Raw genomic sequence first — 55995 nt, 5'->3', positions numbered from 1 at the left:
ATAAATCGCACTGCTCCCTACCGATTGAAACAGCCGCATGGCCAATAATGTCATAAACGTTGGCGCAAACGGTGCCCCGATGGCAGAAACCGCAACAAGAATGAGCCCGAATAAAAACAAGCGTTTTCGCCCGATCAAATCGCCAAGCTTGCCCGTTACAGGCTGAGCCACGGCACTCGCCAGGTAAAACGAGGAAATCAGCCAGGACACCGTTGCAAACGACAGATGAAACTCATGCTGGATGCTATGGAGCGCAAGGGAAATCATAGACGAGTTCAGCGGATTCAGCATCGCCCCTGAAGCCACCGCTGTTAAAAAAACAGCACGGCTTTTTTTCGATATCATCATTTTACTTGGGCCAGAAATTCTTCCGTTGTCCGCGATTTACCGATTCTCGGGAAAATAAAGCGCAGTGTGGCTTCATGCTCTTCCTCGCTGAACGTGGTCATGGCATCTGTAATAAAAATCTGCTGATAGCCAAGCTGAAATGCCTCGCGTGCTGTGCTTTCCACCCCGATGTTCGTCGCAATGCCGCATAACACAATCGTATCAATACCGCGGCGTCTCAGCTGCAAATCTAAATCCGAGCCAAAAAAAGCACCCCACTGCCGTTTTGTCACAGTGTAATCTCCATCCCGCACACCGATTTCCGGGACAAATTCGGCCCAGTCCGCAGGCATTTCTCCTGAACCTCCCTGCGCAGGCTCATCCGTTTGCGGCTTCAGTGCATCCGCTCCGTCATGAAAGGCTACATTCACAAAGCTGATAAACCCATTATGTTTCCGAAATTCATCTACGAGTTTTTTCGCATTTGGGACAACCTGTCCGCTTTGATCAATCGGCACAATTCCCTTCTGTAAATCAATGATAACCAATGCTGTTTTTTGAAAATCAATGTTGAGTGTATTCATCATACGTCTCCTCCTGATGCTGTTAGTGTTTCTCACATTGCATATTTTACTCTTCACTCTGCCTACATTCTTATATGATGCTTGTGAAATTCTCAGAAGGAGCGCTTTTCTCATGATTTTTCTTTTATGTAATAGTAACAGGTGGTACAGATGAACAGACCGGCAAGCACTGCAATCATAAGAGGCGTCATCGCTTCATCACCTGCCTGCCGTTTAGCTGCTCATGTTTGAAAATGCCCGTGAATTTGCGGCGGTCCACCCAGAGCAGGATGAGACACATGACCATTAATATCGTGCTGAGATCCTGTACGCCAATATGAAAACAATAGTTAATCAAAACGATGTTCACAATAATCGGCATAAAAACAACGGCCCCTAATGCAGATGTTCGCGGAATCAGCAATAAAACAGCTGCAAGAATCTCACCAAAACCTATAAACAGTTCGTAGACACGGGAATAACCGAAAAAAGTCCACACAACGGCAAATCCCTCCCCGGCAGCCGCCTCAATTTCAGGTGTCACCTCGCCAAACTGGCCAATCACCACTTTCGCCAGCCCATACACAAAAAAATTAAAGGCTAAAAACAATCGGAACGTCGCTGGAATCGATTTACTGACCGCTCTCCTCAGCCTATTGCCTTTCTTCATCACGCATCCCCCTCAGTGTATTATTTGAGTTAGTACACTTAATACAGCATGAAACATTCTACTCGCTGTCAATTCCCATTTTTGCTCATATAAACAGCCTCTTTTATAGATATAAAGTCTTGTATCGTAAAAAATGCCGTTTTCGTTCTGTACATCCCTCGATAACATTCCCTAAAAAACCATGTTAGGAAATCTTACATGAAAATGTTTTATCATTCTTTTTTCTCTATAATGAAGAAATATAATAATTGCTTTTTATTCTGAAAGATACGGAGGAATGAGACATGCAAATGGGCGATACAGTTTTTATGTTCTTTTGCGCTTTACTCGTGTGGCTGATGACCCCGGGATTAGCGTTATTTTATGGAGGAATGGTAAAAAGCAAAAATGTGCTGAGCACTGCGATGCACAGTTTCTCTTCCATTGCCATCGTTTCCATCGTTTGGGTGCTGTTCGGATATACACTTGCCTTCGCACCAGGCAATTCAATTATTGGCGGACTGGAGTGGGCCGGTCTGAAAGGGGTCGGATTTGATCCGGGAGATTACAGTGATACGATTCCCCACTCATTATTTATGATGTTCCAAATGACATTCGCCGTTCTGACAACAGCGATTATTTCCGGGGCTTTCGCAGAGCGGATGCGATTCGGCGCTTTTCTTTTATTCTCGGTTTTATGGGCTTCCTTGGTTTACACACCGGTTGCGCACTGGGTATGGGGCGGCGGCTGGATCGGCCAGCTTGGCGCGCTTGATTTCGCTGGCGGCAATGTTGTTCATATTTCCTCCGGTGTGGCAGGTCTTGTTCTCGCTATTGTGCTTGGCAAAAGGAAAGACGGTACAGCGTCTTCTCCGCACAACCTCATTTACACATTCTTAGGCGGGGCTTTGATTTGGTTCGGCTGGTTCGGTTTTAACGTCGGCAGCGCCCTGACCTTAAATGATGTGGCCATGTACGCCTTCATCAACACAAACACTGCGGCGGCTGCCGGGATCGCCGGCTGGATCTTAGTTGAATGGATCATTAACAAAAAACCGACGATGCTCGGAGCGGTATCTGGCGCGATCGCCGGGCTTGTGGCAATTACGCCGGCTGCCGGATTTGTCACACCATTTGCTTCTATTATTATCGGCATCATTGGCGGGGCGGTTTGTTTCTGGGGTGTTTTCTCACTTAAAAAGAAATTCGGATATGACGATGCGCTTGATGCCTTTGGCCTGCACGGCATAGGCGGCACATGGGGCGGGATCGCAACAGGCTTATTCGCGACAACCTCTGTTAATTCAGCGGGCGCGGATGGATTATTCTACGGTGATGCAAGCTTAATCTGGAAACAAATCGTAGCCATCGCCGCCACTTATGTTTTTGTCTTTATTGTCACTTTCGTTATTATTAAAATTGTAGGCCTCTTCCTTCCCCTTCGCGCCACCGAAGAAGAAGAATCACTTGGGCTTGACTTAACGATGCACGGGGAAAAAGCATATCAAGATTCTATGTGAGGAGTGACGCTATGAGCGGTCAAATGTTCAAGGTAGAAATTGTAACGCGTCCGGCAAATTTCGAAAAGCTGAAGCAGGAACTCGGAAAAATCGGAGTCACCTCTCTGACCTTCTCCAATGTTCACGGCTGCGGCCTTCAAAAAGCACATACGGAGCTCTATCGAGGGGTAAAAATAGAAAGCAATGTATACGAGCGTTTAAAAATCGAAATCGTGGTCAGCAAGGTTCCTGTTGATCAAGTGACCGAGACCGCCAAAAGGGTTCTGAAAACGGGATCGCCGGGTGACGGTAAAATATTTGTCTATGAAATCAGCAACACGATCAACATCCGCACTGGCGAGGAAGGACCTGAAGCACTGTAATCATTTTGAAGAGATCCGAAATTCCGGATCTCTTTTTTTGCCCCCATAAACACTTCCTCCTATTCGAATTCTCTTCAAGCACCACGCTTTCTGGCAAACTCTTTTTTGATTTGAAACTTTTTATGAGTATAATGAGTCTATTATTAAAAATGTAAAAGGTGATTATTTGAATTACGAAATCTTTAAAGCAATCAATGGACTATCTCATCACAATTCAGTTCTCGATTCGATTATGGTCTTCATAACGGAATATGCCATTGTCGCGTATGCCCTTATCCTCTTGGCAATCTGGCTGTTCGGGAACACGCAAAGCAGAAAAAATGTGCTTTACGCGGGACTTACAGGAATTGCGGGTCTTGTCATCAATTATTTGATTACGCACATTTATTTTGAACCGCGCCCGTTCGTTGCGCACACCGTGCATACGCTGATACCGCATGATGCGGATGCTTCATTTCCGAGTGACCATACAACAGGTGCGTTAGCAATTTCTATTGCGATGCTTTTCAGAAACCGCAAAATCGGCTGGCCCCTTGTCATTTTCGGGCTTTTGACAGGCTTTTCGAGAATTTGGGTGGGACATCACTATCCGGTAGATGTATTGGGCAGCCTCGTTGTCGCGATCATTATCGGGTTCCTTTTCTTTAGATTTTCAGATCTGCTTCGCCCATTCGTCGATTTGATTGTAAGAATCTATGAAGCCATCATCAATAAACTGACGAAAAAACCAACCGATCAAAATTTCTAAGAATACAAAAGCCGGCGTCTTATTCCAAGAGCCGGCTTTTATATTTTTCATACATCTCATGTTTTCTCCGCTTCGCCGACACCAATAAACCGTAAAACAATAGAATTCCAACAGTATCGATGAGCACATCCCGAATACAGCCGTTCCTGCTGAAGAAGAGCTGCAGAACTTCTGTGAAAAAAGCAAATGCGAACGAGGCGGCTGCCGCTGCTCTTATGCTGCCCAGCTGTTTCCACAGCAAATATGTCAGCACGAAGAAGGAGAACGCATGCCCGATTTTTTGAATAAACGCTTCTGGTACAGCCAGCTCTGCCAAATCCATAACGGCAAATTGAGACAGATCAGGGTTCGGCTCAAAATGAAAAGCCACTGTTTGCGATACGACCATGCCGCTGAAGCTTTCCGTACAGACAGAAAGCAGAATAAAAAAGATCCAGCCTGCGAGCAGTAGGCGGTTCATGCCATAACCTCCTTTATAACGTACGTGTTATTGTGTAATTACATAGACGGCCAAACAAAGCAAAACGTAACAGAAAAAAAACGCCTATCACACGGATAGACGTTTTTCTTCATTAAGACTGTTCAGTGTCTTCTGTTGTGCTGCTTTCTTTAGAACCAGATTTGTCAGTTGAGTCATCCGATTTCTCACCGGATTTTTCTTCAGTTCCTTTTTCAGTTGATCCATCCTTTTTCTCGGAAGATTGCTGAATGGATTCTTCTGTTTCTTCAGTGGCAGCTTTTTCTTCAGCAGCTGCTGCTTTTTCAATAGAAGAAACCGGTTTGTCCATAAAGTTCAGCGGGTTCATCGCGACTCCGTCTTTACGGATTTCAAAATGCACGTGGTTTCCGCTGTCTTCACTGTAAAGGTTCTTGCCAGACTTTCCGATCACTTGGTTTTGTTTTACCTTGTCACCTTGCTCGACACTTACCTCAGAAAGAGATTGATACACAGTTGATAAACCATCGGCATGTTCAACTTCCACAACATATCCCAGCACTGGATCTTTTTCAGCTTTGACAACCGTACCGCTCAGAGAAGCAGAAACATCGAAATCTTTTCCGTCTTTCTCAGCTAAGTCAATTCCTTTGCTTAGGCTGTACGTGTTATTATAGGTAACGAGTGCTGCTTCTTTCTCTTCTTTAGCGGCATCGGTTTCATAGAACTTTTTCACAACAGAAACGTTTTCAGAATCAACAACCGGCATTGCGACATTTTCCATTGACTTTCCTACTTCAACTGCATCGTCGTTGTTGTCATATGCGGAGTTTCCGCCGTTATCAGCCAACTGATCCTTTACCTCATCATTTGATACAGATTGATACCAAAGGACAGCTGTTAAAATGACGGCCGCACTGACTAAGTAAATTGCAGGGAACACCCAGCGTTTACGAAAAAACTGCTGAAGTTTTTTGACTTGAGAAGTTTTCTTTTCTTCCTCTCTCATTGTTTCATCACCTCAGCAACATTCTGAACACTTTTCTGAAAATATATACACCTATACAAAAAAACTTTTTTTAGATGTAGTTTGCGCAGACTAATACGAAAATATGTCATTTTTTTTGAGAGGAGTGCCAAATAGATATGAACATGACATTGCGTCTTGCTGAACATAAAGATCTGGAGGCTGTTGTTGCGATTTATAATTCAACGATTGCTTCTCGAATGGTAACAGCCGATACTGAACCGGTAACACCTGAAGACCGGATGGAGTGGTTTTTGGGGCATACCGAGGCGCGTCCGCTTTATGTGGCCGAGGACGAAAGCGGGAACGTCGCTGCCTGGATCAGCTTTGAAACCTTTTACGGAAGGCCCGCCTATAATAAAACAGCGGAGGTCAGCATATACATTGACGAAGCATGCCGCGGCAAAGGCGTCGGATCGTATTTGCTTCAGGAAGCGCTCCGCATTGCGCCGGGTCTTGGCATCCGCTCACTTATGGCCTTCATTTTTGGGCATAATAAACCAAGCCTGAAGCTGTTTGAAAAGCACGGGTTTGCAGAATGGGGACTCTTCCCCGGCATCGCCGAAATGGACGGCAAAAGATACGATTTAAAAATTTTAGGGAGAGAGCTGTCATGATTAGTTTGGATAAAGACGAAAACGAAATTGAACATCATAATGAAGAAAGCAGTCCCGCGGAACAGGAAATTGTGCCTGCGGAAAACGAGAGCCGCCAGCTGAGCGCTTCCGCTGTCAAGTCGCTATCAGACATCGCCAAGTGGGGCAAAGTGTCGGGCATTTTGCTGATCATTATGGGATCGCTGGTCACTTTGTCCACTCTGGTGACAGTGATCGGCGCCATCCCGGGCGTACTGCTTATTATTTCAGGCGTCTTTTTGACGCGTTCAGCAAAAGCAGCCGCGGAAGCTGACGGAAATCTTACCGGCACCGCTGGCGAAAGCATGCTTGAGAATTATGGAACGTTTATTAAAATGCAGCTGTTTTACGCAGCATCCAGTATCGCCATGGGCGTGATCGGCATCATTTTGGCCATTTTCTTGCTGGTGATTGTCGGCATAGCCGCCTATGAAAACACCAATACGTATGAAGATCCGGATTCCTATTATTATGAGGATGACCCGGTGTTTGAATAAATCAAAAAGATAGACAGAGATAGCAGAGGCATGAGTTAGGTATTGACCGGACTCATGCCTTTTTATTATGTTTTTCTGCATTATTCACTCTCCCCCGCCCCACAGGATCTACAGTTACAGCCGGGCTATTCCATTTCTATTTCTATGAATGGACAAAATTATAGGTGAATCAGATAGGCTAGAGCAAACACAGAGTTTTCTTACAAGCATATACTCCAATAACCGACATTGTTTTATCAATTCAAGAAAAAAGGAAGTGGGTATACTTGTGTTTTTCAAAGATAAAAAAATACTCATAATTGGCGGAACAGGCACGATTGGAAAAAGCCTTCTAAAACAAATTCTTAAAGACCAGCCAAAGGTTGTTCGAATATTCAGCAGGGATGAATATAAACAATTTATGCTAGAAAACGAAATCGGACCCAGAAAGGATATTCGATTTTTAATAGGCGATGTGCGAGATTATGACCGGGTGTTAAATGCAATGGACAGCATTGACTACGTCTTCCACACAGCTGCCATGAAGCATGTTCCCGCTTGCGAATACAATCCGTATGAAGCGGTCCTAACAAATATTATAGGAACCAATAATGTCATTAAAGCAGCAGTTGCTCAAAACGTGAAAAAGGTCGTTTTCACAAGTTCAGATAAGGCAATATCTCCAACGAATGCATATGGAGCAACAAAACTCACAGCTGAAAGATTAATTTCCGCAGCAGAATACAGCAAAGGAAAAGCCGAGACGGTTTTTTCTTGTGTTCGGTTTGGAAATGTAATTGGGTCAAGAGGTTCCGTGGTTCCATTGTTTACAGAACAAATCTTAACCCAAAAAAAAGTGACTGTTACGGATTTAAACATGAATCGCTTTATGATGACCCTGGATCAGGCAACATCATTATTAATTAGTGCGCTTAAAGAATCTCAAGGCGGAGAAATTTTTATATTAAAGATGCCGGTTATCTCACTGCGCGACTTAGTGACAGTTGTTGTTGAAGAAACATGCAAAAAACACAATTTGAATGTTGATGACATTGAAATACAAGAGATCGGGCTGCGCCCCGGAGAAAAAATGTATGAAGAACTTATGACGTATGATGAATCGACAATGGCTTTTGATCTGGCTGAAATGTTTGTGATCCCTTCAACATATGGGAATAGAAATCACTATGCTCAAGCAAAAAAAGCAGCTGAAGGAACCTATAGTTCAAATGATCAAGAGCAAATTTCAAAAGGAGAAGTCCTTACATTATTAAAATCGCAAAAACTAATTTAATCTGGGAAGGAAGATGGTCATGAATATTCTCGTTACCGGTGGAGCAGGTTTTATCGGGAGATGGGTTGTGAAAAAGTTATTAGAAGACGGTCATCAAGTATGGGTGCTGGATGATTTATCGAACGGCCGTTTAGAAAACCTAGAAGAATTGAAAAACGCCCCAGGTTTTATTGAGTTTATTAAAGGAGATATAAAGGATCAAAAAACATTAGAAGATCTTTTCCTGAAGCAATTTGACATTTGCTATCATTTGGGCGCAAGCATAAACGTACAAGACAGCATTGACGATCCGAAAACCACATTTGAAAACGACACACTCGGCACTTTTAACATTTTAGAATTATGCAAAAAGCATAATGTGAAAGTTGTTTTCATGAGTACCTGCATGGTGTACGACAGAGCTGCATTTGCTGAAGGCATTAAAGAAACAGATCCTATTAAACCCGCTTCCCCTTATGCAGGCGCAAAGATCGCAGCTGAAAACATGGTGCTCTCCTATTATCATGCGTATGGTCTACCAGCGGTGGTTATCCGTCCGTTCAATACGTATGGGCCTTTCCAGAAAACAGGCGGTGAAGGCGGAGTGGTCGCTATTTTTATAAAAAATAAATTGGACGGTAAAAAGCTGCATATATATGGTGATGGCACTCAAACCCGTGATCTTTTATATGTAGAGGATTGCGCTAATTTCGTCGTGCAGGCGGGTTATTCCAAAAAAGCAAATGGTGAAATTATAAACGCAGGCCTTGGAAGAGATATCTCTATTAATGATTTGGCAGAATTAATCGCAGGCGATAAACAAAACATTCACCATGTAGAGCATATACATCCTCAAAGTGAAATTCCAAAATTGCTGTGCAACTACGAAAAAGCAAAGAAAATCCTCAATTGGAGCCCGCAGGTCAGTTTGGAGGAAGGAATAAGAAAAACAGAAGAATGGATTAAGGGCACGAATCTTATTTAATAGGAGAATTGAACATGACAAGTGAGAATAAATTGGCCATTTCAGGCGGTAAACCCGTCAGAGATTCTTATCTTCCTTACGGCAGACAATCGCTGGATGAAGAAGATATACAATCCGTAGTCGATATTTTAAGAGGAGACTATTTGACGACAGGACCAACAATTGCGTTATTCGAAGAAAAAGTCGCTGAATATGCTGGCAGCAGCTATGCAGTTGCATTTTCCAGCGGAACAGCTGCGTTGCATGCGGCTTGCTTTGCTGCTGGTATCTCACAGGGAGACGAAGTCATTACTACACCCGTCACATTTGCGGCAAGTGCCAATTGTATTTTGTACATGGGCGCCAAACCGGTTTTCGCAGATATTGACCCGCTCACATACAATATTAATCCTGATTCTATCGAAAAGCTGATCACTCCAAAAACAAAGGCCATTATACCAGTAGACTTCACGGGACAGCCAGTGAATCACGATCAGATTCAAAAAATCGCAAAAGACAATAACTTAATCGTCATCGAAGATGCTGCACATGCATTAGGCGCTTCATATAAAGGGAAAAAAGTCGGTTCAATCAGTGATATGACAATGTTTAGTTTCCATCCTGTAAAACATATTACAACAGGCGAAGGCGGAATGATAACGACGAATAATAGAACATATTATGAGAAGCTGCTTCAATTCCGCAGTCACGGAATAACCCGTGATCCTAAAAAGTTAACTCAAAACCATGGCTCGTGGTACTATGAAATGCACTTCCTTGGTTTCAATTACCGGATGACAGATATCCAAGCTTCATTAGGGATCAGCCAATTGCAAAAGTTAGATGATTTTATTAAAAAACGGCATCACCTTGCCGAGATTTATAACGAAAAGTTAAAAACCCTCTCCCACATTCAGCTACCAATACAAGATGCAGCCTCAACTTCAAGCTGGCACCTTTATATTATTCAATTAAAGCTGGATCAGCTAAAAGGAAACCGCGATGATATTTTCAACGCTATGCAAAAAGAAAATATAGGAGTTAACGTTCACTATATACCCGTTTATTTACACCCTTACTATCAACGTTTAGGATATCCAGCGGGCCTATGTCCAAGTGCAGAAAATCTATATAAAGGAATCATCACCTTACCTCTGTTTCAATCAATGAACGAAAAAGATGCAGACGACGTGATCAAAGCATTAAAAAAAGTAGTGGATTATTATTCGTAGGAGGTCATGAGTTGAAAGTAACGGCTATAATCCAAGCACGGATGGGGTCCAGCAGATTGCCAGGGAAAGTATTAAAAAAAGTTTTGAATAAACCTCTGCTGGAATATCAAATTGAAAGAATAAAAAGAGCGGCGCTTATTGATGATATTGTGATCGCCACAACGACAAATGAGAATGATAAACCAATTGTCCAGTTAAGTAAGAGATTGTCTCTTACTTATTATTGTGGTTCAGAAAATGATGTTTTATCAAGATATTACGAGGCTGCAAAAATCAACAAAGCGGAAACGATTGTCCGCTTAACCTCTGACTGCCCTATTATCGATCATCGTGTCATCGACAAAGTAGTCAAATTTTATCTAGATTCAAACGGCCAATATGATTATGTGTCTAACACTCTAAATAGAACGTATCCCCGCGGAATGGATATAGAGGTTTTTTCAGTTTCAGCATTAGAAAAGGCTTATGCCGAGTCCAGTCTTGAACATGAACGGGAACACGTAACACCCTTCATTTTCCTAAATCCCGGTCGGTTCAAGTTGGCTAATATCACCTATAACGAAAATCAGAATCAGCATAGGTGGACTGTGGACACACCTGAGGACTTTTTGTTAATCAAAAAAATCATAGAAAAACTATATCCAACGAATCCTGACTTTAGCTTGGAGGATACATTAGCGTTATTGAACGCGTTTCCGGATTGGTCTTTACTCAACGCCCGAATAGAACAAAAAGAAATAGTAAATGACAACAATGACTAGTACAAATGATGATGAGGTGCTGTTATGAACATACTTTTCAGAACAGATGCTTCAATTGAAATAGGCACAGGTCATGTCATGAGGTGCCTTACGCTTGCTAATGCATTGCGCAAAAAGGGAGCTAACATTACATTTGTTTGCCGAAGCTTACAAGGCCATCTAGCTGAGGTGATTCGCGAGCAGCAGTTTGATCTCATTATGCTCCCAGCACCTCAAAAGAATGTTTTGATCCCTAAATCAACTCTCCATTCTGATTGGCTCGGTGTCCCTTGGCATGTTGACTCAGCTGAAACCAGCCGTGCAATTCAAGACATGAACAAGGAAATCTCCCTCCTTATCATTGATCACTACGCAATTGATATCAATTGGGAGCTGGAGGTAAAAAAATATGTGAAAAAAATAATGGTGATTGATGACCTTGCTGATCGTTTACATCATTGCGATATTTTATTAGACCAGAATCTTTATCCTCATTATAAAGAGCGTTATGCCAACCTGGTTCCCAAAAGCTGCAAACAATTTTTAGGGCCTGAATACGTCTTATTGCGGGATGAATTTTATTCATTTCAGCCCAATAACAAAAACCGTGACGGCAGTATAAAAAAGATTTTTGTCTTTTTTGGAGGCACTGATCCCACTAATGAAACGAAAAAGGTTATTCACGCCTTTAAGCAGCTTAACCTCCATGATATTGAGCTGGATATCGTAATTGGAAATACCAATACCCATAAGAATGACATTGAATCCATTTGCAAAAAACATGACTTTTGCAGCTTTCATTGCCAAGTAAATCATATTGCAGAATTGATGTACAATGCCGATCTCGCAATAGGTGCAGGCGGAACTTCCGCTTGGGAACGCTGTTATCTCGGCCTTCCAGCCATCGTAATCACCGTTGCTGAAAATCAAGAACTGATTGCTGAAACGCTTGATCAATTAGGCGCCATTCAATATCTGGGGCCTAAAGAATCCGTCAAGGAATCAGATATCGTCTCTTCTATTAACGAAATGATAAATAATCCCTTGTTATTAATACAAATGTCACAAAAAGCCCGCATGCTGCTAGAAGGAAATATTGATAATCGCCAAAATCTCTTATTTGAAATTTTAACGTAAGGAAGGGATAAGTCTATGTTCAAATATTCCCTTAGGACATTAAAAGAAAAAGACTTAGACACAGTCCTCCGTTGGCGGAACGATGATAGAATCAGACAATCAATGTATAACGATCAAATCATTACTGAAAAACAGCATCATCATTGGTTCAAGAAAGTGAATTCCTCGAAAACAGAACATTATTTTATCTTTACAATTGATCATACTGACATCGGCTTTGTAAGTTTTAAAGATGTTGACCATAAGAATCACCATTGCTATTGGGGTTTTTATATCGGAGAGGCCCAGAGTCCAAAAGGGTCCGGTTCTGTCATGGGGTTTTTAGCATTAGAATGGGCGTTTCAACAGCTGGAGATTGAGAAAGTATACGGAGAAGTCCTGTCGAATAACGAAAAAAGTCTGTCCTATCACCAATCATTCGGTTTTAGGAAAGAAGGTCACTTTCGAAACCATATCGCAAGGAATAGCAACTATCTTGATGTGATCCGATACGGTCTTTTAAAGGAAGAATGGGAAGCGGAAAAGCCGAAAGTGATGAAGAAATTAGCTGCTAGAGGAATAGACGGTAAAGACATTGATACACATTTTAATAACATGATTTGAATTGTGTTTTATGCCCTTTGGCTTTTATGGCCGGTATTCCTGTAAATAAAAAGAGGTGCAAAAATGAACGAAATCAATATAGAAGGAAGAAAAATTGGGCCGCATCATCCTCCGTTTATTATTGCTGAAATGTCTGGAAACCATAATCAATCATTAGAGCGTGCTTTTCATATTATAGAAGAAGCGGCTAAAGCAGGTGCACACGCTTTGAAAATACAAACATATACCGCTGACACAATGACATTAAATATGAATACGAAAGATTTTAAAATTGAGGATAAGAATAGTCTCTGGTCCGGCAGAACGCTCTATACATTATACCAACAAGCGTACACTCCATGGGAATGGCATAAGCCAATCTTCAATAAATGCCGGGAACTTGGAATGATCCCTTTGAGTACGCCATTTGATGAATCATCTGTCGACTTTCTGGAGGACTTGGGTGTTCCTATATATAAAATCGCTTCATTTGAAAATACTGATATCCCTCTTATCAAAAAGGTCGCTGCTACTGGTAAGCCTATTATCATTTCCACTGGGATGGCTACAGTAGCAGAAATTGATGAATCAATAAGGGCCGCCAAAGACGCCGGCTGCAAAGAGGTAATACTTCTAAAATGCACCAGTACCTACCCGGCATCACCGGAAAACACCAATATTGCCACGATTCCTCATATGAAAAACTTATTTAACTGCCAAGTCGGCTTATCGGATCACACCATGGGAACAGGGGTGGCTGTCGCTAGTGTCGCCCTAGGTGCAACTGTGATTGAAAAACATTTTACTTTATCAAGAGCTGACGGCGGCGTAGATTCCGCCTTTTCACTGGAACCATCCGAACTAAGGCATCTTGTCGTTGAAACTGAAAAGGCGTGGCAAGCATTAGGACAGATTACGTATGGACCCACTGACGAGGAAAAAGCTTCGCTCAAATTCCGTCGTTCGATTTATGTAAATAAAGATATAAAAGCCGGCGAGCCTTTCACAAAAGAAAATATTAAGGTCGTACGGCCCGGTTACGGTTTGGAACCAAAATTTTATGATGTCATTATTGGCAGAACAGCCAAGAAACATATTTCAGCAGGAACACCGCTGAGATGGGATTCTATATAGTTTATATAGATACCTCTTTGTGAATGCGCTCTGCACTTTGCAGAACTACAGAAGAAATGGCCATAAAAAACTGCACCCTGATCTGTCCAGCAGTCAGGGTGCAGTTCTAGTGTTCAGCTCTTTTAAAACTGCATTTTCTTGCGCCTGTCTTCCTCAGTCAAAAATTCCACAAAACTACGCATCGCAAACGGTTCTTCTTTGATCTGGCGCGTATAGGAGTCTTTCCGCTCTTCTGAAAGGATTTCGCTCTTTTTGATCCTGTTCAGCATATAGATGTGAACCGTTTTTTGGATTTGTTTATGCTGATAGCCTGCTTCTTTGAAAAATGCCAGCCCGAGCGCCGCAAGAAGTGCAAATATGCCTGCGCTGATCAGGGACTCCCTGTCAGCAGAAGCGTGAAATAAAAAAGCAGCCAAATTAAAGAGAGAGAATGCAGCTAGCGGAAAAGCAAGAAAACGGTACATGACGGTTTTCTTCATGAAAGGCTGTACGGCCTTTTGAATTTTTTGCATTTCTGTTTTAATGAACCCCGGCATTTGTTCAACTCTGTAAAAGTTCAAGGTATCCTCCCCCTTTATTTGATGTTGCAGTCTTCACGAACGTTATCATATGTGTTTATTTTAACGCAGGTGAACGCTGGTTTTAAAGAAATCTGCCCGTATTTTTCACGAAGAATCTGGATCGCTGCACTTTATTCTTTTAAAATGTGAGTGTTATAATTTGTAATGGGAATCAGATCGCTGTTATTCATGGAATACTAATGGCAATCTTCTTGATAAATATGAATGAGCGGGGTTACAAAGTGAGTATTTCTTCCATCCTTTTATCACTTTTTTTCATTTTGAATATTCTTTTGGCCATCATTGTCATTTTCAAAGAACGGCGCGATGCCAGCGCATCTTGGGCGTGGCTGCTTGTTCTTTTCTTTATTCCCGTTTTAGGCTTTATTTTATACTTATTATTCGGCCATAATCTCAGGCGCAAGCATTTGTTTCAATGGGAGGATCGAAAAAAGATTGGAATTGAAAGACTGCTGAAGCATCAGCTTGAAGATTTAGAAACCAAGCAGTTTCAGTTCAACAACCGGGCAACCTTTGATAACAAAGATTTAATTTATATGCTTATTATGAATAATCATGCTGTGTTCACTGAGGATAATTCAGTTGACGTCATTACAGATGGACGGGATAAGTTTCAGCGGCTGCTGAACGACATTTCAAAGGCTAAGGATCATATCCACTTACAATATTATATTTATAAAGGTGATGAATTAGGCAAAAAATTACGGGACGCTCTGATCGAAAAAGCGAAAGAAGGTGTTCAGGTCAGGGTGCTTTATGATGAACTCGGGTCCAGAACGCTGCGAAAAAAGTTTTTTAAAGAGCTCCGCGAGGCCGGCGGGCATGTGGAAGTCTTCTTCCCTTCAAAGCTCAGGCCGATAAACTTGCGGCTGAATTACCGGAACCATCGAAAGCTTGTCATCATAGACGGAATGACCGGCTATGTCGGAGGTTTTAACGTCGGAGATGAGTATCTCGGGCTTAATCCGAAATTCGGTTATTGGCGTGATACGCATATCCGGCTGCAGGGAACGGCCGTGCATGCCATCCAGACACGTTTCATCCTTGACTGGAACCAAGCTTCCCATCACCATACGCTGACATATATCCCCAATCACTTTCCTGATTACGGCCCGAAAGGCAACGTCGGGATGCAAATTGTCACAAGCGGCCCGGATTCCGAATGGGAACAAATTAAAAATGGCTACATTAAAATGATTTCGAATGCCAAACGTTCCATATTGATTCAAACGCCTTATTTTATCCCCGACGCAAGCCTGCTGGATGCTTTAAGGATCGCGTGCCTGTCAGGCATTGACGTCAATATTATGATCCCGAACAAGCCTGATCATGCCTTTGTATACTGGGCGACACTTTCGTACATCGGCGAGCTGTTAAAAGCCGGAGCCACTGTCTATATCTATGATAACGGCTTTATTCACGCGAAAACTATCGTAGTGGATGACGAAATTGCATCAGTCGGCACAGCGAATATTGATGTTCGAAGCTTCAGGCTGAATTTTGAGGTTAATGCATTTATTTACGATATCAACATTGCTAAAAAACTGGTTTCTACATTTAAAGAAGATTTGCTCGTATCCAGAAAATACACCTATGAAGAATATCTGCAGCGCTCCTTGTGGATTCGAATTAAAGAATCCGTCTCGCGGCTGTTGTCGCCGATTTTATAAGATGTGCCAAAACCCCGGCCTTTACAGCCGGGGTTTTTCCTGTTGGTCACAGTAAATGATAATCGCCTCCCGCAAAAAAGCGGCAAGGCCTTCTCCATATTGATTGATTGAATTTGTAAATCGTTCGTCAGTGATATACACTTCTCCAAGCCCTCTGAAAATGTCGAGTGTGCAATCGTAATGATATTGGCAAATATGATCACGGTACGCCCCCACAACGGACTGAACCTCTGCATCACCAGGGCCGTGTATCATTCGTGCCGCAATTCGTCTGTATATCGAATCAAATTCAGCCATGATCACGCGCCAATCGTCCGACGTATATGCAGATGTCCTTTTCTCTGTTTCTTCTGCAATTTCCCTTCCATACAGCTTTCTGACTTCATCAGCATATGTCTGCTGGTGCTCCTCAATGTCTTTCATGCTGAATCCCGCAAATAAATCCCGCTTATTCATACGTTCTCCTCCCTCGATGGACTGAAGCGTCCTGTCAATCGTTTGAATCATCTCTTCCATTCTTTGTTTTTTCTTCATCAATATATCCTTTTGCGACCGAAGTGCCGCTTTCCGGTCAAAGTCCGGATGATCAAGCATCTCTTTAATATCCTCCAAACGAAAGCCAATTTCCTTGAAAAATAAAATCTGCTGCAGCCTTTCTAGGTCTGCATCACTGTATAAACGATACCCTGCATCAGTAAGCGCTGATGGAATCAGGAGCTGAATATGGTCATAGTGATGAAGCGTCCGAATACTGACACCAGCTATGTCCGCCACTTGTTTGACTTGGTATTTCATCAATGCCGCCTCCTCTTTTTCATCGTAAACAATCACGCAGCGTCAAGGTCAATCCCTAAAATATAATATTCTATATACAAAACTTCTCACAAATAGTGTATAAAAGAAAAGTGAGTATTTTTTTGTAAAGGGGAGCCAGTGTATATGAATCCTGAAACAATGAACAAAACCCTCATCAGCATTTCAAAATGGGGAAAAGCAACAGGCATTTTATTTATTATTATGGGCGCAATTACCGCGCTATCAGGCGCGTTCTTTTTTCTGATCGGTGCCGTGCCGGGCGTACTTCAAATTATTTCCGGAATCTTTTTGATGCGGTCAGCCAAAGAAGCGGGCCAAATGGCTGAACAACATAGCGGACAGTCTGAGGACTTAATGCTGGAGAATTACGCGAAGTTTGTGAAGATGCAAGGAATTTATTTAATCGTAAGCATTGCTGTATCCATTCTAGCGATTATCGCCTTCTTCATCTTTTTAATGCTTGGGATTGCTGACGGTATCTTCAGCGATTATGATACCTACAGCACTTATTAATCAGAAAAACCCGGAGCGGACTCCGGGTTTTTTATTATTCCGCTTCGCTTACAACTGTGAAGCGTTCATTTTGGTGTGCAGGATGTTCTAGCTCATCCAATACGGCAATGGCATAATCTGCATAGCTGATATAGCTGTCACCTTTAGCGTTTACGATGACATTGTCTTTTCCTTTTTGGTAAGAACCCGTCCGTTTACCTGCCGGGTCAAAAAATGCCGCAGGGCTTAGGAACGTCCAGGAAATGGAGTCTGTCTGCTGCAAATCTTTCAGGTTCTCTCCTTGATTTGATGCAGTTGGCAGATACTCTTTCGGGAATTCCGGCGTATCCATTAAACGGGTTGTTTTGGCTTCATCTACAAACAGGCTTCCCGCTCCGCCGACGACAAGCAATCTGGTGTTTTTTGCGTCCTTTAAGATGCTAATGAGCGCTCTGCCTGCCTCAACATGAAGATGTTCCTGGCCAGGTGCTGCTCCAAATGCGTTGACCACCGCATCGAAAGGCTTGATGTCTTCCGCAGTCAGTTCAAACACATCTTTCTCCAAAATCGCTACGTCCTGTTCCTGCACTTTTGAAGCGTTTCGGACGATGGCTGTCACTTCATGGCCTCTTGTTTTTGCTTCTTTTAAAATCTGGTTTCCTGCTTTTCCGCTTGCACCGATGATTCCAATTTTCATTTTTCATTTCCTCCTTATTTGTAACAATTTTAGTTACATGTTGGCGGTGAGAAGTCATCCCTTTTGATTAAAAGAGATGATTCATAACATCTTTTAATGACTTGCTTGCCAGTTCATTCTCCATCGCTTTTTGCACACTTTCAAACGTTTCATCCAGTGCGTTCTGAATTTTTTTCCCTACCGGACATTTCGGGTTCGGGTTTTCATGAACTGCAAAGAGCTCTTCTTGCTTTTGGACAGCCCGATATACCTCTAAAAGAGTAATATCAGCCGGGTCTTTTTTGAGGCTTGCACCTGGGACCCCAGCACGTGATGTCAGAATATCCGCTTTTTTCAGCAGGCTGATCATTCTTCGCACGACTACCGGATTGGTGTTGACGCTGTCTGCGATTATTTCTGAAGATGTTTTTTCATCCATCGAAATGAGGGATAAAATATGAATGGCAACAGCAAGACGGCTGTTAATCATGTTTTTCACCACCGTTGTAACTATAATAGTTACATTCAATTCGTTTGTCAACATCTAATATACACTAAATGCAGGGTTTTTGTGCACCGTTTTGAGTCAATAGAACGGCCGGATGCACTCCGGCCGCGTCTTGTCAGAATAAGAAATATCTTTGTCCAAGCGGAACATAATCGACAGGCTGGCAAGACAATTCCTCTCCGTCAGCAAAGACCTGATAGGTTTTGGGATCAACTTCAATCTTCGGCAAAGCTGCGTTCAACTTCATATCCAGCTTGCTCAGCTTTCTGATATTTTTGACGGGAGAAATTCTTTTTTCCAGCCCTAAGCTTTCCGCTACTCCCCGCTCTATGCTCGCCTGAGACATAAATGTAATGGAGGTTGAGCGATTGGCTTTTCCGTATGACGCATACATTTGGCGCATAAACACCGGTTCAGGAGTCGGGATAGACGCGTTCGGATCTCCCATTTGCGCACGTGCAATCATGCCGCCTTTTAAGACCAGTTCCGGTTTTACGCCGAAAAATACCGGGTCCCACAGAACGAGATCAGCGAGCTTCCCTTTTTCCACCGAACCGACTTCATGGCTGAGCCCATGCGTAATCGCCGGATTAATCGTGTATTTGGCAATGTAGCGTTTTGCGCGCACATTGTCATTTCCGTTTTCGCCGGCAAGAGCGCCGCGCTGCTTCTTCATTTTATCAGCTACCTGCCACGTTCGGATGATTACTTCACCGACCCGTCCCATCGCCTGGGAATCCGATGATGTCATGCTGATCGCGCCAATATCATGGAGAATGTCCTCTGCCGCAATCGTCGCAGCCCTGATTCTGGAATGGCTGAACGCTACATCTTCAGGCACTTTCGCATCTAAATGGTGACAGACCATCATCATGTCAAGATGCTCATCCATCGTATTAACGGTATAAGGAATGGTCGGCGTTGTAGATGACGGCAGGATGTTCGCGTAAGAGGCGAGCTTCATAATATCCGGGGCATGGCCGCCTCCTGCTCCTTCAATGTGATAGGTATGAATGACCCGGTCCCCGATCGCGTCGAGCGTGTTTTCCAGGAAGCCCGCTTCGTTAATCGTATCGGTATGGATAGCAACTTGAATATCAGCCTCATCCACGACGTCCATACACGTTTTGATCGCGCTTGGCGTCGTACCCCAGTCTTCATGAAGCTTCAGGCCGATGGCGCCGGCTTCCACCTGCTCGATCAGCGGCGCTTTATCGGATGCATTCCCTTTTCCTAGGAAGCCGACATTGACCGGAAACTCCTCGGCCGCTTCCAGCATTCTTGCCATATACCACGCGCCAGACGTACAGGTTGTCGCTTTGCTTCCTGTAGCTGGTCCTGTTCCGCCTCCCAATAGTGTCGTCACACCTGAAGAAAGCGCAACTTCCATCTGCTGAGGGCAAATAAAATGAATGTGTGTGTCTACTCCTCCGGCTGTTAAAATCTTGCCTTCACCAGAAATCACCTCTGTACCTGCGCCGATGACCATATGCGGATCGACCCCGTCCATAATATCAGGGTTGCCGCTTTTTCCGACGCCGACAATGCGGCCGTCTTTCACACCGACATCCGCTTTGACAATGCCTGTGTAATCCAATAGCACGACGTTGGTGATGACCAAGTCCAAAGCGCCGTCTTTCCCTGTGATTCTGCCGTTTTGGCCCATGCCGTCACGGATCGTTTTTCCGCCGCCAAAGATCATTTCTTCTCCATATACAGTGAAATCCTTTTCGACTTCGATCCATAAATCCGTATCGCCCAATCTGATTTTATCGCCCGTTGTCGGCCCAAACAGCTCCGCATATTGCTCCCGTGACATTTTCATCGGATGACACCCTCCATCCAGCCGGCTTGATGTAAGTTGGCTAACGTTTTTTCTTTGCCGCGTTGATCGATAAATGTGTCAGCCATTCCGTTCAGGCCTCTGATTGTTTTTCGTCCCCCAATTTCCACAAGCGTCACCGTTTTCTGCTCACCCGGCTCAAAACGGACGGACGTGCCTGATGGAACATCAAGGCGCATGCCGATCGCCTGCTCGCGGTCAAATGATAATGCCCCGTTGGCTTCTGCAAAATGAAAATGCGATCCGACTTGAATGGAGCGTGATCCGGTGTTTTTTACACCTATCTCCCGTGTCTCGCGTCCTTCATTAATCGTAATCGTTCCCTCAGCAATCTGAAATGCTCCCGGCTTCATGACTTCACCTCCGCAGAAATTGGCTGATGTACCGTGACAAGCTTCACTCCGTCAGGAAATGTGGCCTCCACCTGAATGCTGTCCAGCATCTCAGGCACACCCTCCATCACATCTTTTTCCGTTAAGACATGGCGGCCGGCTTCCATCAGCTCCGCTACTCCCTTCCCGTCACGTGCGCCTTCCATGATAAAACAGGTGATATAAGCGGCAGCTTCAGGATAGTTCAGCAGAACACCCCGCGCCTTTCGCTGTTTGGCTAATTCCCCCGCTGCAAAAATGAGCAACTTCTCTTGTTCAACCGGTGTCAATTTCATCTGTCGTCCTCCTTCTTTTGTCTTATAAAGCGGATGCGTTTACTGCGAATTTGCGGAACATGCAGGCGGGACATCACCTCCCTTTCTTCAGCATGAAGATCATACAGTAAGATGCCTTTCAAAGCGGCGAGCCGTTTCTTCATCGGCCTTTCCATGATCAACAACCGTTCCCCTATCGATCACATAAAGGTAGTCAGCACAGGTTAATGCGTTTTCCAGACTGTGCTCGACTAATATAACGGACATGTCTTTTTTTCTGGAAATATTCACGATAACTTGTCTGATTAGTTCGACAATTGAAGGTTGAATCCCTTCCATTGGTTCATCAAGTAAAATAATTTTTGGATTTCCCATCAATGCTCTGGCAATTGCAAGCTGCTGCTGCTGTCCTCCGCTTAAATCGCCGCCTTTGCGGTCAAGCATCTCCTTTAAAACGGGAAACCACTGAAGAATCTCTTCCTTGATCTGCCCCGTCCGTTCCTTCTTCGCAAGCGGCTCTTCTCCGAGCAGCAAGTTATCACGAACGGTTAAGGTGGAAAAAATGTCTCTTCCCTGCGGAACATACGCAATCCCCGCCCTTGCCCGTGTTTCCGCCTTTTCATTTTGAACAAACGTTTGATTAAAACAAATATCCCCCTGTTTAGCAGGAAGCAGGCCTATGATTGTTTTCAGCAAAGTGGATTTTCCAACCCCGTTTCGGCCTAATACAGCGACAACCTGCCCCAGGCGAACTTCCATGCTGAGACTATGCAAAACCATTGATTGAGCGTAACCGGACGTAACATTAGTGACGGCAATCATGACACACCGCTCCTTCCTAAATACACTGCGGCCACCTCTTCATTGCTTGTAATGTCATCCATCGAGCCTTCACAAAGGACTTTGCCTTCATGCATCACCGTGACTTTTCTGGAAAACGAGCGCACAAAATCCATATCGTGCTCCACAATGAGAACAGAGCACGTTTTCGCAATTTCTTCAAGCAGGGCGCCGGTTTTTTCCCTTTCCTTCCCCGTCATGCCGGCAATCGGTTCATCCAGCAGCAAAAGCTTCGGCTCCATGGCGAGCTGCATCCCGATTTCAAGCCATTGCTTCTGTCCATGTGACAGGCTGCCAGCTATTAGATCCCGTTTGTGCTCTAACCCAACCAGCTGCAGAATGTCAATGATCCTGTCACTTTGCTGTTTTGTCATGCGCGCTGCCAGCAGTGAGAGGATCGTTTTTTTCTGTTTCATGGCAAGCTCGAGGTTTTCAAACACCGTCAGCTGCGTAAAGACACTCGGAGCCTGAAACTTTCTGGCGACGCCTAGTTTGGCAATCTGATATTCCCGAGCCTTTGTCAATTCATTCGTCTCCTGAAACAGGACTTCGCCTGAATGCGGCTTCGTTTTTCCGCAAATGATATCCAGCAAAGTCGTTTTTCCGGCGCCGTTTGGCCCAATCAGAAAATGGATATCGCGTTCCTGCACGCTGATATCAGCGCCCTGCAAAGCCCAAAACCCATCAAACTCAACCTTCACATCACGGCAGGTAAGTATCGGTTTCATAAACAGCCGCTCCTTTCTTTTTTGAGGAAGATAGCTGGGTTCTAAGCTTCTCGAACAGCCCTACAATCCCTTTTGGCAGATAGAGGACGACGATGATAAACAGCGCGCCGAGAAAGTAAAGCCAAATGTCAGGATAATATTCGCTTAAATAGCTTTTCATGCCGTTCGTTAACAGCGCGCCAAGCACCGCCCCGAAAATGGAGTGCCTGCCGCCGATCGCCACCCACAGCACCATCTCCACTGAAGGGATAATGCCCATCATTTCCGGCGAGATCATTCCGTCCTGAAGCACAAACAACATCCCGGCAATCCCCGCCATCGCAGCCGATACGCAGTAAATAAATACTTTAAAAACGGTCGAATGATAGCCGAAAAAACGGACCCTGTTTTCTCCGTCCCGGACCGCCTGCAATAGCCGTCCAAAACGGCTTTTCGTCAGAAACAAGGCGAACACGACAGAAACACCGAGGAAAAAGACTGTCGTAAAATACAAAATCTGCTTCATTGCAGGATCAGCCAGAGCATATTGAAAAATGGTATAGAAATTCGTGAGGCCATTTGTTCCGCCGGTAATGTCCTGGCTGCCGATGAACAATGTGACAACCACCACAACAATAGCCTGAGATATCAACGAAAAATAAACACCCTTTATGTTGTTGCGGAAGGTAAAGTAGCCGAGTAAAAAGGCCAGAAAGACAGGCACAATGACAGCCGCGGCAATCGCAGCAAAAGGATACCTGAACATTGTCCAGATCCACGGCAGTTCACTGACGCCGGTCCACTCCATAAAATCAGGTATGCCTGACGGAGAGGCCTCTATCTTTAAATACATGGCCATGCAGTAAGCACCCAATCCGAAAAAGACACCATGCCCTAAACTCAAAATGCCTGTATATCCCCAAATCAGGCAAATGCCGACCGCTACAATCGCGAAGCATAAAAACTTCGCCAACAGCCCTAATCGAAACTCCTGAAGAAAAAACGGAGCGGCAATAAATAGGGCAAACATCACCAGATACGGACTGAGTTGTGAAAACCGCTTCATTCGGTCCCCTCCTAATCAAGTAATCTCGTTCTGACACTTGTAAGACCTGAAGGCCGCCATTGCAGAAAGAGAATAATACATGCAAACACGACAACCTTTGCAATCGTAGCGCTTGTGGAATACTCAACAAATGTGCTCAGCAAACCGACCATCACAGCGCCGATAATCGTTCCTTTTAATTTTCCGATCCCGCCTAAAATGACGATCATAAAGGCATCGACGAGATATGACGAACCAAGTGTAGGCCCGATCGAACCAAGCAATGTGAGTGAGCTCCCAGCGATACCGGCCAGTCCGCTTCCAATTGCGAATGCCAATGAATCTGTTTTTCTTACAGATATGCCGAGACACGATGCCATGCTCCGATTCAGCGTAACAGCCTGCATCCGCCGCCCCGCAGAGGTTTGAAACAAATAGAAACCGAGCAGCGCCAGCGTAAAAAGAACAAGCGCCAAAATAAACAGCCTTTTATACGGAAAGGTAACCGAAAATAGCGTCACCCCTCCCGTCAGCCACTCAGGAGACTTGACGGCCACGTTCGGGGCGCCAAAAATCGATCTGGCCGCCTGCTGCAGAATCAAGCTTACGCCCCATGTCGCCAACAGGCTGTCGAGCGGACGGTCATATAACCGCCTGACAATCACCTTTTCAATGACAATCCCGATAAGCGCCGCCACCGCAAATGCCATGATAATAGCGATTAAAAAATAGTAAGAAAACAGAGAAGCAGGCAAATAGCTTAAAAACAGCTGCTGAATGACATATGTCGTGTAGGCTCCTGCCATAATCAGCTCACCGTGCGCCATATTAATAATGTTCATCAAACCAAATGTAACCGCCAATCCAATCGCAATGAGAATCAAAATAGAACCGAGACTGATCCCGTTAAATAATTGAGTCACGACGACAGACATCTTCCGCCTCCTCTCCCGCAAACGGCTTTGATTTATTGGGATAACCCCTTTGCCCAGCCGTACGTTTTTAAATAAGGATCAGGTTTTACTGGTTCCCCTGAGTTCCATACTTCTTTAAACTGTCCATCCCCCGTGATTTGCCCGATTCTGACCGTTTTGTAAAGATGCTGTGTATCTCCATCGATTTTTACTGTGCCGCCCGGGGCCTTAAATGCAATCCCGTCAGCCGCTTTCTTCACTTTATCGATATTAAAGGACTTGGCTTTTTCCACAGCCGCTGCCCAGAGATAGACCGCATTATAGCCAGCTTCAATCGGATCGCTCGTCACCCGGCTATCGCCGTTCATTTTTTTATAATTCTTCACGAATGTTTGATTTTCGCTCGTATTGGTTGTCTGGAAGTAATTCCATACCGCATAATGTCCTTTTAGCACATCAGGGCCGATCCCCCGAATTTCTTCCTCAGCAACGCTTGCCGACATGACAGGCATATCGTCAGCCGAAATCCCCGCATCCTTCAGCTGTTTGAAAAACGCCACATTGCTGTCACCGTTTAACGTATTAAAAATGACATCGGGCTGTTTGTCTTTGATTTTGCTGACGAGCGTACTGTAATTCGTGTGGCCGAGCGGCGTATACTCTTCACCGGCAATTTCTCCTCCGGCTGCTTTCACTTGCGCCTTGATGATTTTATTGGCTGTTCGAGGGAACACGTAATCCGACCCGATCAGAAAGAAGGTCTTTCCTTTATTCTTAAGCAGCCAATCAACAGCCGGCACAATTTGCTGATTCGTCGTTGCTCCGGTATAAAAAATATTAGGCGATGACTCCATTCCTTCGTACTGCACCGGATAGAATAGCAGCCCGTTGTTTTGCTCCACAACCGGAAGCATGGCTTTGCGGCTTGCTGACGTCCATCCGCCGAAAACAGCAGCTGCTTTATCCTGCTGAAGCAGTTTTCTCATTTTTTCCGCATATGTAGGCCAGTCTGAAGCGCCGTCTTCCACGATGGGTTGAAGCTTTTTGCCGAGAACTCCGCCTTTTTGGTTGATTTCTTGAATCGCCATTAACTCCGCATCATGGACTGACACTTCGCTGATCGCCATTGTCCCGCTTAAGGAGTGAAGAATTCCGACCTTCACTGAATCTCCGCTTGTGTCGACATCAACTGTTTGTTTCGCGCCCCCGCTGGCTTCCGATACTTTCTTCGGCGCAGTACATCCCGTCATCAAAACCATAATCAGAACCAACAAAAAAACAGCCTGTATCCTAACTCCTTTGTTTTTCATTCAGAACCTCCCTTTGTCTGATTTCCCCAAATGATGTTATAAAAGGTAACAACTCATGTCACTATTATATAGAAGAGGTTCATTAATTCAAAGAATATTTAAAAAATTTAGATACCTTAACCAAATCGGCTGCTTTTTTTGTTATATTTATTCACATCCAAAAAAGCGAACAAAAAAGGCAAGAAACATATTGTTTCCCACCTCTTCCGTATGGCTGCTATTTATCTGTGAATGTATCCTTTGCTTTCCCGATATCCTTTTGGATCTCGCCTTTCGCCTTATCTTTTTTGCCTTCAGCCTGCATGTCCGCTTTATCAGTCATATCCCCGACTTTATCCTTCACTTCTCCTTTGGCTTTATTGAAGCCGCCTTTCATTTTGTCTTTTACACTATCGTTACCCATGTGCATTCTCTCCCCTCAATTATGTGTGTACTTGTTACCTTCCCGATCTGAGAGGCAGTAAACATTTGAATGTTAATTATCGATTTCGTAGCGCTCTCCGTACCGAAGCACCTTGTATATCGCCAGGCCGTCTGATGACTTTTTCTCTGAATATCGAACCGGCAGCAGGGCGAAAAACACATAATACGTAGAAAAATAGACAAACTGATAGAAAAACATATTCGGCTTTAACACACTGTGGATAATCAGCAGATTGACTGTAAAAATCGTTATCAGGTTAAACAGGCAGCCCCCGGCATACACGAGCGCATTTGAGAATCGATTGTCAATCTTCAAATCTCCGTATCGGCAAAAAGAATCGATAAAATAAATCGTTCTGAACCGTATCGGCCCAATCTTAAGCAGTGTTTTTCCCATTCCAATATCCAATGAGCCTTTTCCGCCAAAAATAAAAGCCATAAAGCTGTGCCCTGAAACATGTATGATCTGTACAAGCGGCAGAACAATGAGGAAAGACCATAGAAACTTCACCATATCATTGAAACCAAACATCGAATTCCCCCTCAATCAATCATGTTTATCTGCATCCCAAAACGGCTTTTGCTCAAAAACAGTGCTGTTGCGATTTTTCCTGTTCTCCCCGGAAATAAACGTTCCGATGCTCCCTTTTTTCATATAAAAAAACCATCTGGCAGCAGATGGTTTTGTCTACACTTGATATAAACAATCGTTTCTTTGAATCATCTCTCTCATGCTGACCGCTTTTTCATAAAAATACACCGCTTCTTTATACTGTTCGCGATGACTGAAATAGGAGGCAGCATCCAAAGCAAATTCTTCAATATATACGTACAGGCCTTTTTCTTCCATATAGTCAAATACGTCTTGAATCATATCCAAATTCACAGATTCCACATATAAGGCCTGCAGAAATTTATATTTTGCCAGGCTGAAGAAGTCGTTTCGTTTTTGGGCAATGGCAATCCCTTTTTCATAGTACCGCATCGCAGCTTGGACATCTTGTTTTTTGAATAGAACGCGTGTCAGGCTGAAGAGCGCTTTCGGAAGCTGTTCAAGCTGATGCTCCTCAAAGACAGGAAGCGCTTTTTCAAAGTAGTCCGCAGCTTGATCCAGTTCTCCTTTGTCATCATAGCAATTCCCAATATTATAGAGGGCTGATCCGATCAAACGGGGCTGTCCTTCCAATAAGGCCAGACGATACGCGTCATCCAAATGCTCCAGCGCTTTTTCATAGTTTCTGTAGTCAATGTAGTTTCCAGATATCACGAAATGGCATTGAATTCTTCTGACTCTGTAAAAATCGTTCGCCTTATACGTCTCAAGCGCCTGTATGGCATGGTTCATGGAAAAGTGCGTCTGCTTCATGATATAAAAAACTTCTGCCACTTTAAAATGAAATTCCGCTCTTTCAATTTCATCTTCTACAAACGCAAGCATCTTCTCAGCTTTCCGGTAAAAGGATATGGCCGAAATATAATTGTTCTGTTCAAATTCGTACATTCCTCTGAACAAGTGAAAATAATACTCAGATAATCCGGAAATACTGTCCTGATTGCTTTCCAGCGTTTTAATCAATTCACGATATTGAAGCTGAGATTCCTCGTGCAGGTCTGGCTTTACATAATCCAGCATAATTTGGTGCCGGTAACTGATCAGCTGGTAATACAGCAACAGCAGTTGATCCTCTTCCATATGTTCTATGTCCTGATCGATCTCTTTCTTCAGTTCAACGGCATCAGCCACTTGAAATGCTAAAATGTGCTTATACCACTTATTGATTTTCACTCCTACTTGAGATGACGGGATCTCGTACGCGGCCATGCCCCTCCAACCCTTTCTGTTTTCTAATTGGTTATATCTTATCATAATGTATGGCTTTGGAATTAAAATTTTCTTACAATGATTCCTTCTTTATGCCTATCTTTATATATTTCGGTATTTGGATGTATTTTTTGCACTTGCGCTTTCTCATCAAAAAAAGCTTACCGGACAGTGCCGATAAGCTCTTCATTTCATATTAACCGCCAATATAAGACATTTCCACTTTCTTTTTGCCTGATGCTTTTGATAGCGTACGATCAACCGAATACTGATCGATCCGATTTTCCCATACGGTGCCGATCATTTCTGACAGTTCATCATCGCTTAATCCCTGCCGAACCGGCGCTCTGAGGTCAAATCCGCTTGAAGCGAATAAGCAGGTAAACAGCTCTCCTCTCGCAGAAAGACGGGCCCTGTTGCACGAACCGCAGAACGCATCAGATACAGATGAGATAACGCCGATTTCTCCAGAACCGTCCAAGTAGCGGAATCTAGAAGCCACTTCACCTTTATAATTAGGCGCGATCGGCTCCACAGGCGTGTGTTCATTGATCAAATCAATGATTTCGGCCTTTGTCATGACGTCCTTCTTTTCCCATTGGTTGGTGTTGCCCACGTCCATAAATTCGATGAATCTCAGGATATGCTCTTTTTCTTTAAAATAACGCGCCATAGGCAGAATATCTTTTTCATTGACGCCCTTTTGGACGACCATGTTGATTTTCACACCGAGACCCGCTTGCTTCGCCGCTTCAATGCCTTCCAGCACCTTGCTGACAGAAATCCCGCGTCCGTTTATCTTTTTAAATCGCTCGTCCTCTAGCGAATCTAGGCTGACCGTGACTCTTTTCAGCCCGGCTTCCTTAAGCCTCTTTGCATAAACAGGAAGCAGTGATCCATTTGTTGTCATCGCAATATCACGGACACCCGGGATGCGGGCCAGTTTTTTGATTAATTCTGGCATATCTTTTCTCATGAGCGGCTCTCCGCCGGTTAAGCGGATTTTTTCAACACCGAATTTTGTGACAAACAGTGTCGCAAGCCGTTCCAGCTCCTCAAATGAGAGCAGCTCCTCTTTCTTTAAAAAAGGATAATCCGGACCGAATAATTCGGCTGGCATACAGTACGTGCATCGGAAGTTGCAGCGGTCTGTAACAGAAATGCGAAGGTCTCTCAGCGGCCTGTTCCTTTTATCCAACATCTGACGCGATTCTGTATTCATTGCTACAGCCCCTTCCTATCCCCTGATTCTCTCAGGGTGTGTATATACATTAAACGATCCGTTTCTGACAAATCCGATCGCTGTGATATTTAATTCTTCTGCCATTTGAATCGCAAGCTCTGTCGGGGCCGATTTGGAAATGACAATCGACACGCCGATTTTTGCCGCTTTTAACAGAACCTCTGATGAGATTCTGCCGCTGAATACAATCAGTTTGTCCCGGACGGACAATCCGTTCAGAAGACAGTGTCCGTATAATTTATCAAGCGCGTTGTGCCGGCCGATATCAGTGCGCATCAGCAGCAGTTTCTCAGTGTCGCAAAGCGCCGCATTATGGACGCCTCCCGTATCCTGAAACGTTCCGCTCCCTTGTTGCATGTCTCTCATAAGTGCCAGACATGCTTCAGGCGATATCTTGATGTGGCTGACAGCCGTTTTGGCGGTTTTGACATCCTGCTGAAAGTAAAAATGGCGGCCCTTTCCGCAGCATGAGCCGATCACACGTTTTGTATAATCCTTTTGATCCAGTGTCTCAGGATGAACGAGATCGACATAAACAAAACCGAGACTTTCATCTATTGTAAACCTTTTAATCTCTTTTTGAAATCGGATCACACCCTCTGATGCGAGAAATCCGATGACAAGCTCCTTGATATGCTCCGGCGTACAAACGAGCGTCACAAATTCACTCCCGTTTAGTATTACTGTCAAAGGATATTCCGTCACCATCCGGTCTTCTATTTTGCTGATTTCCCCTTGTTCATAGCGCCATACATCCCTGACCGCAGTTACTTTATCATTCAATGTTTCTTCCCCTCCGCAATGTTCCTGCCTCTATATTTTTTCACACTCCTCGGATTTTGTCGAATCCTGAGACATAAAAAGAGCCCTCTATATAAAGGACTCTAGGTTTGATTATGCTGATTCTTTTTCAGGATCGTAAACAGCACAATGGCTGCGATCAAGGTGAGCATACTGACAAAAAAGAAGGCTGCCAGTTTTAGAAAAACACCGAGCAATATAAACGCCACGGCAGCTATAAGAAAAATCATTCCTAATAATCTCATATGTTCAACCCCTTTTAAGGGTATCATTCCCGTACTGGTCGTTTTTAAACCAATTGAAAAAGGCGCCTGGGGGAGCGCCTTCACTCAAATGATTACTCAGTAAATTTTTGTGCTTCTTTTTCCCAAGCCTGTTCAAATTCATCCGCGCTGTTTGCTGAAATATATTCCCCTCCTCCAGCAACAGCCGCCTGTTTCATCTCTGCGTTTCCTTTTACATCAAAGTTAAAGCCAATAATGTTTACAATGGTATCCACATTCGCTTTCCGAAGTTTTTCAATTTCCGCCGCTGGATCTCCGCCGCATGTTTCTTCACCGTCAGTGATTAAATACACCACGTTTTTCCCGTCAGCGCCAAATGCTTCAAATTCTTTTCTTGTATCTGAAAGTGCTTTGGCAATCGGTGTCCAGCCAGTCGGCTTGATTTCACTCAATGAATTGTCAAACAGCGATCCTTCATATGGATGAAGGCCGTAAATGGTTTCCGTCGTGCTGCATGAAAGAGCTTTGCCGGACAGTTTATTGTTTCCTGCATGTCCGAAAACGCGAAGCATGAGATTTGTATCCTTCGGAAGCAGCTCGGCAAAAGACTTTACTGATTTTTTTGCAATGTCTATTTTGCGCTCTCCCCCCGTTTTTTGAACCATGCTTCCGCTTCCGTCAAACAAAACAGCTACATTTGTGTCAGCTTGTTTCTCAGCGGCAAAAGACGGAGATGCAAAGGAGACAGTCAGCAATCCAATGATACCGGCAGCCAGCAATTTTTTCATATTTTCCTTCCTTTCTTTATCAAATTTTCCAACTATAGTTGGATTCTTCTTTATGCTAGAATATGAAAATGCAAAATGATATAGGGCAAGCTGCCTTTTGTGCGGCTTTCACTTTCTGTACAAAATCGCTTGAAACGCCGATCTTTTTTAGCCATTTTCGCCCAGAAATCATATACAGATTGTGACATCATTCATTCTTTTTTCGCCATAATCATGATTGAGTTACGGAAATCTGCTACTATGCTACAAGCAGACAGCTCATCACTTTTGAACATTTTGTTACATACAAAAAAGAGGCTGACTTCACCAGCCTCTTTTTTCTTATTTAGATAACATCAGTGATTGCTGAGTGAAAATTTTCTCAACATCTTTTTGAGTATAAGCCGGGAAGTATTCACCGCCGCCTACTTTCGCAATCGCATTCAGCTGGCCTTTGTATCCCTCTTTATAATCAAAACCGATTACATTAACGGTGATATTGTCTTTATGCAGTTCTTTTGCTGTTTTAATTGGATTTCCACCGCATGTTTCCTCTCCGTCAGTCAACAGATACACCACTTTTTCCCCTTTTGCATCAAGCTGGTCAAAAGAAGATTTCGCCTCGTTCAACGCTTTGGCAATGGGCGTCCAGCCAGTCGGTCCAATTGCATTAAGAGAATTGAGGAAGCTTTGCTCATTAAAGCTTTGGAATCCGTATACGTTCCGGATGGATTCACATGATTGAATTTTTCCGGAATTTTTATTGTTTCCTTCTGAACCAAACACACTCATTTTCACCTGAGTGCCTGCCGGCAGTGAGCTTGCGAACTTTGAAATTTCTTTTTTGGCTGAATTAAATTTAGATACACCGTCTATTCTTTTGGCCATACTTCCGCTGGCATCAAGCAAGACTGCCACGTTTGCCGGAGATTCAGCTTCAGGTTCTTTCTTTTCAGCTGCAAAAGCAGGAGAAGTTAATCCAAATAGCAAGCCTGTCATCATGATCAGTGAAAATCTTTTCTTCATGTTCGTACCCCTTTACAAGTTTGTTTCTGCGTGCAGATGTTCAACGCTGAACATAACCTATCGTAATCGACAAAAACCGAGAAATAAATAGGGCGGGGTTCCCCATTAATGTTGTTTACTTTTGCATAGAAAGCTTTATTTTCATTAGTGATTTCCGCCTAACGTTACGCTGAAAAAAGAAGATTGTCGGCCTTTCGGCTTTCGTTATATGAGTCTGTCGAAGTCTGTCGGTACATGTGGATTTCTTTACCACAATCTTAAAAGTCAGCAATCAGGAAAAAGGAACTGGTTCCCTTGTCATCTTAAAGATAGCCAGAAGCCTCTCTGAACGGTTTCAAGCATTCTTAGATAAATGACATTCAGGAACAGAAAAAGACGCTCATTGAGCGTCTTTTTACTTCTTCGCCATATATTTATTCAAAAACGAATCGGCCTCAGAAATTTTTGTGCCTTGATAATAGTACTTCACAATGTCATCAACCGTTTTTCCTTCTTTCGCCATAAAATTCGCGCCATATTGGCTCATCCCGACACCGTGGCCAAATCCTTTTGTCGTGACTGTAATCGTGTCGCCGTTTCGCTTCCATTCAAAATCAGCTGAATTAAGGCCCAGCTTTTCACGTATGTCTCTTCCTTTCAGCGTCTTGCCGTTAATAACGGCTGTTGCCACCTGGTGGCCTGGTGTTTCTCCTGTAATCTTTCCGACTGTAGAAGATCCATCCAGCTTAACGCCAAGCTTTTGCTCAAATTCTGCCGCTGTAAAGGTTTTCGTTGCCAAGTATTTCGGCGACTTTTTATCCCAAGTGCTTTTGACGCTTTTTAAATATGGGATAGCACTTGTCCAATAGGCTTCAGCATTTTCTGTGTAGCCGTTGCTTGTGGAGAAAAATGAAGCTTCAATCGGCTGGTTGTTGTATGTTAAAATTTTGCCTTGCGTGCTGGCTACCGCATCTGTGATTTTCTTCAGTTTTCCCTCATAGCTTGCGCCCCACTGTTTTTTCAGCTCCGCTTTGCTTTTATACACCTGGAACATCTGTGTATCATCCACCAGCGAGCCTTTAGGAGCCTCTACCGCTGAATGAGCGACCATCAGTCTGACAATAAACGTTCTGGCGGCAAGAGCCTGGGCTTTCAGCGCTTCAGATTCAAAGGTTGCCGGCATTTCGGAGGCGACGACTCCAATCACATACTCTTCAAGCGGAATGTCTTCTACGGATTGATTTGCGGTTCGATAGACGGGAATAGAAACAGGCGATGCTTTCAACGTTTCCGCTCCTTTTGATGCTGGTTTCGTGCTCACTGCTGTTTTTCCTGATTCTACACTGGCCCCTGCTTCCTTGTTATGCTGGAACGGTATGACCATGAGTGTGGGAACCAAGAGAATCAATGCAAATAGTACGGATAGTGTGATTACGAATTGTTTCATATTCAGCTGCCTCCTGCTCGGGATTCGACTCTAGTCTAGTCTATGGACAGGGACAAGCTAATATGACTCTCGTTTTGGACAGAAACTTTATTTGTTATTTACGTATTCTTTTTTGCTATTCTGCGCATAATGATGATAATACCCGAAAAATAAAAACCAGTATGCCAGATTGACATACTGATTTTCAGGTCATTTATGCATTTAAGTCAGATACGACTTCTTTGTTCTCTTGCTCAGAAGCAGACTCATCATTTACACGTTCGATGTCTGCGCCAAGAGCGGCCAGCTTCTTATGGAAATCAACATAACCGCGGTCTAAGTGCTTCAATTCAGTAACACGTGTATGACCTTCAGCTACTAACCCCGCAAGAATCAGCGCTGCACCTGCACGCAAGTCAGTCGCTGCAACTTCAGCTCCCTGAAGCTGTACAGGGCCGTTAATGATGACAGAACGTCCTTCAATCTTGATATCACCATTCATACGGCGGAATTCTTCCGCATGCATAAAACGGTTTTCAAAAACGGTTTCTGTAATCATGCTTGTGCCGCTTGCACGAAGCAGAAGCGCCATCATTTGTGACTGCATATCAGTCGGGAAGCCCGGGTGTGGCATTGTTTTAATGTCAATCGGTTTCAGTTCTTTCGGACCGATGACACGCAGGCCTTCACCTTCATCCTTAATTGTTACACCCATCTCTTCCATTTTTGCAATTAAAGAGGTGAGGTGTTCAGGAACCGCGCCTTTTACTAATACGTTTCCTTCAGTGATTGCAGCGGCAACCATAAATGTGCCCGCTTCAATACGGTCAGGAATAATATGGTGTTTTACGCCGTGAAGCTTTTCGACTCCTTCAATTTTGATGGTGCCGGTGCCAGCTCCGCGGATTTTTCCGCCCATGCCGTTGATATAGTTTGCTAAATCAACGATTTCGGGTTCTTTCGCCACGTTCTCCAGCGTTGTTGTTCCTTCCGCTAGAGCGGCTGCCATAATCAGGTTCTCTGTAGCTCCTACACTTGGGAAGTCCAGATAGATTTTTGCGCCTTGCAGACGGCCTTTTACTTCGGCTTCGATGAAGCCATTGCCGACTTTGATCTCTGCGCCCATTGCCTCAAAACCTTTTAAATGCTGATCAATCGGTCTGGAACCAATTGCACATCCGCCCGGAAGCGCAACTCTTGCATGACCTGTACGCGCAAGAAGCGGCCCCATGACAAGCACAGATGCACGCATTTTACGAACATATTCAAAAGGTGCTTCAGTTTGCAAAGCGTATGAAGCATTTACAGTCACTTCATTATTCTCAAAATGCACATCTGCTCCTAAATGACGCAACACTTCGTTAATTGTATATACATCGGAGAGCGTAGGTACATCACAAATTACGCTTTTTTCTTCACTTGCTAATAAAGATGCAGCGATAACAGGTAAAACGGCATTTTTAGCGCCTTCAACTTTGACTGTGCCGTTTAACTTTTGACCGCCGCGGACGATGATTTTTTCCAAGGTATTCCCCTCCGCGTCCCTAAATTCTCTATATTAATATTCAGTCGTAACGATTGGTGTGCCAACCGTAACGGTATGTTTTCCGCCCATTCCTGCACTTCTAAGTGCAATTTGCAAATTCATTTTATGTTTCGAGGTCATGATGTACTCTTTCCACTCATCTGTAAACGCAGAAATAGAAACGAAATTTGGCTCAACTACATGTTCTACTGATCTTGCTTGAAATTCGTTTAATAACTGATTTGCTTTTTTTTGCAAAACAATATTCATATTATCATCTAAATGACCATTTAGACAAGTAAAAATAACTACTTTTTCTTGGAATATCCCAAGCGTCTCCCGTTCAAACTGTTCATATGTATCATTCCAGCTATCCGGTGCCTTAAGACTCATTTGCTCATATAATAAATACGAAGTTGGGTTGTGTTTTTTGAGGGTTGTGACAAGCTGCAGTCTAAAAGAAGTACGATTTTTTTTGTCAGTATATGTGCCAATTGCCTTTATGATTTTATCTTCCCGTGCAATTGCCCAATCATATTGACGATACTCTGATTTTAAACGTTGCACTTTTTTATAAAATTCTTTTTCGGTCAGCGACATATTTTGTTTTGCATGCAATGTCCACTTATCTATTGAGACATCTTGGCGTTCCATCCCCTCTGCCATTTGTGCTAACGGCGTTAACTCACTCGCATGAATGGTATGGAAAACAGCAATGACGAAGCTTAGCATCACGGATATGATAATGGCGTGGCTTACTTGTTTTTTCTTCATGTTCATCTCTCCCCCTTATCCCCAGTGTTACCGGAGGCAAGAGGCGCCATACGTGAATATCTTCGTCAAAACTCGCGTTATTCGTTACAACCCGATTCCCAACCATTCCCGAGATGATGATGTTCAAAACCTATTAAAATAGATAAGGAAGCTGCTGTGAATAATTGAGGTAATCTAAAAAGAAATTCGCAACGGCCGTTCCAATGGCGATTGTCAGCAAAATCATCAGGAGTCTTGCCTGCACGACTTTGCCTTTTTTGATTAACGGATCAATATTGACGGCTTGCAGCGCCCACCAAGTCACCGCTATAAAAATCAGGTGAACAACGATGCCGATTGCAGCCTGCTGTCCCAATACACTCATCTATTCCACTCCTTTCATCCTTTCTCCGCGCGTAACCCTTTCTTATTATATAAGAAGCACAGATAAAGATGATACATTTTATACAGAACGGAATAATCAGCCAAATCTAGGGCTAATCCCCGCTTAAAGTGCGGTTCTTTTACATGGTATACTTTGTTGGAAAGGAGCTGGCAAACGTGAATCATTCTTTTTTTCAGCCTGAAAAGCAATATGGTGAGGACCTGCCAATTTTTGAACAGGAATGGGAAGCAATTGCATTCTATTATGATTATAGACAGTCACAGATTGAAGAACTGAATGAATTGTGTCAGTTTTATAACATTTCTCTTACCTACACGAGAGAAAGCCTTGAAGAGCTTGAAAATCTTTATTTTCAAAGTATCCAAGAGCTTTTGCTGGCTGATTGGAATCTACCGATTGAAGAATTCGAGAAAATGATCAGTGTTTATCTGATAGATTGCGTAATTGCCCACCATGAAGATGCTGAATGGGTGGTAAAACCTTATCCTTACACAGACGGCGCTTATACAATGGGCTTTAGAAGACATCGCAAATCGTGGCATACAATGAATGCCTGTGATGGTTTATACCTGCGCCAAAAAGAGGAGCACCCGCTTCTGGCGCTGTTTGATTCTCTTGTGCGTTCATAAAAAAATCCTTCTCATAAAGAGAAGGATTTTTTCTTATTTCCCTGCTACATCCAATCTGTTCAAAGCCCGCTGTAACGCAAGCTCAGCCCGACGAATGTCAGTATCATCTGATTGAGAATTCAAACGCTCCTGAGCCCGCTGGCGTGCAGCTTCAGCGCGCTCTTGATCGATGCCTTCCGCTGTCTCAGCAGCTTGGGCAAGAATGGTGACCTGATCAGGACGGACTTCTACAAATCCGCCGCTGACGGCAACCAATTCAGTCTGCCCGTCTTTTTTCAGACGGACAGCGCCGATTTTAAGAGGAGCCACGGTTGGAATATGACCTGGCAAAATACCGAGATCGCCGCTTTCGGCTCTCACACTCACCATTTCGATATCCGCATCGTATACTGGGCCGTCGGGAGTAACGATATTGACTTTAACGGTCTTCATGCTTTTACCCTCCTAGGACCAGATTAAACTTCTACACCCATTTCTTTTGCTTTCTCAACAACTTCTTCAATACGTCCTACAAGACGGAACGCATCTTCTGGAAGATGGTCGTATTTGCCGGCTAAGATTTCTTTGAAGCCTTTAACCGTTTCTTTTACAGGCACGTAAGAACCTTTTTGTCCAGTGAACTGTTCAGCCACGTGGAAGTTTTGAGAAAGGAAGAACTGAATGCGGCGTGCGCGTTGAACGACAAGCTTGTCTTCATCACTCAATTCATCCATGCCAAGAATCGCAATGATATCTTGAAGCTCTTTGTAACGCTGAAGCGTTGACTGTACTTCACGGGCAACAGCATAATGCTCTTCTCCGACAATTTCAGGAGCAAGGGCGCGTGATGTAGAAGCCAACGGATCAACCGCAGGGTAAATACCCATTTCAGTTAACTTACGCTCAAGGTTTGTTGTCGCATCCAAGTGAGCGAACGTAGTTGCCGGCGCCGGGTCAGTGTAGTCATCGGCAGGCACGTAGATCGCCTGGATAGATGTAACTGATCCAACGTTAGTAGACGTGATACGCTCTTGGAGCTGACCCATTTCAGTTGCAAGCGTCGGCTGATAACCAACCGCTGAAGGCATACGGCCAAGAAGGGCTGAAACCTCTGAACCCGCTTGTGTGAAACGGAAAATGTTATCGATGAAGAACAGTACGTCCTGTCCTTGTACATCACGGAAGTGCTCAGCCATTGTAAGGCCTGTCAAAGCAACACGCATACGTGCGCCCGGCGGCTCGTTCATTTGCCCGAATACCATGGCTGTTTTGTTAATTACGCCAGAGTCGCTCATTTCATAGAAAAGGTCGTTTCCTTCACGAGTACGCTCTCCTACACCGGCGAATACAGAAATACCGCCGTGCTCTTGCGCGATGTTGTTGATTAATTCCTGGATTAATACGGTTTTACCTACACCGGCACCGCCGAACAATCCGATCTTACCGCCCTTGATGTATGGGGCTAGCAAGTCAACAACTTTAATACCTGTTTCAAGAATTTCAACTTCTGTTGAAAGCTGATCAAATGAAGGCGCCTGTCTGTGAATCGGATCCTTTTTCGCATCCGCAGGAACCGGCTCATTCAAATCAATATTTTCTCCGAGTACGTTAAATACACGGCCGAGTGTTACATCACCAACTGGTACTGAGATTGGCGCTCCTGTATCAACAGCTTCCATTCCGCGCTGAACACCATCCGTAGATGCCATTGCGATTGTACGGACTGTATCATCGCCTAAATGAAGAGCGACCTCAAGCGTTAAATCAATACCTACTTCGTTTTCACTTGTAGCTGGCTGTGAAATTTTAATCGCATTATAAATTTCAGGCAAATGACCGTCTTCAAAACGCACGTCGACGACCGGTCCTAATACCTGGCTAACGCGTCCTTTCTTCATCGCTATCCCTCCTGACAAATTCTTTCTATTCTAAAGCGGCTGCTCCGCCGACAATTTCCGTAATTTCTTGTGTGATGGCTGCTTGGCGAGCGCGGTTGTAAGAAAGCGAAAGTGAATCGATAAGTTCCTTCGCGTTGTCTGTCGCGTTTTTCATCGCCGTCATTCTTGCAGCGTGCTCACTTGCTTTACTGTCAAGAAGCGCACCGAAAATTAAGCTTTCTGCATATTGAGGAAGCAAAACCTCCAGAACCTCCTCTTCAGACGGTTCAAATTCATAAGACGCCGTTCTCTTTCCGCCGCCGCTGCCCAAATCAGATAACGGCAGAAGTTTTTTCTCCGTTACTTCTTGAGAAATGGCGCTGACAAAATGGTTATAAACAAGGTGCAATTCATCAAACGCACCATCTATAAACATTTGGATCGTTTGTCGGGCAAGATCCTTAATTTCTGTAAACGTTACTTCATCCCCAAGTCCTGTTAACTCGGAAATGATCGGAATCTCACGTTTCTTAAAGAAATCACGGCCCACTCTTCCGATGACAATCACCGCATACTCATCCTTAGACTGATGACGTTCTTGCATGGCCTGATAAGCACTTCGTAAAACCGAACTGTTAAAAGCGCCGGCAAGACCGCGGTCAGACGTAATGACAAGATATGCTGTCTTTTTCACTTCTCTGCTGAGAAGCATCGGATGCTTCACGTTGCCGGAAACTCTCCCGACGTTTGATACGACCTCTTGGATCTTATCCATATATGGCACAAATGATTTTGCATTGTTTTCAGCACGATTCAGCTTAGCCGCAGATACCATCTGCATGGCTTTTGTAATCTGGCTCGTTTTTTTTGTTGACGTGATCCTTGACTTAATATCGCGTAATGAGGCCAAAGATTTCACCACCTTTTCTCTTCATCTGCGTAAAAAGAGAGAAAAAGAGAACCTTTTTCTCTCATCAGCATTCGAGTTAGTTGCTTGGTGCAAATGTGCGTTTGAAGCCTTCGATTGCAGCTTTGAAGTCTTCATCAGCAGGAAGGTTTCCTGTTTTCGCAATTCCGTCAAGCAGTTCTTTATGGTTTTGGTCAAGGTACATGTAGTACTCTTCTTCAAAACGTCTGATATCCGCTACTGGAATATCATCGAGATATCCTTTAGTCAGCGCATAAAGAATAGCTACTTGCTTTTCAACCGGAAGCGGCTTGTTCAGATCCTGCTTCAGTACTTCAACTGTACGCGCACCGCGGTTCAGTTTCGCCTGAGTCGCTTGGTCGAGGTCAGATCCGAATTGAGCGAATGCTTCCAGCTCACGATATGACGCAAGGTCAAGACGCAAAGTACCTGATACTTTTTTCATCGCTTTGATTTGCGCTGAACCACCGACACGGGATACAGACAAACCGGCGTTGATCGCTGGACGTACGCCTGAGAAGAACAAATCAGATTGCAGGAAGATCTGTCCGTCAGTGATGGAAATAACGTTCGTCGGAATATAAGCAGAGATATCCCCGGCTTGTGTTTCTACGAACGGCAGAGCTGTAATTGATCCTGCGCCTTTCGCGTCGCTAAGCTTTGCTGCACGCTCAAGCAGACGGGAATGAAGGTAGAATACATCCCCAGGGAACGCTTCACGGCCTGGCGGACGGCGAAGAAGCAAGGACAGCTCACGGTAAGCAGCCGCTTGTTTAGAAAGATCATCGTATACAACAAGAACGTGCTTGCCGTTGTACATAAATTCTTCTGCCATTGTAACCCCTGCATACGGAGCCAGGTACAGAAGCGGTGCCGGCTGAGACGCAGACGCCGTGACAACAATTGTATAATCAAGCGCGCCGTGCTTACGCAATGTTTCTACTACGCCGCGGACTGTTGATTCTTTTTGACCGATAGCAACATATACGCAGATCATGTCTTGGTCTTTTTGGTTCAGGATCGCATCGATCGCAACAGATGTTTTACCTGTTTGACGGTCACCGATGATCAGCTCACGCTGGCCGCGGCCGATTGGGATCAGTGCATCGATCGCTTTAATACCTGTTTGAAGCGGTTCATGAACGGATTTACGGTCCATAACGCCTGGCGCAGGGCTTTCGATCGGACGTGTTTTGCTTGTAAGGATCGGGCCAAGTCCGTCTACCGGCTGGCCTAATGGGTTCACAATACGGCCGATTAATTCTTCACCGACAGGAACCTCCATGATGCGGCCTGTTCTTTTTACTTCGTCTCCCTCACGGATCTCACTGAAAGGTCCTAAGATGACGATACCTACGTTTGATTCTTCAAGGTTTTGAGCCATACCCAAAACACCGTTTGAAAATTCGACAAGTTCACCGGCCATACAGTTGTCAAGGCCGTGTACGCGAGCAATACCGTCACCGACTTGGATGACTGTACCTACGTCTTGAACTTCAATATCAGATTGATAATTTTGTATTTGCTGTTTTATCAGCGTGCTAATCTCTTCAGCTTTGATGCTCACTTAGGTTTCACCCCTTCTATCGATTTTCCCCGGCTAGTTGACGTTCAATGCGCTGAAGCTTTCCGCTTACGCTGCCGTCAAAAATCCGGTTTCCTATGCGGACTTTAATACCGCCTATTAAATCCGTCTGCACTTCATTTCTGATTCTCAGTGAAGCGACTCCGGCTTTTTTTGCAAATACTTGTGATAAAGATAAAACTTCCGCATCCGTCAGCGGTTTTACTGAATATACGATTGCGTCTTCTGTTTGACGTGCCTCATTTGCGAGTTTAATAAACTCATCTGTGAGCTCAGGCACAATTGCTGCCCGATGGCGGTCAATCAAAAGAAAAATCGTATTGAGCACGGACTGTGACAAAGAGCCAAATGCATTCTGAATGAGCTCTTTTTTCTTCGCAGCCGGCACCTTCGGATGGTTTAACACATCATTAAGCGCTTTTTCGTTTTGAAATACTTCTTTTACAACGGTTAGCTCTTCTTCTACTTGATTCAGCTGAGCGGACTCATTGGCAATATCAAAAAGAGCTGACGCATATCTTTTAGAGACAGCTGATCCACTCATCGGCTTTCTCCTACCTCTTTAAGATAGTCCTGGATCAATTTCTCTTGAGCTTGTTCATCCAGTTCTTTTTCGATCACTTTCGACGCAATCATGACAGAAAGAGACGCTACTTGCTCACGGAGAGCAGAAACCGCCTGTTCTTTTTCCTTCACGATTTCAGTTCTTGCTGCTTCTTTCAGACGTTCAGATTCTGCACGTGCAGCCTGAATAATCTCTTCTTTTTGCTTTTCTCCCAGTTTCTTTGCGTTTTCGATAAGAGTTTGGGATTCTTGTCTTGCTTCTTTTAAAAGAACGCGCTGCTCTTCAATCAGCTGCTGCGCCTCTTTATTTTTTTCTTCAGCAGACGTAATTTCTCCAGCGATGTGGTCTTCACGCTGTTTCATTATGTTTAATAGCGGCCCTAAAGCGTATTTCTTCAGAAGCGCTAATAAGATTAGCATAGCTAACAGTTGGAACAGGATATCTCCGCCGTTAAACGACAGTCCTAGTTCAAGTGGTAATTGAGACATCTACTACGGCAACTCCCTTCTGCAGGTTTTTCTTTGCTGATCCAGCAGCCGCACTTGTCTCTTTTCAGCCGGCAAGGCGGGTTGCTTATCAGACATAAAGCAATGGCGAAGGTTCTCTTGGAATGATCTTCGCCATTTTTAGTTCATATAAGGCTTTTATGCTTAGCCAAAGAACGCTAAGAATGCGATAACGACAGCGATAATAGGAAGGGCCTCAACTAATGCGATACCCATGAACATAAGAGTTCTAAGTTCTTTACCTGCTTCCGGCTGACGGGCAATCCCCTCTACCGTACGTGAAACAATCAAACCGTTACCAATACCTGCACCAAGTGCGCCTAAACCAATTGCAATCGCAGCTGCTATTAAATTCATGAAAAAGTTCCTCCTTTAAAATGTTATCCGTTTGGATATAATGTTTTAATGATCATGACTGATTTTATGAGACATGTACACCATCGTCAGCATTGTGAAGATAAACGCTTGGATGGCACCAATAAATAAACTGAATGCCTGCCATGCCAGCATTGGCAGAATGGCGCCGATTGTACCGACTAGACCGAGAGCCACGCTTTGCGAATAATGGCTTGTCGCTAAACCCGCAAGCAGACCGAGAAGAATCTCACCGGCGAAGATGTTACCATAAAGCCGCAACCCGAGAGTCAGCGTATTCGCAAACTCTTCGATGATTTTCATCGGGAGCATGAATGGAACAGGTCTTAAATAGTCTTTGGAATATTCCTTGAGCCCTTTCATCTTCACACCATAGTAGTGGGTTAAAGCAACAACCATCACGGCTAGCGTTAATGTAATGGCAGGGTCGGCTGTCGGAGATTTCCACCAGAGCTCATGTCCGATTGTAATAGAGAACGGCAGCCCCAGCATATTCGACACAAATATGTACATCAGCAATGTGACACCAAGTGCCAAGAAGTTAGCCCCTGTTTTCAAATCCATTGTACTGCCGATAATATTGCGGACGAAATCAACAACCCATTCCATAAAATTCTGGGCTTTTCCGGGACGGATCGAAAGTGTTCTTGTCGTCAATATAGCAATCAATAAAACAATCACACTCGCCACAGTAATCATCAGAATGTTTGTCAGATTAAAAGTAAGACCTAGAAATTCAATAGTTCTGTATTCATGATTCAAAGGGTTTTCACCTCTCTTCCATTGATGAACGTTTAAGCTGGATAAAGGAATCTATCATAATGACAGGGTAGATTGTCATTAATCCAATAACTGTACTTGCCATATGAAAATGCTCGGGATTTTTATAGGCCACAGCCGCAGCAAGAATCGCATTGCACCACCGCGCTGCGCTCCCAAGAGATCGTATGGACTTTCCTTTCTCAACGGCTCTGTCAAAGGCATTCATTCTCCTGACGAGCAGTAAAAAATTAAACAAACTGAAAACAGTTCCCAGAATAAGGCCTAAAAAAACGGTTTTATACGCTGTTAAACCATAACCCAGTACATACACTGCCAAAATGAACAATAAGTATTTGCGTTGTCTGCTAAATGTAAGCTTGGGATCGTCCATCAATTATCTGTCTCCTGATGAAAAAATAATGTAAAGCTTAGATACGGCATAAATCAGCGGTTAACCCTAGTAGAAGACCTTTTTTGACCGGCAAAACGGGCCTGTTCGAAAAAATCATTCATCCGCAAGCCTTGCAGGGATGCTGTTTCATTCGCTTAAATAAATCCTCATAATACGGGTTTTCTGAGAGGATTTACGTTGAGGATGAGGACTATAATGAAAGCTATGAAAACCTTCTCATAATACCCTCGTTTAGCATACAATAGCCCCTAACATGTGTCAATCTGTTTAAAGTTAAAAAACTTTTTATACTGTAAGCCTCCACAGAATGTTCACATTTTCACCTATAATTGTATACAGATTGACCGAATAGCAAATATCTGGATAAAAAAAGAAAACCCTTTTCGGGTTTTCTTTTTTATTTTGTTCCAAACATACGGTCTCCTGCATCTCCAAGACCCGGAACGATATAACCTTTTTCATTTAATTTTTCATCAAGAGCCGCGATGTAAATATCCACGTCTGAATGATGCTTCTGCAATTCTTCCACACCCTCTGGCGCCGCTACAAGGCACATGAACCGGATATTTTTCGCGCCGCGTTTTTTGAGGCTGTGAATCGCTTCTACAGCAGAACCCCCTGTAGCCAGCATCGGGTCAACCACAATGAATTCACGCTCTTCCACGTCAGAAGGAAGCTTGACATAGTATTCCACGGGCTTTAAGGTTTCAGGATCACGGTACAGGCCGACATGTCCCACTTTTGCCGCAGGAATCAGCTTTAAGATGCCGTCAACCATTCCCAATCCCGCTCTAAGGATAGGAACCACTCCGAGTTTTTTTCCTGAGATGACTTTCGATTTCGCAGCCTGAACAGGTGTGTTGATATCCACTTCTTCTAAAGGAAGATCGCGGGTAATTTCAAACGCCATCAGTGTGGCTACTTCATCTACAAGCTCTCTAAAATCCTTTGTACCTGTATTTTCATTCCGTATATATGTCAGCTTATGCTGAATTAAAGGATGATCAAATACATAAACCTTTCCCATGCTGTGTTCAGCTCCTTTTTTATTGTCCCATCAACAATTTCACACTTCTATTGATTCTACAAAAAAAGACATTGAGTTTCAAGAACATCGTCAAAAAACCCGCCGGGCATTAGCCCGAACGGGTTTTTGGAATCTTAGTAATCTAATTCTTTATATAAAGGAAATTTATCAGTCAGAGCAGCTACACGCTGTCTTGCTTCTTCAAGTTTTCCTTCATCTTCGTGGTTTTTCAATGCAAGCGCAATGATCGCACCGACTTCTTCCAATGCGTCTCCGTCAAAACCGCGGCTTGTCACAGCAGCTGTACCAAGACGGATACCGCTTGTTACGAAAGGTTTTTCTGGATCGTATGGAATCGCGTTTTTGTTAGACGTAATTCCGATTTCATCAAGCACATGCTCTGCAACCTTACCTGTCAGTCCGAGAGAACGAAGGTCAACAAGGATAAGGTGGTTGTCAGTTCCGCCTGAAACGAGCTGGATGCCCTCTTTCGTCAACGATTCAGCCAAGCGTTTTGCATTTGAAATGACATTTTGCGCATATGTTTTGAAATCGTCCTGCAATACTTCGCCGAATGAAACAGCTTTTGCAGCAATCACGTGCATCAGCGGTCCGCCTTGAATGCCAGGGAAGATGGATTTATCAATTTTCTTGCCAAACTCTTCACGGCAAAGGATCATGCCTCCGCGAGGGCCTCGAAGTGTTTTGTGTGTTGTTGTTGTCACGAAATCAGCGTAAGGAACCGGGTTTGGATGAAGGCCTGCCGCAACAAGTCCTGCGATATGCGCCATATCCACCATGAAGTAAGCGCCGACTTCATCAGCAATTTCACGGAATTTCTTAAAGTCGATTGTACGAGGATACGCACTTGCTCCTGCTACAATAAGCTTCGGCTTATGAGCGAGGGCTTTTTCACGCACGTCATCGTAATCAATATGTTGAGTTTCTTTATCTACGCCGTACTCAACAAAGTTATATTGAACACCGCTGAAGTTGACTGGACTTCCGTGTGTTAAATGACCGCCGTGGGAGAGGTTCATCCCAAGTACAGTATCGCCTTGCTCTAAAATCGTGAAGTACACTGCCATGTTTGCTTGTGCGCCTGAATGCGGCTGAACGTTTACATGCTCTGCTCCAAAGATTTCCTTCGCGCGGTCACGAGCGATATCTTCCACGACATCGACGTGCTCACATCCGCCGTAGTAGCGTTTGCCCGGATATCCTTCAGCGTATTTGTTCGTCAAAACAGATCCTTGTGCTTCCATAACCGCTTCACTTACAAAGTTCTCAGAAGCAATCAATTCGATCTTAGTCTGTTGGCGTTCACGCTCATTTTTAATGGCGTTAAACACTTGTTCGTCTTGCGCAGGTAAATGTTTCATCAGCGAGATCCTCTCCTATCCGTATCCTGTTCTTTGTTTTTACCATCACTATTGTACATGGTTTTTTAGGTCGATGTAAAAGATTATTTTAAAAAAATCGAAATTTTCATTGGTAAAAACGAATATTGATAACTTAAATTTAAATTAAAGTTCGGGATTTATTTTTCTGCCTTTAAAATAAAAGAAAAGACTGGCCATGCAGTCCTTTCATTCGCTCCCATAAACCGCCCGCACTCCGCCGATCAGTTTCGGCCGAGTACGAGCCAGTGTCACATGTGCCGCCCCGAGATTATTTTGAGAAACGCGTACAGGGACAGCTACCGGCTTCAGATGCATGCCGATAAACGTATCGCCGATGTCTATTCCGGCGTCAGCCTGAATGGCCTCGACAAGAACAGGAGACTTCATCTGCTTAAATGCATAAGCAGCCATTGCCCCGCCCGCCTTTGGAACAGGCACAGCAGAAACGACCGGAAGCATGAACCGCTGAGCGGTTTCCTCTTCAACGACAAGCGCTCTGTTCAAATGCTCGCAGCATTGAAAGGCCAGGTGAATACCCGTTTTTCCCTTAAGCTCGGCAAGACCGCTGTATATGCTTTCCGCAATGTCTTCGCTGCCTGATGTTCCGATCCGGCTGCCGGCCACTTCGCTCGTGCTGCATCCAAGGACAAAGAGCTGATCTTGTTTCAATCCCGCCTGTTCCCCGAACTCAGACAGCATCGTCTTCCACGTTTGTTTCAACTCATTCATCGAACAGCACCCCTACAGGTTTTTCTCTTCATAATCTGAGATTTTTCCGATGCGCTTTTGGTGTCTTCCGCCGGTAAACTCAGTAGTCAGCCAGATTTTTGCGATTTCCCGCGCCAAACCAGGGCCGATGACCCGTTCACCCATCGCGAGGATGTTTGTGTCATTATGCTCTCTCGTCGCCTTTGCGCTGAATGTATCGTGTGCAAGCGCGCAGCGGATGCCTTTGACTTTATTTGCGGAAATGCTCATGCCGATGCCTGTCCCGCAAATTAAAATGCCTCTGTCAACTTCGCCGCTTACCACTTTTTCGGCCACCGGAAAAGCATAATCCGGATAATCGACAGATCCGTTGCCGCAGTCACAGCCCATATCAATATATTCAATTTGCAATTCGTCCATTAAGTCTTTGATTTCATTTCGAATGTGAACGCCACCATGATCCGATGCTATGGCTACTTTCATCTGCTTTTCCTCCCAGCGTGTGTAATGCGGCCCGCCCGCTTTGTTGACCGCGCAGCCTGTCCGCTCTTTGATTCACACCATATGATGTGCTTTTCACTATATTCTACTCCTTCACGCAGGATTTGCAAATGACCTGTTTGCAGATTTTCTGACAGCTACTTGCTGTCTTTTTTCAGCTGTTTTGCCAGCTGCCGAAGAAGCTCTTCAAGCTCATCTCTCGTTTGTTTATAGATGTCAATTGAGCCGCCAAACGGATCGATGACATCCCCATAGCTGCCTGTGACGTATTCTTTCAGCGTAAATACTTTATCACGATAACGTTCAAATTGGCTGGTAATGAACTGCTTGTGCTGATGGGTCATAGCCAGAACCAAATCAGCCGATTCCATATGCTCTTCAGTTAACGGAGAAGACACATGATTAAGGGCGATGTGTTTTTCAAACAGCGCTTCGACTGCCTGAGGCGTCGCCCTCCCATTAGGTGAAGCAAACACACCTGCCGAGCGGACACTGACATTCAGCCCTTCCGTTTCTGCAATTGATTTAAAAAGCGCCTCAGCCATCGGGCTGCGGCACGTATTTCCAGTACAGACAAAAATAATGTTCATGTCGTCACCCCTTATTTTTCTCTATTATATATGAAGAAAAAAGAAACGGCGACTTCGTTTCTTTTATTGGTATATTAAATCGGCAAAAGCAGCTTGAGGCCAAATACAATTAATATAATGCCTCCGAGCGCTTCGCTGTATGTACCAAGCCATGACTGCACTTGTTTCCCGATCAGCAGGCCCAGCCATGTCAACACCATGCTGAACAGCCCGAACAGGGTAATTGTTAGAAACGGATGCGAGCCGTATATCCCCAAGCTCAAACCGACGGAGAAGCTGTCAAGGCTGACGCCGACGGCAAACAGCAATAAGCCTGGACCTGACGGCGACATGAACCGTTCTTCTGACTGTTTAAAAGAAGCCATCAGCATTTGTACCCCAAGAACAAAAAGCAGCGAACCTCCGATATAAACCGCTAACACACCGAGGAGCCCTGACAGCATGTTACCGGCCGCCATTCCCCCGAGAGGCATGATGACGTGAAAGAGGCCGATAATAAAACCAATATAAAATATCTGCTTTTTTCTGAGTTTGACCATGCCCATTCCGAGACCGACAGAAAAAGCATCCATCCCTAAAGCAAACGCCATGATGCTTAATGTAATCAGTTCGCCAATAAACAAATCCGACATACATGAATAACCCCCTTGGACACGCCCCGCTTTTTTAGCCTATGCGTGTCCAAAAAGGGTTAGAACATCTGAATGCATTCAGCGAATCACTCTTCCTCCAGCGGCTTTCATCAGCCTATTCATAATGGCAAGTCCGACGCCCGTGTCAGGAAAGGATTCCGCGATAATAAAATCTACCTTCTTCTCATCAAAGCTGCGTAAAGCATCATACAGCGCGGCCGCGACAGTCTCAAGCTGAGCCCGTCTGCCGCAGCTCTTCACATAATCAGCGGAATAAACGCCCGCGTTTTCTTCTGTCGTCAGGACACCGACCCGTCTTCCGCCCTGTTGATATTCTTGTATAAGATGCTGAATGCGCTCCGGGCTGCCTTCGCAAATGGCAAGCGGTGCTGTCGGCGCATAATGGGTATATTTCATCCCTGGAGAAATCGGCTTCTCATTTTGATCACTGAGCCCTTTATCCACAAGGATCGGCCCAATCTCTGCTTCAATTTGTTCTTTCGTAATGCCGCCCGGGCGCAGGAGAACAGGGATATCACCCGCACATGAAAGCACAGTTGATTCGACTCCGATTCCAGTAGGGCCTCCATCCATAATGCCTGCTATGCGGCCATCCAAGTCGTGAGCCACATGCTCAGCCTTTGTCGGACTTGGCTTGCCTGATAAATTGGCGCTCGGTGCCGCTATCGGCAAACCCGACTCGCGAATCAATGCAAGGGCAAGCGGATGATCCGGCATTCGAATGGCAACCGTTTCAAGCCCTGCCGTTACACGAGGTGAGAGCGCACCAGGTTTACAAGGCAGAATGAGCGTAAGTGCTCCAGGCCAAAACCGTTTCATCAATGTTTTCGCCTTTTCCGGCGCCGGACCCGTTAAATCCTCAAGCTGGCTGATGTCCGCGATGTGGACAATCAGGGGATTATCACTCGGCCGCCCTTTCGCCTCATATATTTTTTTGACGGCATCCGTGTTTTTCGCGTTTGCGCCGAGGCCGTATACCGTTTCTGTCGGGAACGCAACAACCTCATTCTCCCGAAGCAAAGCGGCTGCTTGTGCAATTTGTGGATCATTTGTGGATAACTCATCAGTTACATCCACAAACCATCTTTTCGTTTTCATTTCTGACCAAACTCCTTATTCACAACAATAAAACGATTGTTTTACGCGTGTAATCCTTTTGAAAGTATAAAAGATGTCCTGTCATAAAACAAGCGTTATCCACAAATTGTGGACAACGCTAATAAAGAAGTGGATAAGTATGTGTATAAATCACACTGATCCAGACGCTTTTTTCATCAAGACGGCCCCTTCCGTTTGCCGCGATTCACAGAAGTGATCGGAAGTAAACAGCTCTTCCGGTACGCTTTCAGCTCGTTCAAAACCCATGGCTGCGAGGAAATCAGCAGAAGAATGCTGATTCGCTATTAAATATATTGTTTTAATCTGATGCTTTTCGCACAGCAGCTCCATGCTCTGAAAGAGCGTCACAATATGTCCTTGGTGAAGCTTGTCCGATATCACAAGTGATCGCAGCAGCCCTTGATCACAGCTTATTTTTTCAATTCCGAGACATCCGGCAATGTTTTTCTCGCTGTCCTCCAGCATAAGAAACTGGGTGAAGCCTTCTTTCACGCCTTCATAATTGGTTTTCGCCTGTTTTAAAAATTCCTCGAGCATGTCTCCGTCTTTTTCCCTTGCCACCCGCAGTTGATAAAACATCCGTTCACCCCGTTTTTGCATTCTTTCTTCCAATCTATGAGGCAAATCTATTTTTAGACCAGGTGATTAGGAAAAAAGGTCGGAAATCCATTCGACTAAGAAGAACTTCACCTCTGCGCCGTCTTCCTTTTCTTCTTTCTCTTCCTTTTTGGCTTTTTCAGCTTTTGCTGTTACGTCCTCAAGCACTTTTTTAGTCTGCTTTTTTGAGGCTTCTTTATCTTCTTGTTCTTTTACGGCTTCCCCATTAGAAAAATCAAGAAAGCAGAGCGGCGGGAACAGCACACACCACCAGTTGGCGCCGTCGCCGTTTCCAAGCGTAATCAGAATCGCTTCATACTCACCAGCGGGATATACCATGTTGCCGTAAAGCTTTGTCGGAAATGAGATTTTGTCAAAATCAACAGATATGGACTGGTTCGCCCCTTCTTTCTCCATTGTTTCCTTTGCAATTTCTTTGATTTCAGGAAGCTTGGAGCGAATGACACGACGAGCCTCTTCTATAGAAGTAATATCCTCTACCCAGGTTGTGATTTCTTTATTGACCGCGTCTCTGATATGCCGTTTTAATTGCTGGTCCTGTTCCCTATCGCTGTTTGCCAATATTCTCAAACGAATCGCCTCATCCGGTATGACCACCGGCTGATTCTCTGATTGCTGTGCTGTCTCTTCTTTTGCCAGCCCTACAAGTGCTCCAGATAATAAAAGAAAGATATATATACAAATGATAACTGTTTTTTTCATCGGTCCCCACCGTTCCTCTCCGTGCTTTGTTTCTAGCCCTATTATGGACAAGGAGAGCCTGAGGTAAACGTGCAGGGTGAAAAAAATCTAGCAAGCTGTTAATCTTATTTATGGTACGATAGTGTTTTAGGAGGTTTAAGATGAAATATAATTATACAGTGCTGCTATCAGCATTCACAATGTCGGTTCTTTATTCGATTATTTATATTCATTCATTTATTATTGCCGCTCTTATTACGATGGCATTTTACTTTCTGTTTCCTTATTTGATATTTGCGCTGCCGCTTCAATTCATGATGAATAAAAAGCCGAAACGGTTCAGCCCTTTGTATTTGCTGTATTATCTTGTTGCGGCTTTTATTGCCAACGCAATCATCTTTGGCTTGCTGCAGCCTTCGGGACAATCTCTGCTTCAAAATACAGCCTTTTATATTTTCGCTGTATTAACAGCTCTTGTCTATTGGATATGGGATTCTGTTTTACTGCAAAAAAAGGAAGCCTAAGAGGCTTCCTTTTTTTCATTAAAACAAAACCGTCAGCAAATAACATAGAATAGAGGGTATCGCCGCAACAAAGAAAGCAGCCGCCATTTTCATGCGGGATGTACGGCTTTCTTTGGTTTCTGAGTGGTAGTTTGCCCGCTGATCACTTCCGCTTACAGCCAAACCCGATGTGATGATCGCGAGCCCGACCAAAACGAGAGACACAACGCCAAAAATTGCTTCATATGAAAGTGCCTGCGGAAAAATGGTGCTAATCATGCTCTCAATCGCAATGAGCAAGATTCCTGCTGTCAGGGCCTTTTTCATCTTTTACATCCCCTTTGCTGGTGTTCAAACAGCTTGATTCATTAACTCGCCAGCAAGCTGCTTATTTATTTTTATGAATCACAGCGCATATGGTTCTGTCTTTTCCATTAATATCTTTCAGCACTTCCACTTCCGCATGTTTAAACGCCTTGAGGATCAGCTCTTTGACCGCTTCCCCCTGTTTCCATCCGATTTCAAAAACGACAAACACTTTATCCTTCATGACAAGCGGGATGTCTTCCATAAACCGCTTATAAAACTTCAGCCCGTCTCCGCCATCGGTGAGAGCGTGCAGGGGCTCATGAAAACGGACAATCTCCGATAAATCAGCCATTTCTTCCTCTGAAATATATGGAGGATTCGAGACAATAATATCAGCTTTTTTTCCTGCCTTAATAAAAGGCTCAAGCAGATCGCCCTGATAAAAACGCACATCCGCCCCCAGCTTTTCCGCATTGGCAGAGGCGACTTGCAGCGCCTCTTTCGAAATATCGACAGCCGACACAGAAAAGTTTTGGTTTTCAAGCGCAAGCGTGATGGCTATCGCGCCGCTCCCTGTACCGACGTCAACGACATCAAGCCGGCCGTCTTCAGAAGAAAAGACATGACGATATGTTTCAAGCAGATGATAGACAACCTCTTCTGTTTCCGGCCGAGGAATCAGCACATCATCATTCACCATAAATTCCCGTCCGTAAAAAAACTCTTTTCCGATAATATACTGAACCGGCACACCCTCTTTATGCATCTCAACGTGACGCGTAAAGCGATACAGTTCATCTTCGCCAATCGGTTCCTGTAAGCTGGCCAGCAGCTTGCTTCTGTCCATTCCGGTATCATAAAGCAAAAGAAGCTCGGCCGCATTTTCTTCTCTTCCCGCTTCGGTTAAATAAGAAGAAGCCCATTTCAGGGCTTCAAATATCGTCTTCATCTTAACCTTCCGACTGCTGAAGCTTGCTTGCCTGATCTTCAACAATCAGCGCTTCAACCACTTCGTCAAGTTTTCCTTCAAGAATCTGGTCAAGCTTTTGGATCGTCAGGCCGATTCTGTGATCCGTCACACGGTTTTGCGGGAAGTTGTATGTGCGGATACGCTCAGAGCGGTCGCCTGATCCAACTGCTGATTTCCGTGTTTGATCATATTCAGCCTGGGCTTCCTGCTGAAATTTATCATAGATTCTGGCACGGAGAACCTTCATTGCTTTTTCTTTGTTCTTGATTTGAGATTTTTCATCCTGGCATGATACAACAACACCTGTCGGCAAGTGCGTCAGACGAACGGCAGACATTGTTGTGTTAACGCTTTGTCCGCCCGGTCCGCTTGAAGCAAACGTATCAACGCGAATATCCTTTTCATGAATATCAACCTCTACCTCTTCTGCCTCAGGAAGACATGCTACTGTTGCAGTAGATGTATGGATACGGCCGCCGGATTCTGTTTCCGGAACACGCTGTACACGGTGGGCGCCGTTTTCATATTTGAGTTTAGAATACGCGCCGTTACCCGTAATCATAAAGATGATCTCTTTGTAGCCGCCCGTACCGGTTACACTCGCTTCCATGACCTCTGTTTTCCAGCCTTGAAGCTCAGCATAGCGGGAATACATTCTGTACAGGTTGCCCGCGAATAAAGCGGCTTCCTCGCCTCCCGCAGCTCCGCGGATCTCCATAATAACGTTTTTGTCGTCATTCGGATCTTTCGGGATCAGGAGCACTTTCAGGCGTTCTGACAGTGTTTCCGTTTCCTTCTGAAGTTCAGAAATCTCTTCCTTCACCATGTCGCGCATCTCAGCATCCAGCTTCTCTTCAAGCATCGCTTTTGCATCAGCCAGCTGTTCTGACGCATCTCTGTATTGTCTATATACGTCAACTGTTTCTTGTATATCAGATTGCTCTTTTGAATATTCTCTTAGCTTTTTCGGATCGTTGACTACTTCTGGATCGCTCAAAAGCTCATTTAATTTTTCGTATCGTTCTTCGATTGACTTTAAACGGTCTAACACGGTCTTCACCTCTGTTTTCCTGTGCGTAACATTCTCATTATAGTATAGTGATTAACCCCAGTCAAAAGCATTTCAATCCCAGTTGGAAAAGCCTCCTCTGCTATACTGGGAATTGAGGAGGGATGATATGCTGAAATCCATACATCATATTGCAATCATATGTTCAGATTATGAAAAGTCGAAAGCTTTCTACGTACATAAGCTTGGTTTTCAAGTGATTCAAGAAACGTACCGTGAAGAGCGCGGCTCCTATAAGCTAGATTTGTCGCTTAACGGCACGTATGTCATTGAGCTGTTCTCGTTTCCCGACCCGCCCGCACGCCGAACCCGGCCTGAAGCGGCAGGCCTCCGCCACCTCGCCTTTACAGTCGGCTGCTTGGATAAGGCGGTTCAGGAGCTTCATGAGAAAGGAATCGAAACAGAGCCAATCAGAACAGATCCGCTGACCGGCAAACGATTCACCTTCTTTTTTGACCCTGACCAGCTTCCTTTAGAACTGTATGAACAATAACGGTTTTTGAAGAAATAAAGGAGATCCCCACTTTCTTTGCCGAATCTTTTCTTGTTTTGTCTAACAGGAAGGGAACCGCATTCTATGGTCGAATACCTAGCTAAAAAGGAGGTATGGGATCATGAATACAAATATGGTAGCAAGTGAACTCGGCGTCTCCGCAAAAACGGTGCAGCGGTGGGTGAAACAACTGAATCTTCCGGCCGAACGCAATGAGCTTGGACACTATTCGTTTACGCCAGAAGATGTAAAGATTCTAAAATCTGTTCAAAAACAAATTTCTGAAGGCACGGCGATTCAGGATATTCATGTGCCGCAAAGCGCTAAAAAACGCACAGGCTTCCTTGTCCAAACAACAAATGGCGACACAGAACGAAGAATTGAACAGCTCGAACAGAAACTGGATGCCCTTTTACAGCAAAAGCAGGACGAAAACGTTCTGCTGGCAAGGATCGGGGAACTGGAACGCCAACTGAAACAAAAAGCCGATGAGGGTGTATCTTATCAGTTGCTTCAGCATCGCAGAGAAATTGATGACATCCTTGCAGACCTGCAATCACTGACCTCGCAAATTGAAGAATTCACCGCCCAGCCGATCCCCGAGACCGCTGCTGCTTCCGAAAAAACCAAAACAAGAAAAAAACCGCTTTTGTCATTTTTCAAATTTCAAACCTAAAGAAAAAAAAGCTCCCTTTACGGGGAGCTTTTTTGATTACGCAGTAAGCGCGATAATAATTGGAAGTGAAATCAATGACAGAATCGCACTGACCACAAACGCAGTCGCAGTTTCTTCTTCTTGTTTCTCGAAACGAGTCGCAATCATGGCTGCAACAGCAGAACCAGGGAATGCTACAAGAAGGATGGCTTTTGTTGTTTGGTCAGCTGGAAGTCCGATAACAAGAGCAATCAGGAACATTAACGCAGGCTGAACCGCAACTTTTAGTAACGCAATACCGATAGCCGGCATACTGAGTTTGATTTTACGAATACCAACGGTAACACCGACAGCAAAGAGAGCAACACCAGATGTTGTGCTTCCAAGCTGATCAAGCATTTTGACACCCAGCTCAGGAAGAGTGAAATTGAAAACCAGCACTAAAATCATACTGATTAACGGAGCAGCTGCAAGCGGCTCACATAGACCATGCAGGATTGATTTCCCTGTCATTTTCCAGAAGCTGTCGCCACTCTCTTCGTTTTTCTTAGAAGACTCACCGACAGTAGCGATAATGATCGCGAGCGGATCAAGAATCGCGTTTACCACGATACCTGTAACCGCGATCGGAATCGCAACTTCATTCGCTCCGAATAAGCTTCCCAATACCGGGATACCCATAAATGCGAATGTCGGCTGTGCAGAGTTCAAAGAAAATACAGATGAGTTCGTTAAATCATACTTCAAGATAAATCTGCAAACTAATAGAATGATGATATAGAAACCAACAATCCCAATAATTAAAGAAACCATCAATGGAACTTGTGATA

General features: G+C 44.3%; 69 protein-coding genes (2 of these 69 only partly in view). 18 read left to right on the top strand and 51 right to left on the bottom strand.

Annotated elements, in window-relative coordinates:
• From MOB98_RS09045 to MOB98_RS09035, 3 genes are all read right to left on the bottom strand, one after another.
• Window positions 1-345: the beginning of an MFS transporter gene (locus tag MOB98_RS09045; RefSeq protein ID WP_268360245.1), read on the bottom strand. It extends 1014 nt beyond the left edge of the window; 345 of the gene's 1359 nt are visible here — the first part of the coding sequence; the start codon lies at window positions 343-345; its stop codon lies beyond the left edge, outside the window.
• Entirely contained in the window at window positions 345-914 is a 570-nt protein-coding gene (locus tag MOB98_RS09040; protein WP_268360213.1) for an isochorismatase family protein, read from the bottom strand. The genes MOB98_RS09045 and MOB98_RS09040 overlap by 1 nt, the downstream gene beginning before the upstream one ends.
• 184 nt (window positions 915-1098) lie before the next feature.
• Window positions 1099-1563, bottom strand: coding sequence for a hypothetical protein (locus MOB98_RS09035; protein WP_268360212.1), 465 nt, complete (start codon window positions 1561-1563; stop codon window positions 1099-1101).
• Between the two features lie 281 nt (window positions 1564-1844).
• Between MOB98_RS09035 and amtB the strand changes: the two genes are divergently transcribed.
• The 3 genes from amtB to bcrC all read left to right on the top strand — a co-directional run bounded on the left by amtB (window position 1845) and on the right by bcrC (window position 4169).
• On the top strand, window positions 1845-3059 hold the full coding sequence (gene amtB, locus MOB98_RS09030; protein WP_268360211.1) for an ammonium transporter AmtB: 1215 nt from the start codon (window positions 1845-1847) through the stop codon (window positions 3057-3059).
• An 11-nt stretch (window positions 3060-3070) separates the two neighbouring features.
• A complete protein-coding gene (locus tag MOB98_RS09025) occupies window positions 3071-3421 on the top strand; it encodes a P-II family nitrogen regulator (protein WP_003221829.1) in 351 nt (116 codons plus the stop codon).
• Window positions 3422-3587: 166 nt separating this feature from the next.
• On the top strand, window positions 3588-4169 hold the full coding sequence (gene bcrC, locus MOB98_RS09020; RefSeq protein WP_268360210.1) for an undecaprenyl-diphosphate phosphatase BcrC: 582 nt from the start codon (window positions 3588-3590) through the stop codon (window positions 4167-4169).
• 19 nt (window positions 4170-4188) lie between these two features.
• Here the strand turns inward: bcrC and MOB98_RS09015 are convergent, their stop codons facing one another.
• A complete protein-coding gene (locus tag MOB98_RS09015; protein WP_268360209.1) occupies window positions 4189-4629 on the bottom strand; it encodes a VanZ family protein in 441 nt (146 codons plus the stop codon).
• Window positions 4630-4741: 112 nt separating this feature from the next.
• A complete protein-coding gene (gene spoIIQ / locus MOB98_RS09010; protein WP_268360208.1) occupies window positions 4742-5614 on the bottom strand; it encodes a stage II sporulation protein spoIIQ in 873 nt (290 codons plus the stop codon).
• Window positions 5615-5757: 143 nt separating this feature from the next.
• On the opposite strand from spoIIQ, the gene MOB98_RS09005 reads away from it, so the two are divergent.
• The 9 genes from MOB98_RS09005 (at window position 5758) to pseI (ending at window position 13805) form a co-directional block, all read left to right on the top strand.
• Entirely contained in the window at window positions 5758-6249 is a 492-nt protein-coding gene (locus tag MOB98_RS09005) for a GNAT family N-acetyltransferase (protein ID WP_268360244.1), read from the top strand.
• On the top strand, window positions 6246-6764 hold the full coding sequence (locus tag MOB98_RS09000) for a DUF5362 family protein (protein WP_268360207.1): 519 nt from the start codon (window positions 6246-6248) through the stop codon (window positions 6762-6764). The genes MOB98_RS09005 and MOB98_RS09000 overlap by 4 nt, the downstream gene beginning before the upstream one ends.
• 268 nt (window positions 6765-7032) lie before the next feature.
• Window positions 7033-8037, top strand: a complete 1005-nt coding sequence (locus MOB98_RS08995) for an SDR family NAD(P)-dependent oxidoreductase (RefSeq protein ID WP_268360243.1) — start codon at window positions 7033-7035, stop codon at window positions 8035-8037.
• Between the two features lie 19 nt (window positions 8038-8056).
• A complete protein-coding gene (locus tag MOB98_RS08990) occupies window positions 8057-9001 on the top strand; it encodes a dTDP-glucose 4,6-dehydratase (protein WP_268360206.1) in 945 nt (314 codons plus the stop codon).
• A gap of 14 nt (window positions 9002-9015) precedes the next feature.
• Complete coding sequence (gene pseC, locus MOB98_RS08985) at window positions 9016-10212, top strand: UDP-4-amino-4,6-dideoxy-N-acetyl-beta-L-altrosamine transaminase (protein ID WP_268360205.1); 1197 nt, start codon at window positions 9016-9018, stop codon at window positions 10210-10212.
• Between the two features lie 11 nt (window positions 10213-10223).
• Window positions 10224-10973, top strand: a complete 750-nt coding sequence (locus tag MOB98_RS08980; RefSeq protein ID WP_268360204.1) for a glycosyltransferase family protein — start codon at window positions 10224-10226, stop codon at window positions 10971-10973.
• Window positions 10974-10997: 24 nt separating this feature from the next.
• Window positions 10998-12089: a UDP-2,4-diacetamido-2,4,6-trideoxy-beta-L-altropyranose hydrolase gene (pseG, locus tag MOB98_RS08975; protein ID WP_268360203.1), complete on the top strand. Its 1092-nt coding sequence runs from the start codon at window positions 10998-11000 to the stop codon at window positions 12087-12089.
• Window positions 12090-12104: 15 nt separating this feature from the next.
• A complete protein-coding gene (gene pseH / locus MOB98_RS08970; RefSeq protein WP_268360202.1) occupies window positions 12105-12692 on the top strand; it encodes a UDP-4-amino-4,6-dideoxy-N-acetyl-beta-L-altrosamine N-acetyltransferase in 588 nt (195 codons plus the stop codon).
• Between the two features lie 63 nt (window positions 12693-12755).
• Window positions 12756-13805 (top strand): pseudaminic acid synthase, encoded by a 1050-nt coding sequence (gene pseI / locus MOB98_RS08965; RefSeq protein WP_268360201.1) that lies wholly within the window; start codon window positions 12756-12758, stop codon window positions 13803-13805.
• A 122-nt stretch (window positions 13806-13927) separates the two neighbouring features.
• Here the strand turns inward: pseI and MOB98_RS08960 are convergent, their stop codons facing one another.
• Window positions 13928-14365, bottom strand: a complete 438-nt coding sequence (locus MOB98_RS08960; protein ID WP_003235711.1) for a DUF5392 family protein — start codon at window positions 14363-14365, stop codon at window positions 13928-13930.
• 242 nt (window positions 14366-14607) lie between these two features.
• On the opposite strand from MOB98_RS08960, the gene cls reads away from it, so the two are divergent.
• Window positions 14608-16056: a cardiolipin synthase gene (gene cls, locus MOB98_RS08955; protein ID WP_268360200.1), complete on the top strand. Its 1449-nt coding sequence runs from the start codon at window positions 14608-14610 to the stop codon at window positions 16054-16056.
• Between the two features lie 21 nt (window positions 16057-16077).
• Here cls and MOB98_RS08950 read toward each other — a convergent pair whose 3' ends face one another.
• Window positions 16078-16851, bottom strand: a complete 774-nt coding sequence (locus tag MOB98_RS08950; RefSeq protein WP_268360199.1) for a MerR family transcriptional regulator — start codon at window positions 16849-16851, stop codon at window positions 16078-16080.
• A 144-nt stretch (window positions 16852-16995) separates the two neighbouring features.
• Between MOB98_RS08950 and MOB98_RS08945 the strand changes: the two genes are divergently transcribed.
• Entirely contained in the window at window positions 16996-17385 is a 390-nt protein-coding gene (locus MOB98_RS08945; protein WP_268360198.1) for a DUF5362 family protein, read from the top strand.
• A gap of 34 nt (window positions 17386-17419) precedes the next feature.
• On the opposite strand, the gene MOB98_RS08940 is transcribed toward MOB98_RS08945, so the two are convergent.
• The 22 genes from MOB98_RS08940 to MOB98_RS08835 all read right to left on the bottom strand — a co-directional run bounded on the left by MOB98_RS08940 (window position 17420) and on the right by MOB98_RS08835 (window position 36227).
• On the bottom strand, window positions 17420-18061 hold the full coding sequence (locus MOB98_RS08940; protein WP_268360197.1) for an NAD(P)-dependent oxidoreductase: 642 nt from the start codon (window positions 18059-18061) through the stop codon (window positions 17420-17422).
• A gap of 67 nt (window positions 18062-18128) precedes the next feature.
• Window positions 18129-18530, bottom strand: coding sequence for an Rrf2 family transcriptional regulator (locus MOB98_RS08935; RefSeq protein WP_268360196.1), 402 nt, complete (start codon window positions 18528-18530; stop codon window positions 18129-18131).
• A gap of 133 nt (window positions 18531-18663) precedes the next feature.
• Window positions 18664-20373 carry an urease subunit alpha gene (gene ureC, locus MOB98_RS08930; protein WP_268360195.1) on the bottom strand — a complete coding sequence of 570 codons (1710 nt, stop codon included), beginning with the start codon at window positions 20371-20373 and terminating at the stop codon, window positions 18664-18666.
• Window positions 20370-20744, bottom strand: coding sequence for an urease subunit beta (ureB, locus tag MOB98_RS08925; RefSeq protein WP_268360194.1), 375 nt, complete (start codon window positions 20742-20744; stop codon window positions 20370-20372). Before ureB ends, ureC begins: the two co-directional genes overlap by 4 nt.
• Entirely contained in the window at window positions 20741-21058 is a 318-nt protein-coding gene (gene ureA, locus MOB98_RS08920) for an urease subunit gamma (protein ID WP_003227724.1), read from the bottom strand. The genes ureB and ureA overlap by 4 nt, the downstream gene beginning before the upstream one ends.
• A gap of 99 nt (window positions 21059-21157) precedes the next feature.
• On the bottom strand, window positions 21158-21859 hold the full coding sequence (gene urtE / locus MOB98_RS08915) for an urea ABC transporter ATP-binding subunit UrtE (protein WP_268359458.1): 702 nt from the start codon (window positions 21857-21859) through the stop codon (window positions 21158-21160).
• Window positions 21856-22605, bottom strand: coding sequence for an urea ABC transporter ATP-binding protein UrtD (urtD, locus tag MOB98_RS08910; protein WP_268359456.1), 750 nt, complete (start codon window positions 22603-22605; stop codon window positions 21856-21858). The genes urtE and urtD overlap by 4 nt, the downstream gene beginning before the upstream one ends.
• Window positions 22580-23650, bottom strand: coding sequence for an urea ABC transporter permease subunit UrtC (urtC, locus tag MOB98_RS08905; RefSeq protein WP_268359454.1), 1071 nt, complete (start codon window positions 23648-23650; stop codon window positions 22580-22582). Before urtC ends, urtD begins: the two co-directional genes overlap by 26 nt.
• 11 nt (window positions 23651-23661) lie before the next feature.
• Window positions 23662-24564, bottom strand: coding sequence for an urea ABC transporter permease subunit UrtB (gene urtB / locus MOB98_RS08900; protein WP_268359452.1), 903 nt, complete (start codon window positions 24562-24564; stop codon window positions 23662-23664).
• 32 nt (window positions 24565-24596) lie between these two features.
• A complete protein-coding gene (gene urtA / locus MOB98_RS08895; RefSeq protein WP_268359451.1) occupies window positions 24597-25853 on the bottom strand; it encodes an urea ABC transporter substrate-binding protein in 1257 nt (418 codons plus the stop codon).
• A 217-nt stretch (window positions 25854-26070) separates the two neighbouring features.
• A complete protein-coding gene (locus MOB98_RS08890) occupies window positions 26071-26256 on the bottom strand; it encodes a CsbD family protein (RefSeq protein ID WP_268359449.1) in 186 nt (61 codons plus the stop codon).
• 72 nt (window positions 26257-26328) lie between these two features.
• Window positions 26329-26808 (bottom strand): hypothetical protein, encoded by a 480-nt coding sequence (locus tag MOB98_RS08885; RefSeq protein WP_268359448.1) that lies wholly within the window; start codon window positions 26806-26808, stop codon window positions 26329-26331.
• A gap of 156 nt (window positions 26809-26964) precedes the next feature.
• Complete coding sequence (gene rapB / locus MOB98_RS08880) at window positions 26965-28098, bottom strand: response regulator aspartate phosphatase RapB (protein ID WP_268359446.1); 1134 nt, start codon at window positions 28096-28098, stop codon at window positions 26965-26967.
• Between the two features lie 196 nt (window positions 28099-28294).
• A complete protein-coding gene (gene moaA / locus MOB98_RS08875; RefSeq protein ID WP_268359445.1) occupies window positions 28295-29320 on the bottom strand; it encodes a GTP 3',8-cyclase MoaA in 1026 nt (341 codons plus the stop codon).
• A 15-nt stretch (window positions 29321-29335) separates the two neighbouring features.
• Window positions 29336-30124, bottom strand: coding sequence for a formate dehydrogenase accessory sulfurtransferase FdhD (gene fdhD, locus MOB98_RS08870; RefSeq protein WP_268359444.1), 789 nt, complete (start codon window positions 30122-30124; stop codon window positions 29336-29338).
• Window positions 30125-30225: 101 nt separating this feature from the next.
• Entirely contained in the window at window positions 30226-30387 is a 162-nt protein-coding gene (locus tag MOB98_RS08865) for a hypothetical protein (RefSeq protein ID WP_019259723.1), read from the bottom strand.
• A gap of 92 nt (window positions 30388-30479) precedes the next feature.
• Window positions 30480-31154: a vWA domain-containing protein gene (locus MOB98_RS08860; RefSeq protein ID WP_268359442.1), complete on the bottom strand. Its 675-nt coding sequence runs from the start codon at window positions 31152-31154 to the stop codon at window positions 30480-30482.
• Between the two features lie 321 nt (window positions 31155-31475).
• Window positions 31476-32159 carry a vWA domain-containing protein gene (locus tag MOB98_RS08855; RefSeq protein ID WP_268359441.1) on the bottom strand — a complete coding sequence of 228 codons (684 nt, stop codon included), beginning with the start codon at window positions 32157-32159 and terminating at the stop codon, window positions 31476-31478.
• A 394-nt stretch (window positions 32160-32553) separates the two neighbouring features.
• Window positions 32554-33585, bottom strand: a complete 1032-nt coding sequence (gene spoIID, locus MOB98_RS08850) for a stage II sporulation protein D (RefSeq protein WP_268359439.1) — start codon at window positions 33583-33585, stop codon at window positions 32554-32556.
• A 193-nt stretch (window positions 33586-33778) separates the two neighbouring features.
• Window positions 33779-35089, bottom strand: a complete 1311-nt coding sequence (gene murA, locus MOB98_RS08845) for a UDP-N-acetylglucosamine 1-carboxyvinyltransferase (protein WP_014478251.1) — start codon at window positions 35087-35089, stop codon at window positions 33779-33781.
• A gap of 33 nt (window positions 35090-35122) precedes the next feature.
• A complete protein-coding gene (locus MOB98_RS08840; protein ID WP_268359437.1) occupies window positions 35123-35863 on the bottom strand; it encodes a YwmB family TATA-box binding protein in 741 nt (246 codons plus the stop codon).
• 133 nt (window positions 35864-35996) lie between these two features.
• Window positions 35997-36227, bottom strand: coding sequence for a DUF1146 family protein (locus MOB98_RS08835; protein ID WP_003227691.1), 231 nt, complete (start codon window positions 36225-36227; stop codon window positions 35997-35999).
• A gap of 176 nt (window positions 36228-36403) precedes the next feature.
• On the opposite strand from MOB98_RS08835, the gene MOB98_RS08830 reads away from it, so the two are divergent.
• Window positions 36404-36877 (top strand): hypothetical protein, encoded by a 474-nt coding sequence (locus MOB98_RS08830; RefSeq protein ID WP_268359435.1) that lies wholly within the window; start codon window positions 36404-36406, stop codon window positions 36875-36877.
• A 33-nt stretch (window positions 36878-36910) separates the two neighbouring features.
• Here the strand turns inward: MOB98_RS08830 and MOB98_RS08825 are convergent, their stop codons facing one another.
• The 18 genes from MOB98_RS08825 to spoIIR form a co-directional block, all read right to left on the bottom strand.
• Window positions 36911-37309 carry a F0F1 ATP synthase subunit epsilon gene (locus tag MOB98_RS08825; RefSeq protein WP_268359433.1) on the bottom strand — a complete coding sequence of 133 codons (399 nt, stop codon included), beginning with the start codon at window positions 37307-37309 and terminating at the stop codon, window positions 36911-36913.
• Between the two features lie 23 nt (window positions 37310-37332).
• Window positions 37333-38754, bottom strand: a complete 1422-nt coding sequence (gene atpD / locus MOB98_RS08820) for a F0F1 ATP synthase subunit beta (protein WP_268359431.1) — start codon at window positions 38752-38754, stop codon at window positions 37333-37335.
• A 25-nt stretch (window positions 38755-38779) separates the two neighbouring features.
• Window positions 38780-39643, bottom strand: a complete 864-nt coding sequence (gene atpG, locus MOB98_RS08815; protein WP_003235766.1) for an ATP synthase F1 subunit gamma — start codon at window positions 39641-39643, stop codon at window positions 38780-38782.
• Between the two features lie 76 nt (window positions 39644-39719).
• On the bottom strand, window positions 39720-41228 hold the full coding sequence (gene atpA / locus MOB98_RS08810) for a F0F1 ATP synthase subunit alpha (protein ID WP_014115501.1): 1509 nt from the start codon (window positions 41226-41228) through the stop codon (window positions 39720-39722).
• Between the two features lie 16 nt (window positions 41229-41244).
• Window positions 41245-41790, bottom strand: coding sequence for a F0F1 ATP synthase subunit delta (locus MOB98_RS08805; protein ID WP_268360004.1), 546 nt, complete (start codon window positions 41788-41790; stop codon window positions 41245-41247).
• On the bottom strand, window positions 41787-42299 hold the full coding sequence (gene atpF / locus MOB98_RS08800) for a F0F1 ATP synthase subunit B (protein ID WP_003244051.1): 513 nt from the start codon (window positions 42297-42299) through the stop codon (window positions 41787-41789). Before atpF ends, MOB98_RS08805 begins: the two co-directional genes overlap by 4 nt.
• A gap of 162 nt (window positions 42300-42461) precedes the next feature.
• A complete protein-coding gene (atpE, locus tag MOB98_RS08795) occupies window positions 42462-42674 on the bottom strand; it encodes a F0F1 ATP synthase subunit C (protein WP_003151167.1) in 213 nt (70 codons plus the stop codon).
• A 45-nt stretch (window positions 42675-42719) separates the two neighbouring features.
• Complete coding sequence (gene atpB / locus MOB98_RS08790) at window positions 42720-43454, bottom strand: F0F1 ATP synthase subunit A (protein ID WP_003221896.1); 735 nt, start codon at window positions 43452-43454, stop codon at window positions 42720-42722.
• A 7-nt stretch (window positions 43455-43461) separates the two neighbouring features.
• Entirely contained in the window at window positions 43462-43845 is a 384-nt protein-coding gene (gene atpI, locus MOB98_RS08785; protein ID WP_003221899.1) for an ATP synthase subunit I, read from the bottom strand.
• Between the two features lie 418 nt (window positions 43846-44263).
• A complete protein-coding gene (upp, locus tag MOB98_RS08780) occupies window positions 44264-44893 on the bottom strand; it encodes a uracil phosphoribosyltransferase (RefSeq protein WP_003227670.1) in 630 nt (209 codons plus the stop codon).
• Window positions 44894-45027: 134 nt separating this feature from the next.
• Window positions 45028-46275 (bottom strand): serine hydroxymethyltransferase, encoded by a 1248-nt coding sequence (glyA, locus tag MOB98_RS08775; RefSeq protein ID WP_268360003.1) that lies wholly within the window; start codon window positions 46273-46275, stop codon window positions 45028-45030.
• 207 nt (window positions 46276-46482) lie between these two features.
• A complete protein-coding gene (locus MOB98_RS08770; protein ID WP_268360002.1) occupies window positions 46483-47025 on the bottom strand; it encodes a TIGR01440 family protein in 543 nt (180 codons plus the stop codon).
• A gap of 12 nt (window positions 47026-47037) precedes the next feature.
• Complete coding sequence (gene rpiB, locus MOB98_RS08765; protein WP_268360001.1) at window positions 47038-47487, bottom strand: ribose 5-phosphate isomerase B; 450 nt, start codon at window positions 47485-47487, stop codon at window positions 47038-47040.
• A 155-nt stretch (window positions 47488-47642) separates the two neighbouring features.
• On the bottom strand, window positions 47643-48095 hold the full coding sequence (locus MOB98_RS08760) for a low molecular weight protein arginine phosphatase (RefSeq protein WP_268360000.1): 453 nt from the start codon (window positions 48093-48095) through the stop codon (window positions 47643-47645).
• Window positions 48096-48169: 74 nt separating this feature from the next.
• Window positions 48170-48727 (bottom strand): manganese efflux pump MntP family protein, encoded by a 558-nt coding sequence (locus tag MOB98_RS08755; RefSeq protein WP_268359999.1) that lies wholly within the window; start codon window positions 48725-48727, stop codon window positions 48170-48172.
• 78 nt (window positions 48728-48805) lie between these two features.
• Window positions 48806-49846, bottom strand: a complete 1041-nt coding sequence (locus tag MOB98_RS08750) for an L-threonylcarbamoyladenylate synthase (RefSeq protein WP_268359998.1) — start codon at window positions 49844-49846, stop codon at window positions 48806-48808.
• Between the two features lie 150 nt (window positions 49847-49996).
• Window positions 49997-50446: a GNAT family N-acetyltransferase gene (locus MOB98_RS08745; protein ID WP_268359997.1), complete on the bottom strand. Its 450-nt coding sequence runs from the start codon at window positions 50444-50446 to the stop codon at window positions 49997-49999.
• A 66-nt stretch (window positions 50447-50512) separates the two neighbouring features.
• A complete protein-coding gene (gene spoIIR / locus MOB98_RS08740; protein WP_268359996.1) occupies window positions 50513-51187 on the bottom strand; it encodes a stage II sporulation protein R in 675 nt (224 codons plus the stop codon).
• A 140-nt stretch (window positions 51188-51327) separates the two neighbouring features.
• On the opposite strand from spoIIR, the gene MOB98_RS08735 reads away from it, so the two are divergent.
• Window positions 51328-51690 (top strand): UPF0715 family protein, encoded by a 363-nt coding sequence (locus MOB98_RS08735; protein ID WP_268359995.1) that lies wholly within the window; start codon window positions 51328-51330, stop codon window positions 51688-51690.
• Between the two features lie 18 nt (window positions 51691-51708).
• Here the strand turns inward: MOB98_RS08735 and MOB98_RS08730 are convergent, their stop codons facing one another.
• From MOB98_RS08730 to prfA, 3 genes are all read right to left on the bottom strand, one after another.
• A complete protein-coding gene (locus MOB98_RS08730) occupies window positions 51709-51996 on the bottom strand; it encodes a DUF5316 family protein (protein WP_268359994.1) in 288 nt (95 codons plus the stop codon).
• 61 nt (window positions 51997-52057) lie between these two features.
• Window positions 52058-52927, bottom strand: a complete 870-nt coding sequence (gene prmC / locus MOB98_RS08725; RefSeq protein ID WP_268359993.1) for a peptide chain release factor N(5)-glutamine methyltransferase — start codon at window positions 52925-52927, stop codon at window positions 52058-52060.
• 1 nt (window position 52928) lies between these two features.
• Entirely contained in the window at window positions 52929-53999 is a 1071-nt protein-coding gene (prfA, locus tag MOB98_RS08720; protein WP_268360007.1) for a peptide chain release factor 1, read from the bottom strand.
• A gap of 127 nt (window positions 54000-54126) precedes the next feature.
• On the opposite strand from prfA, the gene MOB98_RS08715 reads away from it, so the two are divergent.
• Both MOB98_RS08715 and racA read left to right on the top strand, forming a co-directional pair.
• Entirely contained in the window at window positions 54127-54510 is a 384-nt protein-coding gene (locus tag MOB98_RS08715) for a VOC family protein (RefSeq protein ID WP_268359992.1), read from the top strand.
• A gap of 121 nt (window positions 54511-54631) precedes the next feature.
• Window positions 54632-55186, top strand: a complete 555-nt coding sequence (gene racA / locus MOB98_RS08710; protein ID WP_268359991.1) for a chromosome-anchoring protein RacA — start codon at window positions 54632-54634, stop codon at window positions 55184-55186.
• A 36-nt stretch (window positions 55187-55222) separates the two neighbouring features.
• On the opposite strand, the gene MOB98_RS08705 is transcribed toward racA, so the two are convergent.
• On the bottom strand, window positions 55223-55995 hold the 3' portion of the coding sequence (locus MOB98_RS08705; protein ID WP_268359990.1) for an AEC family transporter. Its footprint extends 187 nt past the window's final position; the window shows 773 of its 960 coding nt (coding positions 188-960); its start codon lies off the right edge, out of view; it ends in the stop codon at window positions 55223-55225.

This window comes from Bacillus sp. N13C7 (assembly GCF_026790065.1).
Classification (GTDB): domain Bacteria; phylum Bacillota; class Bacilli; order Bacillales; family Bacillaceae; genus Bacillus.
Note: the sequence above shows the minus strand (reverse complement) of the source record. Positions and strands in the feature narration are given on the sequence as shown.

Excerpts from the sequence above, each read along its gene's own strand:
- MOB98_RS09040 (WP_268360213.1), bottom strand. The coding sequence starts at position 914 with ATGATGAATACACTCAACATTGATTTTCAAAAAACAGCATTGGTTATC.
- amtB (WP_268360211.1), top strand. The coding sequence starts at position 1,845 with ATGCAAATGGGCGATACAGTTTTTATGTTCTTTTGCGCTTTACTCGTG.
- MOB98_RS09025 (WP_003221829.1), top strand. The coding sequence starts at position 3,071 with ATGAGCGGTCAAATGTTCAAGGTAGAAATTGTAACGCGTCCGGCAAAT.
- MOB98_RS09015 (WP_268360209.1), bottom strand. The coding sequence starts at position 4,629 with ATGAACCGCCTACTGCTCGCAGGCTGGATCTTTTTTATTCTGCTTTCT.
- spoIIQ (WP_268360208.1), bottom strand. The coding sequence starts at position 5,614 with ATGAGAGAGGAAGAAAAGAAAACTTCTCAAGTCAAAAAACTTCAGCAG.
- MOB98_RS09005 (WP_268360244.1), top strand. The coding sequence starts at position 5,758 with ATGACATTGCGTCTTGCTGAACATAAAGATCTGGAGGCTGTTGTTGCG.
- MOB98_RS09000 (WP_268360207.1), top strand. The coding sequence starts at position 6,246 with ATGATTAGTTTGGATAAAGACGAAAACGAAATTGAACATCATAATGAA.
- MOB98_RS08990 (WP_268360206.1), top strand. The coding sequence starts at position 8,057 with ATGAATATTCTCGTTACCGGTGGAGCAGGTTTTATCGGGAGATGGGTT.
- pseC (WP_268360205.1), top strand. The coding sequence starts at position 9,016 with ATGACAAGTGAGAATAAATTGGCCATTTCAGGCGGTAAACCCGTCAGA.
- pseG (WP_268360203.1), top strand. The coding sequence starts at position 10,998 with ATGAACATACTTTTCAGAACAGATGCTTCAATTGAAATAGGCACAGGT.
- pseH (WP_268360202.1), top strand. The coding sequence starts at position 12,105 with ATGTTCAAATATTCCCTTAGGACATTAAAAGAAAAAGACTTAGACACA.
- pseI (WP_268360201.1), top strand. The coding sequence starts at position 12,756 with ATGAACGAAATCAATATAGAAGGAAGAAAAATTGGGCCGCATCATCCT.
- MOB98_RS08950 (WP_268360199.1), bottom strand. The coding sequence starts at position 16,851 with ATGAAATACCAAGTCAAACAAGTGGCGGACATAGCTGGTGTCAGTATT.
- MOB98_RS08945 (WP_268360198.1), top strand. The coding sequence starts at position 16,996 with ATGAATCCTGAAACAATGAACAAAACCCTCATCAGCATTTCAAAATGG.
- MOB98_RS08940 (WP_268360197.1), bottom strand. The coding sequence starts at position 18,061 with ATGAAAATTGGAATCATCGGTGCAAGCGGAAAAGCAGGAAACCAGATT.
- MOB98_RS08935 (WP_268360196.1), bottom strand. The coding sequence starts at position 18,530 with ATGATTAACAGCCGTCTTGCTGTTGCCATTCATATTTTATCCCTCATT.
- ureC (WP_268360195.1), bottom strand. The coding sequence starts at position 20,373 with ATGAAAATGTCACGGGAGCAATATGCGGAGCTGTTTGGGCCGACAACG.
- ureB (WP_268360194.1), bottom strand. The coding sequence starts at position 20,744 with ATGAAGCCGGGAGCATTTCAGATTGCTGAGGGAACGATTACGATTAAT.
- ureA (WP_003227724.1), bottom strand. The coding sequence starts at position 21,058 with ATGAAATTGACACCGGTTGAACAAGAGAAGTTGCTCATTTTTGCAGCG.
- urtE (WP_268359458.1), bottom strand. The coding sequence starts at position 21,859 with ATGATTGCCGTCACTAATGTTACGTCCGGTTACGCTCAATCAATGGTT.
- urtD (WP_268359456.1), bottom strand. The coding sequence starts at position 22,605 with ATGAAACCGATACTTACCTGCCGTGATGTGAAGGTTGAGTTTGATGGG.
- urtC (WP_268359454.1), bottom strand. The coding sequence starts at position 23,650 with ATGAAGCGGTTTTCACAACTCAGTCCGTATCTGGTGATGTTTGCCCTA.
- urtB (WP_268359452.1), bottom strand. The coding sequence starts at position 24,564 with ATGTCTGTCGTCGTGACTCAATTATTTAACGGGATCAGTCTCGGTTCT.
- urtA (WP_268359451.1), bottom strand. The coding sequence starts at position 25,853 with ATGAAAAACAAAGGAGTTAGGATACAGGCTGTTTTTTTGTTGGTTCTG.
- MOB98_RS08890 (WP_268359449.1), bottom strand. The coding sequence starts at position 26,256 with ATGGGTAACGATAGTGTAAAAGACAAAATGAAAGGCGGCTTCAATAAA.
- MOB98_RS08885 (WP_268359448.1), bottom strand. The coding sequence starts at position 26,808 with ATGTTTGGTTTCAATGATATGGTGAAGTTTCTATGGTCTTTCCTCATT.
- rapB (WP_268359446.1), bottom strand. The coding sequence starts at position 28,098 with ATGGCCGCGTACGAGATCCCGTCATCTCAAGTAGGAGTGAAAATCAAT.
- moaA (WP_268359445.1), bottom strand. The coding sequence starts at position 29,320 with ATGAATACAGAATCGCGTCAGATGTTGGATAAAAGGAACAGGCCGCTG.
- MOB98_RS08865 (WP_019259723.1), bottom strand. The coding sequence starts at position 30,387 with ATGAGATTATTAGGAATGATTTTTCTTATAGCTGCCGTGGCGTTTATA.
- MOB98_RS08860 (WP_268359442.1), bottom strand. The coding sequence starts at position 31,154 with ATGAAAAAATTGCTGGCTGCCGGTATCATTGGATTGCTGACTGTCTCC.
- MOB98_RS08855 (WP_268359441.1), bottom strand. The coding sequence starts at position 32,159 with ATGAAGAAAAGATTTTCACTGATCATGATGACAGGCTTGCTATTTGGA.
- spoIID (WP_268359439.1), bottom strand. The coding sequence starts at position 33,585 with ATGAAACAATTCGTAATCACACTATCCGTACTATTTGCATTGATTCTC.
- MOB98_RS08840 (WP_268359437.1), bottom strand. The coding sequence starts at position 35,863 with ATGAAGAAAAAACAAGTAAGCCACGCCATTATCATATCCGTGATGCTA.
- MOB98_RS08835 (WP_003227691.1), bottom strand. The coding sequence starts at position 36,227 with ATGAGTGTATTGGGACAGCAGGCTGCAATCGGCATCGTTGTTCACCTG.
- MOB98_RS08825 (WP_268359433.1), bottom strand. The coding sequence starts at position 37,309 with ATGAAGACCGTTAAAGTCAATATCGTTACTCCCGACGGCCCAGTATAC.
- atpD (WP_268359431.1), bottom strand. The coding sequence starts at position 38,754 with ATGAAGAAAGGACGCGTTAGCCAGGTATTAGGACCGGTCGTCGACGTG.
- MOB98_RS08805 (WP_268360004.1), bottom strand. The coding sequence starts at position 41,790 with ATGAGTGGATCAGCTGTCTCTAAAAGATATGCGTCAGCTCTTTTTGAT.
- atpF (WP_003244051.1), bottom strand. The coding sequence starts at position 42,299 with ATGTCTCAATTACCACTTGAACTAGGACTGTCGTTTAACGGCGGAGAT.
- atpE (WP_003151167.1), bottom strand. The coding sequence starts at position 42,674 with ATGAATTTAATAGCAGCTGCGATTGCAATTGGTTTAGGCGCACTTGGT.
- atpI (WP_003221899.1), bottom strand. The coding sequence starts at position 43,845 with ATGGACGATCCCAAGCTTACATTTAGCAGACAACGCAAATACTTATTG.
- upp (WP_003227670.1), bottom strand. The coding sequence starts at position 44,893 with ATGGGAAAGGTTTATGTATTTGATCATCCTTTAATTCAGCATAAGCTG.
- glyA (WP_268360003.1), bottom strand. The coding sequence starts at position 46,275 with ATGAAACATTTACCTGCGCAAGACGAACAAGTGTTTAACGCCATTAAA.
- MOB98_RS08770 (WP_268360002.1), bottom strand. The coding sequence starts at position 47,025 with ATGAATGAGTTGAAACAAACGTGGAAGACGATGCTGTCTGAGTTCGGG.
- rpiB (WP_268360001.1), bottom strand. The coding sequence starts at position 47,487 with ATGAAAGTAGCCATAGCATCGGATCATGGTGGCGTTCACATTCGAAAT.
- MOB98_RS08760 (WP_268360000.1), bottom strand. The coding sequence starts at position 48,095 with ATGAACATTATTTTTGTCTGTACTGGAAATACGTGCCGCAGCCCGATG.
- MOB98_RS08755 (WP_268359999.1), bottom strand. The coding sequence starts at position 48,727 with ATGTCGGATTTGTTTATTGGCGAACTGATTACATTAAGCATCATGGCG.
- MOB98_RS08750 (WP_268359998.1), bottom strand. The coding sequence starts at position 49,846 with ATGAAAACGAAAAGATGGTTTGTGGATGTAACTGATGAGTTATCCACA.
- MOB98_RS08745 (WP_268359997.1), bottom strand. The coding sequence starts at position 50,446 with ATGTTTTATCAACTGCGGGTGGCAAGGGAAAAAGACGGAGACATGCTC.
- spoIIR (WP_268359996.1), bottom strand. The coding sequence starts at position 51,187 with ATGAAAAAAACAGTTATCATTTGTATATATATCTTTCTTTTATTATCT.
- MOB98_RS08735 (WP_268359995.1), top strand. The coding sequence starts at position 51,328 with ATGAAATATAATTATACAGTGCTGCTATCAGCATTCACAATGTCGGTT.
- MOB98_RS08730 (WP_268359994.1), bottom strand. The coding sequence starts at position 51,996 with ATGAAAAAGGCCCTGACAGCAGGAATCTTGCTCATTGCGATTGAGAGC.
- prmC (WP_268359993.1), bottom strand. The coding sequence starts at position 52,927 with ATGAAGACGATATTTGAAGCCCTGAAATGGGCTTCTTCTTATTTAACC.
- MOB98_RS08715 (WP_268359992.1), top strand. The coding sequence starts at position 54,127 with ATGCTGAAATCCATACATCATATTGCAATCATATGTTCAGATTATGAA.
- racA (WP_268359991.1), top strand. The coding sequence starts at position 54,632 with ATGAATACAAATATGGTAGCAAGTGAACTCGGCGTCTCCGCAAAAACG.